The sequence below is a fragment of the Halomarina ordinaria genome, assembly GCF_030553305.1.
GTDB lineage: Archaea > Halobacteriota > Halobacteria > Halobacteriales > Haloarculaceae > Halomarina > Halomarina ordinaria.
This window is the reverse complement of record NZ_JARRAH010000001.1, coordinates 1,474,882-1,532,552: the sequence shown is the minus strand read 5'-3', so window position 1 is coordinate 1,532,552 and position 57,671 is coordinate 1,474,882. Positions and strand designations below refer to the sequence as shown.

Annotated in this window: 50 protein-coding genes (2 of these 50 only partly in view); 40 read left to right on the top strand and 10 right to left on the bottom strand. The window is 71.9% G+C overall.

Features of this window, described 5'->3' with window-relative positions; genetic code table 11:
- From P1Y20_RS08300 to P1Y20_RS08220, 17 genes are all read left to right on the top strand, one after another.
- A protein-coding gene (locus P1Y20_RS08300) for a DUF7310 family coiled-coil domain-containing protein (RefSeq protein WP_304448193.1) crosses the window boundary here: on the top strand, positions 1-299 show its 3' portion. 166 nt of this gene lie to the left of the window's left edge; the window shows 299 of its 465 coding nt (coding positions 167-465); its start codon lies off the left edge, out of view; its stop codon occupies positions 297-299.
- Positions 296-736, top strand: coding sequence for a DUF7311 family protein (locus P1Y20_RS08295; protein ID WP_304448192.1), 441 nt, complete (start codon positions 296-298; stop codon positions 734-736). The genes P1Y20_RS08300 and P1Y20_RS08295 overlap by 4 nt, the downstream gene beginning before the upstream one ends.
- Before the next feature lie 32 nt (positions 737-768).
- A complete protein-coding gene (locus P1Y20_RS08290; RefSeq protein WP_304448191.1) occupies positions 769-2,643 on the top strand; it encodes an ATPase, T2SS/T4P/T4SS family in 1,875 nt (624 codons plus the stop codon).
- Positions 2,640-4,382 (top strand): type II secretion system F family protein, encoded by a 1,743-nt coding sequence (locus P1Y20_RS08285; protein WP_304448190.1) that lies wholly within the window; start codon positions 2,640-2,642, stop codon positions 4,380-4,382. Before P1Y20_RS08290 ends, P1Y20_RS08285 begins: the two co-directional genes overlap by 4 nt.
- A 31-nt stretch (positions 4,383-4,413) precedes the next feature.
- Complete coding sequence (locus P1Y20_RS08280; RefSeq protein WP_304448189.1) at positions 4,414-4,884, top strand: DUF7283 family protein; 471 nt, start codon at positions 4,414-4,416, stop codon at positions 4,882-4,884.
- Positions 4,862-5,272 carry a DUF7285 family protein gene (locus P1Y20_RS08275; protein WP_304448188.1) on the top strand — a complete coding sequence of 137 codons (411 nt, stop codon included), beginning with the start codon at positions 4,862-4,864 and terminating at the stop codon, positions 5,270-5,272. Before P1Y20_RS08280 ends, P1Y20_RS08275 begins: the two co-directional genes overlap by 23 nt.
- The gene (locus P1Y20_RS08270) at positions 5,269-6,069 is read left to right on the top strand and encodes a DUF7284 family protein (protein ID WP_304448187.1); all 801 of its coding nucleotides are present in this window, start codon (positions 5,269-5,271) and stop codon (positions 6,067-6,069) included. The genes P1Y20_RS08275 and P1Y20_RS08270 overlap by 4 nt, the downstream gene beginning before the upstream one ends.
- Positions 6,066-9,032: a DUF7286 family protein gene (locus tag P1Y20_RS08265; protein WP_304448186.1), complete on the top strand. Its 2,967-nt coding sequence runs from the start codon at positions 6,066-6,068 to the stop codon at positions 9,030-9,032. The genes P1Y20_RS08270 and P1Y20_RS08265 overlap by 4 nt, the downstream gene beginning before the upstream one ends.
- A 35-nt stretch (positions 9,033-9,067) precedes the next feature.
- A complete protein-coding gene (locus P1Y20_RS08260) occupies positions 9,068-9,496 on the top strand; it encodes a DUF5791 family protein (protein ID WP_304448185.1) in 429 nt (142 codons plus the stop codon).
- A 10-nt stretch (positions 9,497-9,506) separates the two neighbouring features.
- Entirely contained in the window at positions 9,507-10,409 is a 903-nt protein-coding gene (locus P1Y20_RS08255) for an SDR family oxidoreductase (protein ID WP_304448184.1), read from the top strand.
- Between the two features lie 25 nt (positions 10,410-10,434).
- On the top strand, positions 10,435-11,526 hold the full coding sequence (locus P1Y20_RS08250) for an aldo/keto reductase (RefSeq protein ID WP_304448183.1): 1,092 nt from the start codon (positions 10,435-10,437) through the stop codon (positions 11,524-11,526).
- 104 nt (positions 11,527-11,630) lie between these two features.
- Entirely contained in the window at positions 11,631-12,815 is a 1,185-nt protein-coding gene (locus P1Y20_RS08245) for an MFS transporter (protein ID WP_368662143.1), read from the top strand.
- A 46-nt stretch (positions 12,816-12,861) separates the two neighbouring features.
- Positions 12,862-13,959 carry a glycosyltransferase family protein gene (locus tag P1Y20_RS08240; protein ID WP_304448182.1) on the top strand — a complete coding sequence of 366 codons (1,098 nt, stop codon included), beginning with the start codon at positions 12,862-12,864 and terminating at the stop codon, positions 13,957-13,959.
- On the top strand, positions 13,956-14,420 hold the full coding sequence (locus tag P1Y20_RS08235) for a DUF7109 family protein (RefSeq protein ID WP_304448181.1): 465 nt from the start codon (positions 13,956-13,958) through the stop codon (positions 14,418-14,420). Before P1Y20_RS08240 ends, P1Y20_RS08235 begins: the two co-directional genes overlap by 4 nt.
- Before the next feature lie 51 nt (positions 14,421-14,471).
- Positions 14,472-15,071, top strand: coding sequence for an NUDIX hydrolase (locus tag P1Y20_RS08230; protein ID WP_304448180.1), 600 nt, complete (start codon positions 14,472-14,474; stop codon positions 15,069-15,071).
- Between the two features lie 72 nt (positions 15,072-15,143).
- A complete protein-coding gene (locus P1Y20_RS08225; RefSeq protein ID WP_304448179.1) occupies positions 15,144-15,371 on the top strand; it encodes a hypothetical protein in 228 nt (75 codons plus the stop codon).
- 132 nt (positions 15,372-15,503) lie between these two features.
- Positions 15,504-16,292 carry a DUF7388 family protein gene (locus P1Y20_RS08220; RefSeq protein ID WP_304448178.1) on the top strand — a complete coding sequence of 263 codons (789 nt, stop codon included), beginning with the start codon at positions 15,504-15,506 and terminating at the stop codon, positions 16,290-16,292.
- 10 nt (positions 16,293-16,302) lie between these two features.
- Here P1Y20_RS08220 and P1Y20_RS08215 read toward each other — a convergent pair whose 3' ends face one another.
- A complete protein-coding gene (locus tag P1Y20_RS08215; RefSeq protein ID WP_304448177.1) occupies positions 16,303-16,830 on the bottom strand; it encodes an Hsp20/alpha crystallin family protein in 528 nt (175 codons plus the stop codon).
- Positions 16,831-16,874: 44 nt separating this feature from the next.
- A complete protein-coding gene (locus P1Y20_RS08210; protein ID WP_304448176.1) occupies positions 16,875-17,033 on the bottom strand; it encodes a DUF7559 family protein in 159 nt (52 codons plus the stop codon).
- A 51-nt stretch (positions 17,034-17,084) separates the two neighbouring features.
- On the opposite strand from P1Y20_RS08210, the gene P1Y20_RS08205 reads away from it, so the two are divergent.
- Both P1Y20_RS08205 and P1Y20_RS08200 read left to right on the top strand, forming a co-directional pair.
- Entirely contained in the window at positions 17,085-17,885 is an 801-nt protein-coding gene (locus P1Y20_RS08205; RefSeq protein WP_304448175.1) for a DUF429 domain-containing protein, read from the top strand.
- Positions 17,886-18,114: 229 nt separating this feature from the next.
- Positions 18,115-19,239, top strand: coding sequence for an NAD(P)/FAD-dependent oxidoreductase (locus P1Y20_RS08200; protein ID WP_304448174.1), 1,125 nt, complete (start codon positions 18,115-18,117; stop codon positions 19,237-19,239).
- 13 nt (positions 19,240-19,252) lie between these two features.
- Here P1Y20_RS08200 and P1Y20_RS08195 read toward each other — a convergent pair whose 3' ends face one another.
- A complete protein-coding gene (locus tag P1Y20_RS08195; protein ID WP_304448173.1) occupies positions 19,253-19,777 on the bottom strand; it encodes an ester cyclase in 525 nt (174 codons plus the stop codon).
- A gap of 170 nt (positions 19,778-19,947) precedes the next feature.
- On the opposite strand from P1Y20_RS08195, the gene P1Y20_RS08190 reads away from it, so the two are divergent.
- From P1Y20_RS08190 to P1Y20_RS08160, 7 genes are all read left to right on the top strand, one after another.
- Positions 19,948-20,901: a hypothetical protein gene (locus tag P1Y20_RS08190; protein WP_304448172.1), complete on the top strand. Its 954-nt coding sequence runs from the start codon at positions 19,948-19,950 to the stop codon at positions 20,899-20,901.
- A gap of 66 nt (positions 20,902-20,967) precedes the next feature.
- Positions 20,968-22,692, top strand: a complete 1,725-nt coding sequence (locus tag P1Y20_RS08185; RefSeq protein WP_304448171.1) for a radical SAM protein — start codon at positions 20,968-20,970, stop codon at positions 22,690-22,692.
- A 72-nt stretch (positions 22,693-22,764) separates the two neighbouring features.
- A complete protein-coding gene (locus P1Y20_RS08180) occupies positions 22,765-24,558 on the top strand; it encodes a flippase-like domain-containing protein (protein WP_304448170.1) in 1,794 nt (597 codons plus the stop codon).
- A 215-nt stretch (positions 24,559-24,773) separates the two neighbouring features.
- A complete protein-coding gene (locus P1Y20_RS08175) occupies positions 24,774-25,736 on the top strand; it encodes a transcription initiation factor IIB (RefSeq protein ID WP_304448169.1) in 963 nt (320 codons plus the stop codon).
- Between the two features lie 155 nt (positions 25,737-25,891).
- A complete protein-coding gene (locus tag P1Y20_RS08170) occupies positions 25,892-26,914 on the top strand; it encodes a DNA-methyltransferase (RefSeq protein ID WP_304448168.1) in 1,023 nt (340 codons plus the stop codon).
- Between the two features lie 23 nt (positions 26,915-26,937).
- The gene (locus tag P1Y20_RS08165; protein ID WP_304448167.1) at positions 26,938-27,609 is read left to right on the top strand and encodes a type I 3-dehydroquinate dehydratase; all 672 of its coding nucleotides are present in this window, start codon (positions 26,938-26,940) and stop codon (positions 27,607-27,609) included.
- Between the two features lie 61 nt (positions 27,610-27,670).
- Positions 27,671-28,174: a DUF7575 domain-containing protein gene (locus P1Y20_RS08160; RefSeq protein ID WP_304448166.1), complete on the top strand. Its 504-nt coding sequence runs from the start codon at positions 27,671-27,673 to the stop codon at positions 28,172-28,174.
- A gap of 10 nt (positions 28,175-28,184) precedes the next feature.
- Here the strand turns inward: P1Y20_RS08160 and P1Y20_RS08155 are convergent, their stop codons facing one another.
- Positions 28,185-28,925 (bottom strand): proteasome assembly chaperone family protein, encoded by a 741-nt coding sequence (locus P1Y20_RS08155; protein ID WP_304448165.1) that lies wholly within the window; start codon positions 28,923-28,925, stop codon positions 28,185-28,187.
- An 83-nt stretch (positions 28,926-29,008) separates the two neighbouring features.
- On the opposite strand from P1Y20_RS08155, the gene P1Y20_RS08150 reads away from it, so the two are divergent.
- On the top strand, positions 29,009-29,914 hold the full coding sequence (locus tag P1Y20_RS08150; RefSeq protein WP_304448164.1) for an RsmB/NOP family class I SAM-dependent RNA methyltransferase: 906 nt from the start codon (positions 29,009-29,011) through the stop codon (positions 29,912-29,914).
- A complete protein-coding gene (locus tag P1Y20_RS08145; RefSeq protein WP_304448163.1) occupies positions 29,911-30,426 on the top strand; it encodes a DUF7122 family protein in 516 nt (171 codons plus the stop codon). The genes P1Y20_RS08150 and P1Y20_RS08145 overlap by 4 nt, the downstream gene beginning before the upstream one ends.
- Before the next feature lie 171 nt (positions 30,427-30,597).
- On the opposite strand, the gene P1Y20_RS08140 is transcribed toward P1Y20_RS08145, so the two are convergent.
- Both P1Y20_RS08140 and P1Y20_RS08135 read right to left on the bottom strand, forming a co-directional pair.
- Positions 30,598-32,127 (bottom strand): DUF790 family protein, encoded by a 1,530-nt coding sequence (locus P1Y20_RS08140; protein ID WP_304448162.1) that lies wholly within the window; start codon positions 32,125-32,127, stop codon positions 30,598-30,600.
- Positions 32,127-33,608 carry a DEAD/DEAH box helicase family protein gene (locus P1Y20_RS08135; protein WP_379737213.1) on the bottom strand — a complete coding sequence of 494 codons (1,482 nt, stop codon included), beginning with the start codon at positions 33,606-33,608 and terminating at the stop codon, positions 32,127-32,129. The genes P1Y20_RS08140 and P1Y20_RS08135 overlap by 1 nt, the downstream gene beginning before the upstream one ends.
- Positions 33,609-33,992: 384 nt before the next feature.
- Between P1Y20_RS08135 and P1Y20_RS08130 the strand changes: the two genes are divergently transcribed.
- The 6 genes from P1Y20_RS08130 (at position 33,993) to dnaK (ending at position 45,735) form a co-directional block, all read left to right on the top strand.
- Positions 33,993-39,281, top strand: a complete 5,289-nt coding sequence (locus P1Y20_RS08130) for a malectin domain-containing carbohydrate-binding protein (RefSeq protein ID WP_304448160.1) — start codon at positions 33,993-33,995, stop codon at positions 39,279-39,281.
- Positions 39,271-39,420, top strand: a complete 150-nt coding sequence (locus P1Y20_RS08125; RefSeq protein WP_304448159.1) for a hypothetical protein — start codon at positions 39,271-39,273, stop codon at positions 39,418-39,420. Before P1Y20_RS08130 ends, P1Y20_RS08125 begins: the two co-directional genes overlap by 11 nt.
- Positions 39,417-41,483 (top strand): PKD domain-containing protein, encoded by a 2,067-nt coding sequence (locus tag P1Y20_RS08120; RefSeq protein ID WP_304448158.1) that lies wholly within the window; start codon positions 39,417-39,419, stop codon positions 41,481-41,483. The genes P1Y20_RS08125 and P1Y20_RS08120 overlap by 4 nt, the downstream gene beginning before the upstream one ends.
- A gap of 53 nt (positions 41,484-41,536) precedes the next feature.
- Positions 41,537-42,880, top strand: a complete 1,344-nt coding sequence (locus P1Y20_RS08115) for a hypothetical protein (RefSeq protein ID WP_304448157.1) — start codon at positions 41,537-41,539, stop codon at positions 42,878-42,880.
- A 101-nt stretch (positions 42,881-42,981) separates the two neighbouring features.
- Positions 42,982-43,680 (top strand): nucleotide exchange factor GrpE, encoded by a 699-nt coding sequence (locus tag P1Y20_RS08110; RefSeq protein WP_304448156.1) that lies wholly within the window; start codon positions 42,982-42,984, stop codon positions 43,678-43,680.
- 135 nt (positions 43,681-43,815) lie between these two features.
- Entirely contained in the window at positions 43,816-45,735 is a 1,920-nt protein-coding gene (dnaK, locus tag P1Y20_RS08105; protein ID WP_304448155.1) for a molecular chaperone DnaK, read from the top strand.
- Between the two features lie 101 nt (positions 45,736-45,836).
- Here the strand turns inward: dnaK and P1Y20_RS08100 are convergent, their stop codons facing one another.
- Entirely contained in the window at positions 45,837-46,631 is a 795-nt protein-coding gene (locus tag P1Y20_RS08100; protein WP_304448154.1) for an enoyl-CoA hydratase/isomerase family protein, read from the bottom strand.
- Between the two features lie 80 nt (positions 46,632-46,711).
- On the opposite strand from P1Y20_RS08100, the gene P1Y20_RS08095 reads away from it, so the two are divergent.
- Positions 46,712-47,299, top strand: a complete 588-nt coding sequence (locus P1Y20_RS08095) for a DUF3267 domain-containing protein (protein WP_304448153.1) — start codon at positions 46,712-46,714, stop codon at positions 47,297-47,299.
- 1 nt (position 47,300) lies between these two features.
- Here the strand turns inward: P1Y20_RS08095 and P1Y20_RS08090 are convergent, their stop codons facing one another.
- Positions 47,301-49,079, bottom strand: a complete 1,779-nt coding sequence (locus P1Y20_RS08090; protein ID WP_304448152.1) for a Rieske (2Fe-2S) protein — start codon at positions 49,077-49,079, stop codon at positions 47,301-47,303.
- Positions 49,080-49,195: 116 nt separating this feature from the next.
- Between P1Y20_RS08090 and dnaJ the strand changes: the two genes are divergently transcribed.
- On the top strand, positions 49,196-50,335 hold the full coding sequence (gene dnaJ, locus P1Y20_RS08085; RefSeq protein WP_304448151.1) for a molecular chaperone DnaJ: 1,140 nt from the start codon (positions 49,196-49,198) through the stop codon (positions 50,333-50,335).
- Between the two features lie 170 nt (positions 50,336-50,505).
- A complete protein-coding gene (locus tag P1Y20_RS08080) occupies positions 50,506-51,246 on the top strand; it encodes an AMP-binding protein (RefSeq protein WP_304448150.1) in 741 nt (246 codons plus the stop codon).
- Between the two features lie 39 nt (positions 51,247-51,285).
- Here the strand turns inward: P1Y20_RS08080 and P1Y20_RS08075 are convergent, their stop codons facing one another.
- A complete protein-coding gene (locus P1Y20_RS08075; RefSeq protein ID WP_304448149.1) occupies positions 51,286-52,719 on the bottom strand; it encodes a TIGR00366 family protein in 1,434 nt (477 codons plus the stop codon).
- 177 nt (positions 52,720-52,896) lie between these two features.
- Here P1Y20_RS08075 and P1Y20_RS08070 point away from each other — a divergent pair, with 177 nt between their 5' ends.
- The gene (locus P1Y20_RS08070; RefSeq protein WP_304448148.1) at positions 52,897-54,150 is read left to right on the top strand and encodes an MFS transporter; all 1,254 of its coding nucleotides are present in this window, start codon (positions 52,897-52,899) and stop codon (positions 54,148-54,150) included.
- Here the strand turns inward: P1Y20_RS08070 and P1Y20_RS08065 are convergent, their stop codons facing one another.
- Positions 54,151-56,118: an AMP-binding protein gene (locus P1Y20_RS08065; protein WP_304448147.1), complete on the bottom strand. Its 1,968-nt coding sequence runs from the start codon at positions 56,116-56,118 to the stop codon at positions 54,151-54,153.
- Between the two features lie 149 nt (positions 56,119-56,267).
- Between P1Y20_RS08065 and P1Y20_RS08060 the strand changes: the two genes are divergently transcribed.
- On the top strand, positions 56,268-56,885 hold the full coding sequence (locus P1Y20_RS08060; RefSeq protein WP_304448146.1) for a GNAT family N-acetyltransferase: 618 nt from the start codon (positions 56,268-56,270) through the stop codon (positions 56,883-56,885).
- 106 nt (positions 56,886-56,991) lie between these two features.
- Positions 56,992-57,671, top strand: the 5' portion of a protein-coding gene (locus P1Y20_RS08055) for an acyl-CoA mutase large subunit family protein (RefSeq protein WP_304448145.1). 997 nt of this gene lie beyond the right edge of the window; the window shows 680 of its 1,677 coding nt (coding positions 1-680); the start codon lies at positions 56,992-56,994; its stop codon lies beyond the right edge, outside the window.

Genomic DNA, 57,671 nt, shown 5'->3' with positions numbered 1-57,671 from the left:
ACGTGGAAGCCGCGACGCGGGCGGTCCGGGGGTACGTCGGGCAGGTTCGCCACGCCGACCGCGAGGTCGAGCGCCGCGCCGACGCGGCGCTGGCCGCCGTCGAGGAACTGGAGGCGACGCTCGACGGTGCCGGAACGGACGCCCCGCTCGCGTCGGCCGACGCGACGACACCGGCCGCCTCGTTGGCGACGCCGGTGACGGACGACGACCGCCCCGACCCCGCGGTGACCGACGGAGGGGGGGCTCGTGACGACGCCGACCGCGGGATAGTCGCTCGCCTCCGGGACGCCCTGTCGTGACGCTCCGGGTCGTCCTCGCGGTCCTGCTGACCGTCGCGCTCGTCGGCGTCTCGCTCCCCGCCATCGACCGCGCGGGGGTGGCCGCGAGCGATGCGGCCCTCGACCGCCGGGCCGACGGCCTCGCGACGGCCGCCGAGAACGTCTGCCTCGACAGCGCACCCGTCGCCCCCGGGACGCCCGGCGCGCGACGGTCCGTCCCGGTGACGCTTCCCGAGCGGTCGCTCGCGCGGGCGGGGGTCGAGCGGGTGCGAATCGACGCCGGGGGCGTCCACTGGCGGGTTCGGGGCGCACCCCCCGACGACCGTCGGTTCGACGTGCCGGTGGTCGTCGACGCGGACCCGCTCGTCCTGCGCGGGGCGGGCACGCACCGCCTCTCGCTGACCTGTGAGCGCCGACCCGACCACCCGGACGGGGTCGCCGTCCTCCGGCGGGCGTAGGTTTATGACGTGGAGGGCGACCAGCGCCGTCCATGTTCGGTATCGACCTCGACCGCTTCCGCGCCGACGGCGCGACCGACCGCGGCTGCGGCTGTCTCCCTCGCGTCGAGGGTGAGACGCTCCACGTCGACGCGACGGACTGCGACGCCGACGGCGTTCTCGAACGCTCGCCCGGCTGCCGCGCGGCCGTGGTCGACGCGCTGACCGACCGCGACGTCGAGCGGGTCACCGTCCGCGCGGCGGGCGTCGAGCGTGCCTACCGCGGCGCTGCGGCCGCGTTCCTCGTCGCCGCCGGGCGCTTCGTCGCCGCGGCCGCCCACTACGACGGACGCCTCGCCGACCGCGCCCGGCGCGACCCCCTGCTCGCCGCCGAACAGGCGGCCGGGCGTGCCGGCCCGCTCGCTCGCGTCGCCGCCGAGTGCGGTCTCGTCGAGGGGGCGGCCCGGGCCGACGGGTACGAAGACGCCCTCCGTCCCGCGGTGGGACCGACCGTCGCCCGCTCGCGGGTCGCCGTTCGACCGCCGTCAGACGCTCGGCTGGTCGACCGCCGGGAACTCGACTCCGGGGCGGTCGTCCGGCGCTACGAGCGCCCGGCGGACGAACTCCCGCTCTACCACCTCGTCCCGGTCGAACACACGTTCGACGCCGCGGCGCTCCGGACGCTCGACGCGGCGGCCGAGCGCCTCGCCCGCGGCGAGGTGGGTGGCGACCGCGCGGCCGGTCGAGCCGTCAGGGCCGTCGCGGACGGGGACGTCTCCGTCGAAGACCTCGTCGCCGTCCTCCGGAAACACACCGCCGGCGTGGGCGTGCTCGACGACTTCTTCGCCGACCCCGACTGCTCGGACGTGTTCGTGACCGCCCCGGCCGCCGCCGCCCCGCTCCGCGTCCGCGTGGCCGACGAGACCCTCCGGACGAACGTCCGACTGACCCGCCGGGGCGTCGAGACGCTCGCGTCGCGCTTCCGACGGACGAGCGGTCGGGCGTTCTCCCGAGCCGCCCCGACGCTCGACGCGGCGACGACCGCCGCCGGCCGTCGGGTCCGCGTCGCCGGCGTGACCGACCCCGTGAGCGACGGCGTCGGCTTCGCCTTCCGCGCCCACGAGCGCGAGGCGTGGACGCTCCCCGCGCTCGTCGCCAACGGGACGCTCCCGGCGGCCGCGGCGGCGCTCTGCTCGCTGGCGGTCGACCGCGACGCCGCCTGCCTCGTCGCCGGCGGGCGCGGCGCCGGCAAGACGACGCTGCTCTCGGCGCTCTGCTGGGAACTCCCCGCCGCGACACGGGTCGTCGCCATCGAGGACACCCCCGAGCTTCCGGTGAGCGCGCTCCGCGAGCAGGGCCGCGACGTCCAGCGACTCCGGACCGACGACGGCGGCCTCGCACCGGCCGACGCGGTCCGGACCGCGCTCCGACTGGGCGACGGCGCGCTCGTCGTCGGCGAGGTCCGAGGGACGGAGGCGCGCGCGCTCTTCGAGGCGATGCGCGTCGGCGCGAACGACGCGGCCGTCCTCGGGACGATCCACGGCGACGACGGCGCCTCCGTCCGGGAACGACTCGTCTCCGACCTCGACGTCCCCGAGGGTGCCGTCGGTACGACCGACCTGCTCGTCACCTGCGCGGCCACGCCCGACGGTCGCCGGGTGACTGGTATCGAGGAGGTCCGCGCGACCGCGGAGGGCGTCGGCTTCGTCCCTCTCTACGACCGGGGGACGGAGGGCCTCGTCCCGACCGGTCGCGTCGCCCGGGGCGAGAGCGACCTCCTTCCGGCGCTCGCGCGCCCCGACGAGCGCTACGCCGACCTCCTGGCGGCCCTCGACGCCCGGCACGAGTGGTTCGAGCGACTGGTCGGCGACGACCTGACCGACGCCGAGCGCGTCGTGACCGAACACGCCCGCCGCCGGGGTCGATGAGGACCGACACGTTCGGGTGGGTCACGAGCACGGACCGCCGCCGTCTCGCCCGGCGCCTCGTCCCCGCCGTCGCGGGACGCTCGCGCGAGCGCTACGAGGCCGTCCTCCGGGCGCTCCCGACGGACCGAACGCTTCGCGACGTGTTCGACCGGGCGCTCGCGCTCGGCGGGACGGGCGCGGCGCTCGTCCTCGTCGCCGGCGGCCTGCTCGTCCCTCGCTCGGCCGTGACCGTCGCGCTCGGTGCCGTCGCCGTCGGCACCCTCCTCGCCGTCGGCGTCTGTCACCTCCCGCCGTGGGTCGCGCGCGCCCGGCGGACGGCGGCGCTCGGTGCCGCCCCCGACCTCGTCAGCCGCGCCGTCCTCCGGATGCGCCTGACGCCCACGGCGGAGACGGCCGCCGCCTTCGCCGCGCGGACCGGTCGCGGTCCGCTCGCGGCGAGCCTCGCTCGGCACGTCGAGGCCGCCCGCGGAACCCCCGGGTCGGGCCTCGCCGCCTTCGGCGAGCGGTGGGGCGAGGCGTACCCGGCGCTCCGGCGCGCGACGCACCTCATCGAGGCGGCGAGCGCCGCCCCCGCCGGCGAGCGCGCCCGGGCGCTCGACCGCGCGACGCGCGCCGTCCTCGACGGGACGCGCGAGCGACTGGCCGACGCGACGGCGTCGCTCTCGGGGCCGCTGTCGGCGCTCTACGCCTTCGGCGTGTTCCTCCCACTCGCGCTCGTGGCCGTCCTCCCGGCCGGCCGCGCCGCGGGCGTCCGCCTCACGCTCCCCGTCGTGGTCGCCCTCTACGACGTCCTCCTCCCGGTGCTCACGGTCGCGGCCTGCGTCGCGCTCCTCGCGCGCCGTCCCGTGACGTTCCCCGCCCGCCCGGTGCCCCGGTCGCACCCCGACGTCCCCGGCGTCCGACGCCGGGCGGCGCTCGCCTTCGCCGCCGTCGTCGCTGGCGGCGGTTCGGCGACCGCGCTGGCGGCCGCCGTCCTCCCCGTCTGGACGCTCCCGCTGGCGGCCGTCGGCGTTGGGTCGGGCGCGGCGCTCCTCGTCTGGTTCCGGCCGGCCGTCGCCGTCCGTCGGCGCGTCCGCCGCGCCGAGGACGGCCTCTCCGACGCGCTCTACCTCGTCGGACGGCGCGTCGACGAGGGGCGGTCCGTCGAGCGCGCGGTCGAACTCGCCGCCGAGGAGGTCTCCGGGGAGACGGGCGACGTGCTCGCGCGGGCCGCCCGTCGTCAGCGACAGCTCAGGGTCGGCGTCCGCGAGGCGTTCCTGGGGGAGCACGGCGCGCTCGCGCGGACGCCGAGCACGCGCCTGCGGAGTACGGCGGACCTCCTCGCGGTCGCCGCGCGTGAGGGCCGACCCGCCGGCCGGGCGGTGGTCTCGATGGCCGACCACGTCGAGGAGCTCCGGACCGTCGAGCGCCGGTCCCGTCGGGAACTCTCGCGGCTGACCGCGACGCTCTCGAACACGGCGGCCGCGTTCGGCCCGCTCGTCGCGGGCGTGACCGTCGCGCTGGCGGCCGCGCTCGACGGTCGGTCGCTCTCGGCGGGGGCGTCGACCCTTCCGACGGACGGTCTCGGCCTCGCGGTCGGCGCGTACGTCCTCGTCCTCGCCTGCGTACTGACGGCGCTCGCGACCGGTCTCGACCGCGGATTCGACCGTGCGCTCGTCGGCTACCGGGTCGGCGGCGCCCTCTGCTCCGCGACGGTCGTCTATCTCGCCGGGTTCGCCGGCGCCCGCCTCCTCGCGTAGGTTCATATAGGGAGAGGCGGCCAGCGACCCCATGCTCGACGTCCCGCTCGACTCGACCGCCGCGTGGCTCGGCCTCGCGCTCGCGAGCGTCGCCCTCGTCGGCGTGGCGCTGTCGCTCCCGACGACCGCGCCGCCCGACGCCGAGGCCGCCGCGACGACCGTCGACGCCGTCGCCGCCAGCCAGCACGACGCCGTCGTCGAACACCCCCTCGACGGCGCCACCGTCCGTCTCGACCCCCGTCGAATCACGCTCGCGCGCGACGAGGCGACCGCACACGCGACGCTCTCGTACGGCCCGGTCACGCCCGTCACCGCCGACACCCGCCTCGAACTGGTGCTCGCGGGACGGCCGCCGGAGGCCGTCTTCGCCTCGCCGGTGGCGTTCGCTCGCGCGGTCGTGACCGCCCGCGAGCGCGCGCCGGCGGTCCACCGGGACGCCGACCGACTCGTCGCCAGACACGTCCGCTGGGGTGGTGTCGATGTCACGCTCGTCGGCGCGTGAGCACTCCGGCGGCGCGCGTCGCCGAGGGCAGGTCGAACCGCTCGCCGCTCTCGTCGCCCTCGTCGTCCTCTGTCTCGCGGTCGGCGTCTACGCCGGCGTGGTGTCCGACGTCCTCGCCGACGGGGAGCCGGGGCCGACGGTCGCCGCCGACCGTGCCGCCGCGCTCGTCGCCCCGACCGGCGTCGCCGCTCCCCCGGACCTCCCGCGCGCGCTGGACGCCGCGCCCGAGGGCGCCCGGTTGAACGCGACGCTCGTCGCGGGCGACCGTCGCTGGCGGGTCGGACCGCCCGCGCCGCCCGGCGAGCCGACCGCGTCACATCCAGTGAGCGTCCGCCTCGCGCCGGGGCGCGTCGTCCCGGGGACCCTCCGGGTGGTGGTCTGGTCGTGAGGGGTCAGAGCACCGTCGTCGACGGGACGCTCGCGCTCGTCGTCGTCTCGGCCACCGTCGGACTCCTCCTCACGGCCCCCGCCCCCGCCTCGACCGACAGTCGGGCGACCGAGACCGCGACCGCACTACAGACGGCCACGGTCACCGTCGAGGCCGACGGCCGGACGCATCACGGCACGCCGGCGGCGTTGCTCGCGCACGGCGCGGTCGCGCGCGTGACGCTCGCCGACGAGGCGCTCGCGGCGTCGTACCACCCCTCCCGTGACGCGCTGACCCGGGCGACCGACCGCGTCGCCCGCCACCGTGCGAGCGGCGTGCGCGTACGCGCGGTCTGGGAGCCGTACCCGGACGCCCCGCTCTCGGGACGGGTCGCGGTCGGGGAGCGGCCGCCGCCGTCGGGCAGCGTCGACGCCGCGGTGACGACGCTGCCGGCCCCGGACGTCGGCCGGATGCGACCACCGAACGCGACGTACGACGCGCTCGGCGCGACGGTCGCCCGGGCGACGGTGCGGTTCGTCGTCCCGCCCGCGCTCGTCGAGCGGGCCGCGTACGACGAGGGGGCGCGAACGGCTCTCGACACCCGCCTGGCGCGCGTCGAAGGCGCGCTCGCCGACTTCGAGACCGACGGCGAGGACGGCCGCGCCGCCCCACCCGACGTCGCGGTCGACCGCCTCGAATCGCGCCTCGGCGAGCGAGTCGCGGCCGACCTCCGCGAGCGGTACGACTCGCCGCGGGCGGCACGGGACGCCCTCTCCGTCCGGGACGTGACGCTCGTCGTGAGGACGTGGTCGCGATGAGACTGGCGGACGACCGCCGTGGGCGGGTGCCCTTCGCGCTCGTGGCCGTCCTCCTGCTCGTCGGGAGCGCGACGCTCGTCGCCACCGACCGCTCCGCTCCTGCCCGCGAACCGGCCGTCGACCGCGCCGTCGAGGCGACGGCGGCGGCCACCCGGCCGGCACTCGAAACCGCCGTCTCGGACGCGGCGCGCGCGGCGGCGGCCGACCCGGTCGTCGTCCCGGGCGACACGCCCTACGGTCGCGTCCTCGACCCCGACGAACCGTTCCGCGACGCGCTCCGGGCCCGCGTCTACCTCGCCGCCCGTGCCGACCTCGAGCGCCTCGACGAATCGCGCGGCGGCGTCCGGGCGCGCGCATCGCTCCCCCCGGTTCGCTCGCCCGCCGACCTCCGCGAGGCGATAGCCCGCGTCAGCGTCGAGCGCGCCGGTCCCAACGGGACGGCCCTCCGGGTTCGCATCGAGGGCGTTCGACTCCGGGCGGTGCGCGAGGGACGCACCGTCGCGGACCGTGAGGTCTCTCCGACCGTCACCGTCGCGTCGCCGGTCCTCGCGCTCCACGACCGGGCGACCGCCTACGAGCGGTCGCTGAACGCCGGGCCGCTGGCGGGCGACGGGCTCGGCCGGCGCCTCACCGTCGGCCTCCACGGCGTCGCGTGGGCGCGCGGCTACGCCCAGTACGGCGGCGCGCCGGTCGCGAACGTCGTCGCGAACCGCCACGTCGAGGTGACGACGAACGTCGCCGCCCTCGGTCTCCAGTGCGACGTGCTCGGCGCGACCACGCCGGGCGGGGAGCGGGCGGCCGCCTGGGCGAGCGCCCGGACCGCGACGACGGACCTGCTCGGCGCGGGCGGCCTCGACGGCCGCTGGAGCGAGCGCGTCCTCGATGCGGCCGAGCGGGAGGCACTCGACGGTCGGACGGTTGCGACCGCAGAGGGTGGGAACCGGGATTCGAACCGTGTCGTCGCGGCGAACCGCACCGCCGACCGGGCGCTCGTCTCGCTGCTCGACGACGATGGCGTCGCCCTCGCCGAAGCGGCGGCGCGGAACTACGCCGTCGACGCCCGCCCGTTCGTCGCGACGCGCTCGCGCGGGACCGAGCGGACCGGGCGGGAGCGCCCGCCGGGCGGGAACTGGACGCGCGTCGCCCGCGACACGACGACCGAACGCCGGGTCGTGCGCGCGCCGGTCGCCCCGGTCGCCGTCCCGGACGGCTGGCGGACGTTCGAGCGCCACGGGCGCGAGGTCGTCCGCGAGACCACCGTCACCACCCGATGGCGACGCGACGAGGAGACGACGACCACTCGCCGCGTCGAGACCCGTCGAACGGCGGTCTCGCTGGCACTCGCCGGTCGCCACGCGCCCGACTCGGACCTCCCGCGCCGGGGCGTCGACGGCGTGTACGACCGCGGTGGCGCGCTCGACGGCCCCAACCTCGCGGGCGTCCCGAAGACGGCCCACGAACGCCTCGTCACGGACCGCGGCGGCGTCGACGCGCTCGCCGAGCGAGCCGCCAGCGAGGGGGTCGAGACCGAACCCGTTCGCATCGCCGGTGAGCGTCCGGCGGCCCTGGACGGGTGGCTCCGCCGCGACCTCGCCGGGCTCCACGACCGGGTGCGCGAGGCGTCGGTCACGGTCCCCCGGACAGAGGTCGCGACCTACGAGGTCGACCCGGCCGCCCGACTGGCCGACCGACTCCGCGAGCGACGGGCCGACCTGGTCGACGCCCCCGACCGGTACGACGGCGTCGCCGACCGCACGCGCGTCGCCGTCCGCCGGGCGTACCTCGACCGCGTCGTCGCGCGACTCGACGCGCGGTCGAGCGAGCGCGAGCGCACCCGTGACGGTCTCGACGGGGCGCTCGACGACCGGGGCGTGGGGTCGCTCGACCGCCTCCACGACCTCCTCGCGCTCGGCGTCGACCGCTCCGCGGTCGGGGCGAGCGAGTCGCCGTCGACGGGTGGCGTCGGCGGTCCCCTCGCGCTCTCCGTCGAGACGGCTCCCACCTACCTGACCGTCGACGCGGTCGACCGGGAGCGACTGGCCGTCGCGGGCGACGGCGAGGTGACGCCCCTCGGCGCGCGCAACACCAACCTGTTCACCGTCCCGTACGGCGACGCCGCCGACACGGTCACGGACGGCCTGTTCGGGAGCGAGCGGGTCTCGCTGCGCACCGCGGCGGGGGCGATGCGCGCCGAGCGCCGTGCCACCGGTGGGACGGTCTCGCCCGCCCTCGACCGGGAGGTCCGCGCCGCGAACGCCCACGTCCGCGGGCGGCTGGTCGACGGCGTCGCCCGGACGGGCCTCGGTCGCTCGGGGACGCGTCCCGTGACCGTCGTCGACCGGGCGCTGGCCGCGTGGCGGACGCCCGACGCCCGGGCGCTCGCGCTGGCGAACGGCTCCGCGACGGACGCCGTCGTCTCGACGGCCGTCGCGGCCGGCCTCCCGCCGAGCGAACGGGCCGAGCTCCGGGCGCGACTGCGGGTCGCGACGGCCGACGCGCTCGCCGCCCCCGACGCCCGCCCCCCGGAGGCGGTCGTCGACGACTCGATGGCGACCGCCCGGCGCGTCGTCGAGGCCGGCGTCGAGGAGGCGGCCGAACGCGGCGCGGACCGCGCGACCGACCGTCTCAACGGGACCCTCGGGGCCGTCCCGGCCGGCCTGCCGGTCGCGCCGGTTCCGGGCTACTGGTACGCGACGCTCAACGTCTGGGACGTCGAGGTGCAGGGGACGTACGAGCGCGTCACGTTGCGCTCGCGTCGCGGGAGCGAGGCGACCGTCTATACGCGTGACGGCGGGAGCGTCGCGCTCGACGTCGATTCGGACGGTGCTCCGGAACGTCTCGGACGCGCCGCGCCCGTCGACTTCGAGACGCGGACGGCGGTCGTCGTGGTCGTCCCCGCCGGCCCGCGCGGTGTCGGCGACGTCGACGGGAACGCGGACGAGCGCTCGCCCGGCTACGACTGAACGCACTTAACCGGGGCGGGGTCGAAACGGGGTGTATGCTCCAGAACGTCGCTTCGGACCCCGGCGCGCTCGCGCCGGAGGAGTTGCGCGCGCAGTACGACGACCGCCTGCGCGAGACCGTCGAGACCGTCGGCGCGGCCACCGTCGCCGAGGAGGCGGGCGTGAGCCGCGAGAGCGTCGACGCCCTCGCCGCCGGCGAGTCGCCCGACCTCACGCTCGAGGAGGCGGCGGCCATCCTGGCGACCGAGGCGGAGACGCCCGACGCCGACGCCATCGAGATGGAGGTCCTCGACGAGTTGATGATGGGGATGTCCATCGCCGTCGTCGACGTCGAGTCGCTGGAGGCGGACCTCGACGGCGAGCTGGACGCCAAGGAGATACAACAGAAGATAGAGGGCCGCTTCCCCGTGTCGCTCTCCGAGCTGGCGGCTATCCAGCAGGCCATCGAGGCGCGAAAGCCGTGAGGTATCGCCGGTGAAGCTCGCCATCCTCGGCTGTGGTTACGTCGGCCTCGAACTCTGCCGGCAGCTCGCCGACCACGACGTGACCGGCGTCCGGCGCTCCGAGTCGGGCCTCGCCGACGTCGAGGCGACCGGCGCGCGGGCGGTCCGCGCGGACGTGACCGACCCCGAGTCGCTCGCCGCCGTCCCGGACGTCGACGTCGTCGTCTTCGCGGCGAGTTCCGGCGGTCGAGGGGCCGACGCCGCCCGCGCGGTGTTCGTCGACGGCCTCCGGACCGCAATCGACCACTTCGCCGCCCGCGAGGACCCGCCCGAGCGGCTGGTGTACACCTCCAGTACGGGCGTCTACGGCGACCACGGCGGCGACTGGGTCGACGAGGAGACCGACCTCGACCCGACGACCGAGAAGACCCGCGTGCTCGCCGAGGCGGAGCGCGTCGCGCGCGAGGAGGCCACCGAGCGAGGCATCGACGGGACCGTCGTCCGCTTCGCGGGGCTGTACGGTCCCGAGCGCTACCGGCTGGAGCGGTACGTCGAGGGACCGGTCACCGAGGGCTACCTGAACATGATACACCGCGAGGACGCGGCCGGCGTCCTCCGGTTCGTCGTCGAGGAGCGGCCGCCGGACGACCTCCTGCTGGCCGTCGACGACGAACCCGTCTCGAAGTGGGCGCTCGCCGACTGGCTGGCCGACGAGTGTGGCGTCGAGCGCCCCGAGAAACGGACGAAGGAGGAGCGCCTGGAGGCGGGCGACCTCTCGGAGGCGGCCCGTCGACGCGTCCTGACGAGCAAGCGCTGCTCGAACGCCCGGCTCCGGGAACGGGGCTACGCGTTCGCCTACCCGACCTACCGCGAGGGCTACCGCGCGGCGGTCGAGTCCTATCGGGAGACCGGCGACGCGGATACGGCAACGTAAGGTCCCCCGTCGGGAAGGGACGGACATGGTCACGAAGAACGCGACGTGGGCCTACCGGGACGCGTTCGACGGGTTCGCGCGCACCTACTTCCGGCGGTTCGGCGAAGGGGTGGTGTCGAGCGTCGGGCTCGGAACCTACCTCGGGGAGCCGACGGACGACGTCGACGACGCCTACCACGAGACCGTCGTGAAGGCGCTCGAGAACGGCATCAACGTCGTCGACACCGCGGTCAACTACCGCGCCCAGCGCTCCGAGCGCGTGGTGGGGCGTGCGCTCGCCGACGCCGACGTGGACCGGGAGGCGGTCCTCGTCGCCACCAAGGGTGGGTTCGTCCCCTTCGACGGTGAGCGCCCCGCCGACCCGGCGGCGTACGTCCGCGAGCAGTACCTCGACACCGGCGTCGTCGAGCGCGAGGACCTCGTGCGCGGTATCCACTGTATCGCGCCGGGGTTCGTCGACGACCAGCTCGACCGCTCGCTGTCGAACCTCGACGTCGACACCGTCGACCTCTACTACGTCCACAACCCGGAGACGCAGTTGGAGGAGCGCTCGCGCGAGGCGGTGTACGACCAGCTGGAGGAGACGTTCACCCTCCTCGAACGCCGGGCGGCCGCCGGCGACATCCGCCACTACGGCGTGGCGACGTGGCGGTGTTTCCGGGTACCGCCGGACCACGACGCCTACCTCTCGCTGCCGGCGGTGGTCGACCGCGCTCGCGCCGCCTCCGACGAGGCGGGGACGGCCTCGACGCACCTCCGGGCGATTCAGCTCCCGTTCAACGTCCACATGGCCGACGCGTTCACCGTCGAGGCCCACGAGTCGGTCGAGGGGCCACAGAGCGCCCTCCGGTTCGCCCACGACGCGGGGCTGGGCGTCTTCACCAGCGCCTCCCTCGGTCAGGGCGACCTCGCGCGGGCGGGGTCGATTCCGGACCCCGTCGCGGCGAAACTCGCGGGCGAGACGCCGGCCCAGCGCGCGCTCAACTTCGCGCGCAGCGCCCCCGGCGTCACCTCCTCGCTCGTCGGGACGAGCACGCCCGAGCACCTCGCGGAGAACCTCGCCGCCGGGACGTTCGAGCCGATGGGCGCCCGCGCGTTCGACGGGACGTTCGAGTAGTCGACCGCGAACGACTCGCGCGCCGCGTGATAGCGGTCACCGCGGATAGGGGGTGAGGCCACCGGTTTCGCAAGCTTTGAACGCGACGGGGCGAAGTCGTAGTCGTGTCTCGCCGTCAGCTGTTCGGCTCTCTCTGCGCGATGGTCTTCCTCGTGAACCTCGGTCGGGTCATCTACGCGCCGCTGCTCCCGCCCCTCCAGCAGGCCTTCGGGGTGACGGAGGCCACCCTCGGCCTCCTCACGGCGCTCGCCTGGTTCGGGAGCGCGAGCCCCCGGTTCCTCGCGGGCTACCTCCTCACCAGGACCTCGCGGATGGTCGTCATCCTCGGGGCGGGCGTCGTCCTGACGGGCGCGGCGCTGCTCGCGGCGGTGGCCCCCTCCGTCGAGGCGCTGCTGGTCGGCGCGTTCTGCATGGGGCTCGCGAGCGGCCCCTACTTCATCGCCGCCGCCCCGCTGGTGAGCGAACTGTTCCCGGGGAACGTCGGGCGTGCCCTCGGCCTCCACGGCGCGGCGAGCCAGTTCGCCGCCGTCGGGGCCGCGCCGCTGGTCGTCGCCGTCCTCGCGGTCGGGTCGTGGCGGGCGACGTTCCACGTCATCGCGGTGGCGACGGCGCTCGTCACCCTCGCGCTGTTCCTCGTCGGCCGGCGGACGCCCCTCCCGTCGGTGGGGCAGGCCGACCGCGACCTCCTCGGGGCGGCGCGCGCGCAGTGGCGCATCATCGTCTCGGGCATCGCGCTCGTCAGCCTCACCGGCTTCGTCTGGAACGGCGTGTTCAACTTCTACGTCCTCTACATGATACAGGCGAAGGGGTTCGCCGAACCGACGGCCAACACGATGCTCACGGTCCTGTTCGCCGCCGGTATCCCCGCGTTCGTCGTGGGCGGCGACCTCGCCGAGCGCCTCCCGACGGTGCCGTTCGTCATCTCCATCTCCGTCTCGTTCGCGCTCGGCCTGCTCGCGCTCACGTCGGTGTCGAACCTGCTGGCGGTCGTCGCCCTCACCGTCGTCGTCGGGTTCGTCATCCACTGCCTGTTCCCGGCGGTCGACACCTACATGCTCGCGACGGTGCCGGGCGAACACCGCGCCAGCACCTACGCCGTCTTCAGCGGGACGATGATGCTCCCGCAGGCCGGCGGTTCCGTCGCCTTCGGCGTCCTCCGGGACGCGGGGCTGTCGTGGGACGCCATCGCCAGCGGGGCGGCGCTCGGCCTCCTGCTCGTGATGGGGGCGCTGGTGGGTCTCTACGTCGACGGCCGCCTCCCGACGACGGGTGCGGCCGTCGAGCAGTAGCCGGAGAGAGCGGGACTTTTGCCTCGTCGGTCCTCACCTCCCGGCGATGGAATACGTACAGGAGCGGGTGACGACGCTCCACGACTTCACCGACCCCGTCCCCGAGGCGCCGGTGGACCGGGCGGCGGTCGTCGTCCCCATGACCGAGCGTGAACACGCCAGCCTGGCGGCCGACCGCGTGCTCACGACCCTCGAGACCCTCGCGCCCGGTCGGGTGGTCGTCGCGCTCCGGGCGGACGCGGGGCGGGTCGGCGCGGTCCACGAGTGGCTCTCGGGGTACGACCTCCCCTGCGAGGTGCTGTGGTGCGACGGCCCCGGCGTCACCGACCTGCTCGCGAGCGCCGGCCTCGACGGCCCGCGGGGGAAGGGCCGGGACGTCTGGCTGGCGCTGGGCGTCGCCGCCGCCCGCGAGTCGTTCGTCGTCGTCCACGACGCCGACGCGAAACGCTACTCCGAGCGGCACGTCCGGCGACTGCTCTTCCCGCTCGCCCACGGCCACGAGTTCTCGAAGGGCTACTACGCCCGCGTCGAGGACGACCGGCTCTACGGGCGGCTCTTTCGCCTGTTCTACGCCCCCCTGCTCCGGGCGCTCGCCGCCCGCCACGACGACCCCGTCGTCGACTACCTCGACGCCTTCCGGTACGCCCTCTCGGGGGAGTTCGCCGCGAGCGCCGACCTCGCCCGGCGCCTGTGGCTCCCGCGCGGGTGGGGCCTCGAGGTCGGGACGCTCGGCGGCGCCTATCGCGAGGCGGGGTTCGCCCGCACCGCCCAGGTCGACCTCGGCGTCCACGAGCACGACCACCGCGCCGTCGCGGGGCCGAGCGGCCTCGGCGACATGAGCGAGCAGGTCGGCGCCGCGCTGTTCGAGGCGCTCGCGGACGCCGGCGTCCACCCCGACTTCGACGCGCTCCGGGCGGCCTACCGCGAGGCGGCCGACGGCCTCGTCGACCAGTACGCGACCGACGCGGCGTTCAACGGACTGGTCTACGACCCGCGTGAGGAGCGCGAGCAGGTGGCCGCCTACGCCGACGCCGTCCGTCCGCCGAGCGAGGACCGTCGCCTCCCGCCGTGGGAGGAGGCGCCGCTCGACCCCGCGGCGGTGCGCGAGGTCACTCGAACGGACCTCGCGGAGGCGGGCGGATGAGCGCGGACCTCGCCCTCGACGGCGACGACCTCGCGGGGGTCGTCGACCTCTTCGGCGCGCTCACCCGCGAGGAACTCGACCGGGCGCTCGCCGAACTCGCGTTCAAGCACGACGCCGACGCGCCCGACGACGAGGTCGTCGAGACGGCCCTGGAGCGGTACGAACTCGTCGACCACGACGGCCTGCTGGTGGTCGGTCCGGCGGCGTTCCCGACGCTCCCCGAGGGGGCGGCCGACCTCCCGCACATCCTCGACGTCCCCCCGCGCACGCCGGACACGGAGGCGGTGGCGCGGACGGCCGAGGAGCGCTTTCGGGCCGAGGCCGCGCGGGCGCTCGCGGCCGACCCGAGCGGAGAGGAACTCGCCCGCCTCGTCGACGCGAGCTACGACATCGAGGCGTGGGGACCGGTCGACCTGGGCGAGGTGCGCCGTCGCCTCGACGCCGCGCGCGACGAGCAGTGACATCACACCGCGTGGCGCAGGACGTAAGCCACCTGCGTCCGAGGGGGTGATATGGACCTGTCGCGGGTGGCCGCACACCGGCCGGTCGAGGTGACCGACGAGGAGCGAGAGGCGGCGGTGCTGGTGCCGCTGGTCGCCCGCGACGACGGCCCCGCGATACTGTTCACGAAGCGCGCCGACCACCTCGGGGAACACCCCGGCCAGATGAGCTTCCCCGGCGGGGGGCGCGAACCGACCGACGAGGACCTGCTGGCGACGGCGCTGCGGGAGGCCAACGAGGAGATCGGTCTCGACCCGGAGACCGTCGAGGTGGTCGGCCGCCTCGACGACATCCGGACCGTGACCAGCTATTCGGTCCGCCCGTTCGTCGCCTGGGTCCCCGACACGACCTACGTCCCCGACGAACGGGAGGTCGCCGAAATCGCCGTCCTCCCGGTCGCGGACCTCACCGACCGCTCGAACTACGAGTCAGAGCGCCGCGAGCACCCCCACTACGGGGAGGTCCGACTGCACTTCTTCCACGTCGACGGCTTCACCGTCTGGGGGGCGACGGGCAACATGCTCGTCCAGTTCCTCGAACTCGCCACCGACTGGCGGATGCCCGAGGAGGTCGACCGGGTGGTGGACCCGGACGCCGACCTCCCCTCGTGAACGACCGACAGATAGTAACGGACGGGACATAGTTATCGAAACTGACTTATCTGCTTGCGGATAGTATCGTGTATGGCACTCGGCACACGACCCGTCGACACGGCGTGGCTAGCGCGGGAGGCGGTCCGCATCGCGGCGATACTGCTCGCGGCCTTCTTCCTCGCGTCCGTCCTCGCGTGGCTCCTCGGCGCGCCGGACGTCGGCGCGTTCGACGCCCTCGCCGACGTCCTCGTCCCTACGGTTCGCTACACCGGCATCGTCACGGCCGTCCTCTACGCCCTCGACCGGTCGCGTCGCTGAGCGAGGCGGGTCACACTCGCCCCGAGCGACACGCTTATGCGCCGAACTGCCCTCGTTCGGGCAATGGTCGTACACGCGGCTGATCGAGTTCCGCACCGGCCCTAGCTACCTCTCCATGACACAGGTGACACCATGTTGACAGAGCGGACGCTCTCGACGACGGGAATCGACGCCATCGCGCTCAAGCCGACGGAGTGCGACGTGCGCGCGGCGCTCGACCTCGGCGTCGAGACGGTCGCCATCGACTACGAGGGTCGCGAGCACCTCCCCGACGCGGCGACGCTCCGTGCGCTCGCCGACAACCTGACGGTCTACCTCACCACGCCCGTCCGGGCCGACGGGTTCGACGCCCTCGGCGACGGGTCGCTCGTCGAACGGGTGCCGCCCGACGTCGGGCGCGTCCTCGTCGCCGGGAACGCGGCGTACCTCACCGAGGCCGAACGCGCCCGCGCCGTCGCCCCGCGCCTCCGGGCCGCGCTGGCCGACTATCACGAGGACGCGCCGGCACCGTGGGTCGGCACCGAGGGCATCGAACGCCTCGCGCTGGCGGCCGGCGGCGTCCAGTACGACCTGCTCGGCCGGGCGACGGAGCGCGAGCTCCGGGCGCTCAGGGCCGTCGGCTTCGACGGCGAGGTGGCCGTCTACGCGCCGACGGTGCTCACGGCCGACGAGGACGCCATCCTCGACGCCCTGGGCGGGTACGTCTCGCGTCGGCGGGCGGTGCGCCGGGCGCTCCCCGACGGGGCGGCGACCGACCGCACCGCGACGGGTCGCGCTCGCGAGGTGTTGCTCGCGGCGGCCGACGACTTCGCGCTCGTCGGGACGGCCGAGTCGGTCCGCGAGCAGGTCGACGCGCTCCACGAGGCGGGCGCGACGACGGTCGTCGGCTACCCCGCCCGCGGGCCGGCGGCGTTCCGGTGAGAACGGGAACTCAGGCGGTGTCCGCCGAGTCGTCGGCGTCGACGCGCTCCGCGTCGTCGACACTGTCGGTGTCGGTGTGGGAGTCGCCGACGTCTCGGTCTCGCGGCTCGTCCTCATCCGCGTCCGCGTCGTCCTCCGTCGTCACGTCGACGGGGACGTCGCGTTCGTCCTCGGTCTTCGGGATGCGGACGCGGAGCGTGCCGTTGCTCGTGAGCGTCGCCTCGGCCGTCCGGGGGTCGACGGTCGCTCCCTCGGGGAGGGTGACGGCGCCGTCGAGCGCGAGGCCGCGGCCGGGGATGCGCATCTCGTAGTCCTCGTAGTAGTCACGGAAGCGGTCGATGCGGACACGGACGGTGTTCTCGTCGAAGCGGACGTCGATGTCGTCGCCGGTGGCGCCGGGGGCGTCGAAGACGACGAGGTAGGCGTCGTCGCTCTCCAGCAGGTCGGCCGGCAGGGGCGTCCGTTCCTGGACGCGACTGAACGCTCGGCCGACGTTGTCGAGGACGACGCGTTCGACGCGCTCGCTGAGGTCTTTCATGGTATCCATGAGTTCGTGTGGGGCAGGTTTATCGGTTCCTCTGTTCAGAGCGCTATCTCTTCGAGACCGTCGGTCGACCCGCAGTAGGGACAGGAGAAGTCGGCGACCGTGGTCTCCTCGGGCATGTCGTAGGTGTAGTGCAACTCGAACATGTCCAACTCGCACTCCGACTCCGTACACTTGACCTCCAGCGTCTTCGGCATACCCGGGATTGGAGCGGGCCGCTAATCAATTCCACGGGCCGGAGGGGAGGTATGGACGTCATCGGGGTCGACTTCAGCGGCGCGCGCGACGCCGGCGCGAAGACGTGGGTCGCGGCAGCGACGTGGTGCGACGGTACCCTCCGCGTGACCGACTGTCGCTCGCTGGCCGCGCGCGCCGGGACGGCCGACCGCGCACCCGCGCTCTCGCACCTGTGCGACCTGCTCGCCGCCCACGACGGTCCGGCAGGCCTCGACTTCTCCTTCGGCCTCCCGCGCGCCGTCCTCGACCCCGCCGCGACGTGGCCCGACGGCCTCGCCATCGTCGCCGCCCACGAGGGACCGGACGCCCTCCGGGCGACCTGCACCGAGCGGGCGCACGCGCACGCCGACGGCGACCGGACGTTCCTGAAACGCGCCACCGACGAGCGTACCGGCGCCAGTTCGCCCTACCACTGGCTCGTCGCCCACCAGACGTTCTACGGGGTGCGCGACGTCCTCGCGCCGCTCGTCGACCGGGGTGCCTCGGCTCCACCCATGCGCCGCGGCGACCCGCCGTGGCTCTGCGAGATATACCCCGCGGCGACGCTGCGCTCGTGCTCGCTCCCGGACCGGCGCTACAAGGACGACGCCAGACACGATGGCGCGCGCGGGCGCCGAGCGCGCATCGTCGACGGTCTGGCCGCGCGGACGCCGCTGGAAGTCGACGCCGACACGCGCGAGACGCTCGTCGCCGACGAGGGGGGCGACGCCCTCGACAGCGTCGTCGCGGCGCTGGCCGCCTGGCGCGCGTGGCGCGCCGACTTCGCCCCGGTGGAGCCCTGGACTCCGGTCGAGGGCCACATCTACGTCTGAGACGGGCGAGGAGTTACGTCGGACGCACGTCCTCTCTCGGCTATGTCTCGTTCCGACGCACCGCACTCGTCGTCCATGACCCCTTGCAGGAGGTCGTCGGTGAGAACCGCCGTCCACACCGGTTCCGCTGTTTCGGCGCGCCGAGTCGCGCCGGAGGGCCACCGGTGAGAACTGCCGTCCGCACCGGCTCCGACGTGCCGCGGACACGAGCGTCCGCAGGAGGCCACCGGTGAGAACCGCCGTCCTCGGCGCGGGCGCCGTCGGCGTCACCGCGGCCGCAGACCTCGCGGCGCGCGGGGCGAGCGTGGTCGTCTACGAGCGCGGTGCGGTCGCCGCCGGGAGCAGCGGCCGCGCCTCGGGGCTCTGCTACGACGCCTACGCCGACCGGATCGACGCCGCGGTCGGCGCCCGGGCGCTCGAACGCTTCCGGGAACGCTCCGACACCAGCGGGTTCGCGTTCACCGACTGCCCCTACGTCTGGCTGGCGCGAGGGGGCGACGACCGCCGGGCCGACGCCATCCGCGAGGGAGTAGACCGGATGCGCGAGCACGGCCGAGAGGTGTCGCTGCTCGATTCGGGGGCGCTCGCGGCCCGCTTTCCGCTCCTCGAGACGGACGACGTGGCGGTGGCGGCCGTCGCCGAGAACGCGGGCTACGTCGACCCGGCCGCCTACACCGAGGCGACGGCCGACCGGGCACGGGAGGCGGGTGCGGAGATTCGGACGCACACGCCCGCGTCGCTCCGCCTCGACGGGTCACCGGTCGTCTCGACGGGTCACGGTGAGGAGTCGTTCGACGCCGTCCTCGTCGCGACGGGGGCGCACACGGGGAACGTACTGGCGGACGCCGGCGTTCCCGTCCCCCTCAAACCGTACCGGGTACAGGCGCTGGTCACCCGCGCGACCCCTCTCCGGGACGACCTCCCGATGCTCTTCGACGCCTCGGGCGGGTACTACCTCCGGCCGTACGGGCGCGGCCTGCTGGTCGGCGACGGCACCGAACCCGTCGAGCGCGACCCGGACGACTGGGACCGCGCGGCCGACGACTGGTTCGTCGCCGACTGCGCCGACTACCTCGCGACGGGCGTCGGGCGCACGTTCGGTGTCGACCGCGCGTGGGCCGGCCTCTGCACCGCGACGCCCGACGGCGACCCGCTGCTCGGCGAGTGCGCGCCCGGCGTCTACGTCGCCGCCGGGTGGCAGGGCCACGGCTTCATGCGCGCGCCGGCGCTCGGGGAGGTCGCCGCGGAGCAGGTGCTCGGGGGCGACGGCATCGACCACTTCTCGCCGGCGCGCTTCGACGGCGACGAGGACTTCGACATCGTGGAGGGGATGGACGTGGCGCGGGACGAGTAATCCGTGAAAACGCTCAGCGGGCGCGGCGTTTGCGCGCCCGTTCGGTCACGTTCCGCCGCGCCATGCTGAGGCCCGTCCCGAGCAGGTTCGTCAGCCCGAACGCCTCGGGGATGACGCCCACGTCCTGGAAGAGGCCGAGCGCGTCCCACGACGCCCACGACTCGACCACGCGGCCCTCCTCGAAGCGGTTGACGAAGACGCCGGTCGCCTCGCCGTACTCGCCGGTCGGCGGGATTCCCATGAACTCGCCCTGGTGGGTTCCCCCGCTGGTGTAGCCGACGGCGACCATGTCCCCCTCCGCGAGCACGAACTCGACGTCCATGTGGAAGTCGGGGAACCCCCGGTGGACCGCGGTGACGAACTCGCGAAGCCCGTCGCGGTCGACCGGACCGTCCTCGCCGACCGCGAACCAGTGGCCCGCGTACCCCTCGTCTATCTTCTGCTCGATGAGTTCGTAGTGACGCCCGTTCCAGACCTCCTCGACGAACCCCATCGCGGCACCCTTCATCTCCTCCGTCTCGTGTACTTCGTTCGCCATGTCGACCACTCGGCCCGGGGAGGTAGGCGCCGCGAGAACGTAACGGTTCCTCACGTCCGTGCGCCAAGACCATCGGAAACTCCCGGATGGCGCGGCGACGAACCGGTAACCGGTCACTATCTGTCCGAATGCGAGAAATACTTATCAGACTGCCACTACTCGGCTCGACCATGCCCACTCGCCGCCGTCACTTCCTGGTCGCCGCCGGAGCGCTGTTCGTCGCCGGCTGTTCCGACGCCGACCCGAACGCCGCCAACGGCACGCCGAACGAGTCGAACGAGTCGGACGGGAACGACACGTCCGACGCCGACGCGAACGACACCGCGCCCGACTGCTCCGGTAATCGCGTCCGCGTCGCGGCGACGGCCGGCGCGCCAGCCGCCGAGGACGTCCTCTCGGACCTCGGCGTGGTCGACGCCGTGGCCATCGAACGGGCGGCCGAGGAGGGGCCCCAGGAGGTCCGTACCACCCGGGTCCCCTCGCTCGGCGGCGGCGACTTCGTCGCGGTCGGCGGGTCGTACTACGCCGTCGAGCGCACCCGCATCGGGACGGAGGAGACGCCCGTCATCCCGCTCGACGTCTCGTGGTCCGAGGGCCAGCAGGCGCCCGCCGACGCCCGGATGGAGCCGTTCGAGGCGCTCTCGGAGGCCGACCAGGACGTCCTCCTGCGCATCGTCTACGGGTCGGACGGCGAGGGCGAACACCCCCAGGGGTCGCTGAACGTCCAGGACTACCCCGCGTCCTACCCCGACGGCGACGAGGGGTCGGCGTTCACCGGGGAGGTGTGGGTCCGGTGGGACGGGCGCACCTACCGGGTCAACGGCGGCGAACCGACGACCCAGCAACAGCGCGTCTACCGCTTCGAGGCCGAGGAGGTAGGGACCGACGAGGCCGACCTCCAGGAGGCGGTCGCCGGCGCGTACCGTCTCGACCTCGACGGCCTCCCCGAGGAAGAGCGCGCCGTCGTCAAGGAGGCCGTCTCGGGGTCGTACGCGGGCTGTGCGGACGGCGCGTTCGCCCTGCGCGACCGACTCGCCGAGGTGGAGGCGCTCCCCGCCGGCGGGTGGTACGTCCGGTTCGACGGCGAGGACTACGTCCTCTCGGTCACCGCGTCCGAGGCGTGACGGGACCCGTCTGACGCGCCGCCCCGGGTAGTCACCGTTTTACGCGCTCGTCCGCTCACTCGGGGTATGACCGACCCGGCGACGCTCGACGTGACGCTCGTGGACGGCTACGTCGACGAGCCGGCGCACTTCGGCGTTCCGCCCTACGTCTCGACGTACCCGCGCTACACGGCGGGCGCGCTCGTCGACGCCGGCGTCCCCGAGGGACGAATCACCTACCACACCATCGACGCGCTGCGCGAGGAGCCCTCGCGCTGGCGCGACGTCGAGGAGGCCGACCTCATGATATACATCGGCGGGATGACCGTCCCCGGCAAGTACGTCGGGGGGACGCCCGCCGAACCCGACGAGGTGCGCCGCATGGCGTGGACCGCCGACGGGACGACGCTGATGGGCGGCCCCGTCCGCTTCGGCGTGGGCGACCAGAACGAGGGGGGCAGCGACATGGAGCGAAAGGACCTCGACTACGACTTCGTCGCGAAGGGCGACGTCGAGGCCGCCGCCTACGACCTCGTCGCCAGCGGGTTGGAGGGGTTCAACAACCGGATGCGCGACGTCGAGGAGGTGACGCGCTGGGCGCGAACGGGGGCGTTCGTCGTCGAGCACCACCCCAACCACCCCGACTACCTCATCGCCGAACTCGAGACGGGGCGGGGCTGTCCCTACCGCTGTTCGTTCTGCACGGAACCGCTCTACGGGAACGCCACCTTCCGCCCGCCCGAGACGGTCGTCTCGGAGGTGGAGGCGCTCTACGAGCGCGGCGTGCGACACTTCCGACTGGGCCGGCAGGCCGACATCCTCGCCTACGGCGGGGACGGCGAGAAGCCCAATCCCGACGCGCTCCGGGCGCTCTACGGCGGTATCCGCGAGGTCGCGCCGGAACTGGGGACGCTCCACCTCGACAACATGAACCCCATCACCGTGGTGAAGTGGCCCGACCTCGCGCGCGAGGGCATCGAGGTCATCGCCGCGCACAACACGCCCGGGGACACCGCCGCCTTCGGACTGGAGAGCGCGGACCCCGTCGTCCAGGAGGAGAACAACCTGAACGTGAGCGCCGAGGAGTGCTTCGAGGCGGTCCGGGTCGTCAACGAGGCGGCCGGGTGGCGCCCCGGCGAGGACCCCGCCGCGGCGCCCACCCACGGCGAGGAGACCAAGCGCCTCCCGAAGCTCCTGCCCGGCATCAACCTCCTCCACGGGCTGAAGGGTGAGCGCCGCGAGACCTACGAGCTGAACAAGGCGTTCCTCCACCGCGTCTACGACGAGGGGCTGATGCTTCGGCGGGTGAACATCCGGCAGGTGATGGCCTTCGCCGGCACCGAGATGTCGGAGACGGGGTCGCAGATAGCGACGGACCACAAGAAGCTGTTCAAGCGCTACAAGCGGGAGGTGCGCGAGGAGATAGACAACCCGATGCTCCAGCGCGTCGCGCCCGCGGGGACGCGCCTGCACGACGTCCACCTGGAGTACCACCAGGACGGCAAGACCTTCGGCCGGCAACTCGGGACCTACCCTCTGCTGGTCGGGATTCCGGGCGAGCGCGAACTGGGCCGGACCGTCGACGTGGCGGTGACCGACCACGGCTACCGCTCGGTGACGGGCGTCCCCTACCCGCTCGACGTGAACGCGGCGTCGATGGACGAACTGACGGCCATTCCGGGCATGGGGCGCCAGCGCGCGGGCAACCTCGTCGTCGACCGGCCGTTCGACTCCGTGGCCGACGCCGCCGCGCGCGCGGAGGTGGACCTCGACGACTTCCTCACGGTCCGGACGCCCGAAGGTGCCGACTGACGCCGGCCCGCCAACGGACGGGGACCGACCGCAGTGGCAAGGCACTTGTCGCTCCGTGCCAACCGCCGAGCAATGACGGAGGTGAGCGTCGTCCTGCCCGCCTACAACGAGGCGGCGACCATCGAACGGACCGTCGAGCGGACGCTCGACGCCCTCGCCTCCTTCCTCCCCGAGGGGAGCTTCGAGGTGCTCGTCGCCGAGGACGGCTGCGCCGACCGCACGCCCGAGGTCGCCGCCCGCATCGCCGGGCGCGACCGCCGCGTGCGCCACGTCCACGCCGACGAACGGCTGGGGCGAGGGGGTGCGCTCGTCCGGGCGTTCCGTCTCGCGGCGGGCGAGACGCTCGTCTACTTCGACACCGACCTCGCCACCGACATCGACCACCTGGAGGAGCTGGTCGAGAGCGTCCGCTCCGAGGGGTACGACGTCGCGACGGGGTCGCGCCTCGGAGCGGACCGGGAACCGACCCGTCCGTCCCAGCGGTCGCCCCCCAGCCGGGGGTTCAACGCCGCCGTCCGCTTCCTGCTCGGGTCGTCGCTGCGCGACCACCAGTGCGGGTTCAAGGCGTTCGACCGCGAGGCGCTGTTCTCGCTCCTCGACGACGTCCGCGACGAACACTGGTTCTGGGACACGGAGGTGCTCGTGCGCGCCCAGCGCCGGGGGTATCGAGTGAAGGAGCTCCCCGTCCGCTGGCGCTCACCGGAGGAGACGAAGGTCCACTTCGTGCGCGACGTCCTCGGGATGGGGACGCAGGTGACGCGCTGCTGGTGGGAGTTCACCGTCGCCCCGCGGCTCACCCCCCGCGTCACGCTGGCCGGCGGCGTCCTGCTGGTCGCGCTCGCCGCGCTCCTGATGACCGTGTACATCGACGTCGGCGCCGTCCTCGCGGAGATGCGCGCGGCCGACCCCCTGCTGGTCGCGCTCGGGACGGCGCTCTACGCGCTCTCGTGGCCGCTTCGGGGCGGACGCTACCGCGACATCCTCTCGGAACTCGGCTACGACGCGTCGCTCGGGTTCCTGACCGGCGCGGTGTTCCTCAGCCAGACGGGCAACCTCGTCTTCCCCGCGCGGGCGGGCGACGCCATCCGCGCCTACGTCGTGAAGGCCCGCCGAGGGGTCCCCTACCCCTCGGGGTTCGCCTCGCTGGCGGTCGAGCGCGTCTTCGACCTCCTGACCATCACGACGCTCGCGGGAACGGTCCTGCTCGGCCTGTCGCTCGCCGGGGCGGCTGACCCCTCGGGGCTCGACGGCGTGCCTCCCGCCTACCGCCGGAGCGGGGAGGCGGCCCTGACGGTGGCGGCCGCGGTGGGCGTCGCCGCCCTCCTCGCCGTCTGGGCCATCGTCCTCGGTGCGCGCCGCGACGACTCGTTCGTCCGCCGGGCGTTCGCCCGCGTCAGCACCGACTCCTACGCCGCCGCCGCCGCGGGCGTCGTCGAGTCGTTCGTCGCGGACGTCCAGCGCGTCGCCCACGACCGCCGGGCGTTCGCACGCATCGGGGCGTCGAGTCTCGCCATCTGGACGCTCGACGTCGTCACCGCGCTGTTCGTCTTCGCCGCCTTCGACGTGGCGCTCTCCCCCACGCTGTTCGTCGCCGTCGGCTTCTTCGCCGTGAGCGTCGGCAACCTCGCGAAGGTGCTCCCGCTCTCGCCCGGCGGCGTCGGCCTCTACGAGGGGGCGTTCACCCTCCTCGTCGTCGCGCTCACGCCGGTCGGGTTCGCCACCGCCCTCGGCGCGGCCATCGTCGACCACGCCGTCAAGAACGCCGTCACCGTCGCCGGCGGCGTCGTCTCGACGTTCGCCCTCAACGTCTCGCTGACGACGGCCGTCGACGAGACCCGCGAGGTCGAGACCGCCGAGATGGACTGAGGGACGGTGGGGGACCGCCGTACGTCCCGTGTGAGCGCCCGTCACTCGACCGGGGAAACCGCCGGACTACGCGGCGATTCGTCTCGTGGACGAAGTGAACGAACCGTACACTCGGTATCGGAAAGGTTAAGAAGCTTTCGGACGAAGCTATTGTACCAGACACCTGTCCGGGATTTTCGGGGTTTCTCCTGCCCGGATAGTGGACGCCCTCACAAATGAGTGACTCGAACACCCGAACGCGGGAGCGAACGAACGAATCGGAACAGTCCGACGAACGAGAGGGGCTCGACTGCCCCGAGTGCGGCGGCACCCTGATCAGCGACACCGAACACGGCGAGACCGTGTGTTCGGACTGCGGGCTGGTCGTCGAGGAGGACAGCATCGACCGCGGCCCGGAGTGGCGCGCGTTCGACTCCAGGGAGAAGGACCAGAAGTCGCGCGTCGGCGCCCCCACCACGAACATGATGCACGACAAGGGGCTGTCGACGAACATCGACTGGCGGGACAAGGACGCCTACGGCAACTCGCTCGGGTCGCGCCAGCGCCAGAAGATGCAGCGCCTCCGGAAGTGGAACGAGCGCTTCCGCACGCGCGACTCCAAGGAGCGCAACCTCAAGCAGGCGCTCGGCGAAATCGACCGCATGGCCAGCGCCCTCGGTCTCCCCGAGAACGTCCGCGAGATGGCCTCCGTGATATACCGCCGTGCGCTGGACGAGAACCTGCTGCCCGGACGCTCCATCGAAGGCGTCGCCACCAGCGCCGTCTACGCCGCCGCCCGGCAGGCCGGCGTCCCCCGCAGCCTCGACGAAATCGCGGACGTCTCGCGCGTCGAGAAGAGCGAGATCGCCCGCACCTACCGGTACGTCGTGCGGGAACTCGGCCTCGAGGTGAAGCCGGCGGACCCCGAGAGCTACGTCCCGCGCTTCGCTAGCGCCCTCGAACTGAGCGACGAGGCGGAGAACCGCGCTCGAAAGCTGCTCCGTAACGCCAAGGAGCAGGGCGTCCACTCCGGGAAGTCCCCCGTGGGGCTGGCCGCCGCCGCCGTCTACGCCGCCGCCCTCCTCACCAACGAGAAGACGACGCAGGCCGCGGTGAGCGAGGTGGCCGACATCTCCGAGGTGACCATCCGCAACCGCTACCACGAACTGCTCGAAGCCGAACAGGACATCCCGCTGTAGTCGATAGCCGTCCCCTCGTCTCTCACCCCTCCGAGCGTCGCGTCGAGCGGGTCGTCTGCCGTCGTCCGTCCCCCGCCTCTCCGTTCTCGACCGTCGGCCGCTCCGCCGTCCGCGCGACCACAAGACACTAGACCTCCCCGGCGCACGAACCGTGCATGCAGACCGAGCACGCGGTCCACGTCGGCGACGCCCGCGAGTCGGCGCTCCCCGACGGCTCGGTCGACCTCGTGGTCACCTCCCCGCCCTACCCGATGATAGAGATGTGGGACGACCTGTTCGCGTCGCTCGACCCCGCGGTGGGGGAGGCGCTGGACGCTGACGACGGCGACCGGGCGTTCGACCTGATGCACGACGTCCTCGACGGCGTCTGGGCGGAGGTAGCGCGGGTGCTCGCGCCGGGCGGCATCGCCTGCGTCAACGTCGGCGACGCCACCCGGACCGTCGAGGAGTTCTCGCTCTACCCGAACCACGTCGAAATCGTCCGCCGCATGCGCGAGCACGGCCTCGCGCAGTTGCCGGGCGTGCTCTGGCGCAAGCCGGTCAACCGCGCGACGAAGTTCATGGGGTCGGGGATGCTCCCCCCGAACGCCTACCCGACGCTCGAACACGAACACGTCCTCGTCTTCCGGAAGGGCGGGCCGCGCCGCCTCGACCCCGGGGCCGACGAGCGCTACGAGGCGGCGTACTTCTGGGAGGAGCGCAACGAGTGGTTCTCCGACCTCTGGACGTTCAACGGCGCCGCGCAGGACCTCGCGCCCGACGACGACCGCCGCGAGCGCTCGGGGGCCTACCCGCTCGCGCTCCCGCTCCGCCTCGTCCGGATGTTCTCGACGCGCGGCGACGTCGTCCTCGACCCGTTCTGGGGGACGGGGACGACGACGCTCGCGGCCATGCTCGCGGCACGCGACTCCGTCGGCTACGAACTCGACGCCTCGTTCGTCGGGGCGTTCGAGGCGCGCCTCGCCGACCTCCCCGAGACCTCTCGCGAGCGCGCCCGCGCCCGACTGGAGCGCCACCGCGCGTTCGCGGCGGGCCGCGACGACCTCGACTACGAGGCCGAACACTACGACTTCCCGGTGATGACGCGCCAGGAGCGCCGCGTGCGGCTGTACGACGTCGAGTCGGTCGAGCGGACCGACGACGGGTTCCGGTGCCGGCACGCCCCGGTCGAGTTTTGACCCCCGCGGCGGATGGGTGGGGTATGGACTTCGACTCGTTCGTCCTCGCGGCGAGTATCGCGGACCTCGCGGCCGAAGCCGACGCCCGCGAGCACGCCGACGCCGTCGAGTTCCGCATGGACCTCGCGGCCGACCCGCTCGCGGCGCTCGACGACTACGACGGCGACCTGCCGGTGCTCGCGACCAACCGCGTCGAGTGGGAGGGCGGCGAGGCCGCGGACGACGAGGCGCGTGTCGAGGCGCTCTGTGACGCCGCGGCCCACCCGGCCGTGGCGGCGGTCGACGTCGAACTCGCCGCCATCGCGGCGGGCGACGGTCGCGCGGCCGTCGAGGCCGCTCGTGAGGAGGACGCGACGGCCGTCGTCTCGGTCCACGACTTCGAGGAGACGCCGCCCCGTGCGGAACTCGCCCGCCTGCTGGAGCAGGCCCGGGAGTTCGGCGACGTGGGGAAGCTGGCGGTGACCGCCCGGTCGCGCGGCGACGTGTTGCGCCTGCTCGCGCTCACCCACGCCCAGACGGAGGCGGGTCACGCCGTCGCGACGATGGCGATGGGCGAGGCGGGACGACACTCGCGGGCGGTCGCCCCGGTCTACGGGTCGCGTATCGGCTACGCGCCGGTCGACCCCGCCGACGCCACCGCACCGGGGCAGTACGACCTCCGGACGCTCCGGCGCCTCGTCTCCGACCTCGGCTGACGCCGTTTCGGGACCCGTCCCTGTCACAACGCTCATGTGTCTCGCCCGTAGAGTGGCGACTGTGAGCAAGCGTCGTCCGTGGCTCGCGGTCGCGCTGGCCTTCGTCTACCCGGGGCTGGGGCACGTCTACCTCCGGGAGTGGCTCCGGGCGCTCCTCTGGTTCCTCCTCACCGTCGCCACGGCGCTCGTCGTCGTCCCGCCGGACCTCGTCGGCAGCCGCGGTGGGTTCGACGCCATCCTCCGGGCACAGCAGGACCTCCCGCTGACCGCGGCGCTCGCCATCGTCTCCGTGACGGCGTTCAGCATGCTCGACGCCTACTGGCTGGCCGCCCGGAACGGCGAGGCGAGCGGTTCCGGTGCCGGGGCGGGGACCGGTGGCCGGGTCACGTACGACTCCGCCGACGCTGCGACGGATCGCGCGGGAGCAGGCGCGTCGGCGAGCGGCGCGTCGACGAGTCGCGACCGGGACGAGCGCGGGTCGCGCTGTCCGAACTGCCGGCGGGAGGTCGACGCGGAGTACGATTTCTGTCCCTGGTGTGCGACCGAGTTCGACGTCGAGTCGTAGTCGCCGGTCGCTACTGGAACATCCGGAGCGGCTGGGCCTGCGTGCTCTCGCCCTCCTCGGCCTGCTGCATCCGCTGGGCGAGGCGCTCGCGCGCCTCGCGGATGTCCTCGGCCTGGTCGACCAGTTCCTCGGTGTTCACCTCGACGTCGACCAGCGGTTTGACCCCGTTCTCGAGAATGGCGCGGGCCGCCTCGGGGTCGGGGAACTGTGCGTCGGCCTCGACGATGAGGCCGACGCCGGTGAGTTCGTGTCGCCCCGCCTCGTACAGGAGCGCACCCGTCGGCCCGCTGACGAGGCCGCTCTCGACCGGCGGGACGATACCCGCCTCGTCGAGCAGCGCGTCCCCGTCGCCCGTCGCGATGCCGTAGACCGCCGGCACGTCGTCGTCCTTCTCCGTCGGGAGGCCGCTGAGGAACAGCGGCGTGACGTCGTTGTCGGTCAGCCAGCCCGTGATGCAACTGGCGAAGTCCGTGGCGTTCTGCGGGGAGACGGGGACGTCGCTCTGGAGGACCAGCAGGTCCCGTTCCTCGTCGGCGTAGAGCCTGACGGGGGGTTTCAGTTCCGAGGAGTCGCCGTGGTACACCGCGACGCGCGGCAGGCCGTCGCAGTGGACCGCCCCGTAGTAGGTCATGTCGAGCGTCTCGACGAGGTGGTCGGCCGCTATCTTCCCGACGAGGCCGACGCCGGGGAGCCCCTCGACGAGGGTGGGGTTCGACAGCGAGATGTCCGGTTCGACGGCAATATGTGCCATAGTCGACCCACGGTCGGATTCGGGTTAACGCTATTCCCACCCGGGATGGAAACGCACAAACGCGGCCGCGGCGATTCCCGACCATGGTTCTGGAGCGTTACGAACCGCTCGTCGACGACTACGAGGCCTTCCGGGCGGCCTGCGAGCGGCCGCTCCCGTCGGTGGTTCGGGTCAACACCATCAAGACCACCGTCTCCCGCGCGACCGACGCCCTCGCCGAGGGGGGCTACGAGTTCGAGCGAGCCGACTGGCTGCCCGAACTCCTCCGCCTCGACTCGCGCCGTCCCGGCACGTCGTGGCCGTATTTCCACGGCTGGCTCTACGGGCAGGAGGAGGTGAGCGCCCTCCCGGCGGTGGTCTGTGACCCCCACCCCGGCGAGCGGGTGTTCGACCCTTGCGCCGCCCCGGGGAGCAAGACGACGCAGCTCGCGGCGCGGATGGACGACACCGGGACGCTCGTCGCCAACGACAGCAACCTCGGGCGACTCTCCGCGCTCCGCTCGAACGCCGAGCGCTGCGGCGTCACCAATCTCGTCGTCACGCACGGCGACGCGCGGAACTTCTCGCTGAAACCTTTCGACGGCGAGCCGTTCGACCGCGCGCTCGTGGACGTCCCCTGTTCCTGTGAGGGGACCATCCGGAAGAACCCCGACGCCTTCGACGACTGGAACCTCGGACACGTCCGGTCGGTGTCGGGTATCCAGCGCGCCATCCTCCGGCGCGCGGTTCAGGTCACCCGCGAGGGCGGCACCGTCGTCTACTCGACGTGCACGTTCGCTCCCGAGGAGAACGAGGCAGTCCTCGACGCCGTCCTGGGCGAGGAGGACTGCCGCCTCGTCCCGTTCGAGGTGGACCTGGAGACGCGTCCCGGCGTCACCGAGTGGGACGGCGAGCGCTTCGACGGGTCGGTCCGCCACGCGAAACGGGTGTACCCGCACCTGAACGACACGGGTGGCTTCTTCTGTGCGAAACTGGAGGTGGGCGCGTGAGCGACCACCGCGAGAACGTCAGCCACCGGTTCGACCGCGTCCCCGAGACGGCCGCCGACCGGGAGGTCGAGGGCCGTCCCTCACGGGCCGCCGTCCTCGACTTCTGGGAGGAACGTTTCGGCGTCCCGAGGGACGTCTTCGAGGGGTACTCGTTCTGGGAGAAAGGGTCGGGGAAGCTCTGGGCGTTCGCGGGCGACGTGTCCGCGCCGACCGAGGTCGAGGCGCTGGGGATGACGTTCCTGCGCGTCAGACAGGAACACTGGAAGCCGACGACCGACGCCGCCCAGCGTTTCGGGCCGCACGCGACGAAGAACGTCGTCCACCTGGAAGAGGACCTCGCCCGGCGGTTCGTCGCCGGCGAGACCGTCGACCCCGAGTGGGACGGCGACTGGGGTTACCTCGTCGTCACTCACGACCTGGCTGGCAACCCGGCGCCGCTCGGCGTCGGCCTCTACCTCTACGACGAACTCCGGTCGCAGATACCCAAGGGAAGACGCCGCGCCATCGACTGAGCCGAGGGTTCAAGTGGGAGGGAGCGGCCAGCGACCCCATGCCGTAGCGAATCGCGGCGCGGGGGTCCGCGTGTGTGCGACACTCCCCTGCGCCGAGCGCGCGTGTCGCCTGTTCGCCACTAGTGGACTACCTGAACAGCGACGCCACTCCGCTCGACGCTCGCCGGCCGCTCACTCCTCCTTCGGCCGGACCGTTCCCCCCGAGAGGCCAGTCCACTCGACGCGGTAGCCGAGCGCCGACAGCGCCGCGCTCGCGTCGTCGATGCCGACCTCGTCGAGGACGGTTTCGGCCGCCGAGAGCGACTGCCCCGCCTCGATGCGTTCGCCGAGGTCGTCGAGGACGGCCGGGCGGACGAGCGTCCGCCCGACGCGCTCGTGTTCGGGGAAGGCCTTCGCCTCGACAGTGGCCTCGCTGACGCCGTAGTCGGCGGCGAGGCGTGCGAGCGTCGTCACGTCGGCCTCGGGGACGAGGTCGTCGGGGAGGTCGTCGGCCGCGGCAGCCACGAGGTCGTCCTCGTAGCGCCGCAGCGCGTCCCGGACGTCCTTCACCCGGACCGTTCCCGTGTAGGTGACGACCCGGTGGTCGAGCGCCGCGAGTTCCTCGCCGACGCCGAGCGACTCGTCGACCGCGACGAGCAGTTCGACGTCCTCGAGCGTCGAGAGCCGCGAGAGCTTCTTCTCGACGTACTCCGGCGTCCAGAAGCCCATTATCTCGAAGAAGACCCGGAAGTCCCCGTGCGCCCAGTCGAACGCGAAGTCGGGGATGACGACGTGTGCCCCCGACTCGAGGGGTTCGGGTTCGCGCACGAGGTCCCAGTCGAGGTCGAGCGCGCGAAAGCGCGCGGCGAAGTCGGCCTCGACGCCGCTGTCGAAGGCGGGTTCCGCGAGCGGTTCGACGTTCGGGACCGTCACGTCCGAGCCGTCGAGTTCGAGCAGGCGGTCGGTGCCGCGGTCGTCGATGGTCGCCTCGAGGTGCCAGTCGGGCGCCGCCGCGACCGTCCGCAGGAGGCGCGCGAAGCGCGTCCCGTAGCGGCGCGACCGCCGGAAGAGCGCGTCGGGACCGGTGACGATTACCTCGCGGACCGGCGGACCGTCGCCCCCACTGTCCTCGGACGTCTTCCGAATCTCGTAGAGAAGTCGCAGGCGCTTGACCGCCGAGACGAGGCGCTTCGGGTCGGCGCTCCGTATCCTGACCTCGGTCGCGTCGAACAGCGCCGTCTGCGCGAGCGAGAGGTCGTACTGTTCCCGGAGGTCGGCCGGCGACCAGCGCGGGTCGAACGCGACGAGGACCTCCCGCGAGTCGAGGTCGGCGTAGAGCGACGTGTCGATGTCGTCGACGGTGACGCCGAAGCGGTCGGCGACCCGTTCGAGGACCGCCGCCCGCTCGTCCGCCGTGACGACGCCCTCCCGCTCTGCGGCACGGAACACGGCGTCGCGGACGCGCTCGGGGTCGGCCGCCGCGCGTACCTCGAACGTCGCCTCCCGTTCTAAGAGCTTCGCGAACCCGCGGACGAGCTTGAACGACTCGACGTCGCCTTCGAGGTCCGTGAGCGCTTCCGCCAGCGTCGCGCGCGGTTCGCCGACGTGGCCCTGGTAGACGCCGAGGACGCGCGCGGCGAGTTCCTCGTCCGCCTCGGTCGTGAACTGCGGACGATAGGTCCCGCCGCGCCGGGAGACGCGCAGGAGGTCCTTCGTCAGCATCAGCGACGCCTCCGAGCGACGTTCTCCTCCGCGGTCTCGCGGGTGACGACCTCGTACAGGAGCGCCCGTCCCGCGCGCGAGCGCGCCGTCTCGTCGGCGTCGTCCCCCGAGGTGCCGTCGCTGGTCCCGCCAGCGTCGCCCTTCGGTCGGAGGACACGCCCGAGTCGCTGGGTGAACTCGCGTTCGCTCCCGCTGCCCGAGAGGACGACGGCGACGTTCGCGTCGGGGACGTCGACGCCCTCGTCGAGGACGTTCGCCGTGACGACCCGGCTGTAAGTCCCGTCCCGGAACCGTCGGAGGGTGGTCCGGCGCTCGTTCGCCCCCGTCTGGTGGGTGATGGCGGGGACGAGGAAGCGCTCGGAGAGGCGGTAGACGAGGTCCGTCGCGGCGGTGAAGACGATGATTCGGTCCTCGCGGTGGCGGTCGAGGAGGTCCGCGAGCAGGTCGACCTTGGCGTCGGCGTGCATCGCCACGTCGCGCGCGCGCTGTTTCGCCAGTAGTGCCTCTCTCGCGCGCGGGTCGGTGCCCGAGCGCATCACGAGCTTCTGGTAGTCGCTCCCCGAGCGCATGTCGAGGTTCGAGCGCGCGAGGTAGTCGACGAACGTCCCCTGGGCGGCCTCGTACCGTTCGCGTTCCTCGGGCGTGAGGTCGACGTGGAGGCGCTTGATGTCGTAGGCGGCGAGGTGTTCGCCCGCGAGGTCGTCGGCGTCGAGTCGGTAGACGCACGGTCCGACGAGGTCCGTCACCACCTCGTGGGCGCCGTCGGGGCGCTCGAAGGTGGCGGTGAGGCCGAGGCGCGCCGGGGCCGCGAGCAGGCGCGCGATGTCGCGGTAGCCCTCCCCGCCGAGGTGGTGGACCTCGTCGAAGACGACGAAGCCGAAGCGGTCGCCCACCTCGTCGGCGCGGAGGTACGCCGAGTCGTACGTCGAGACGGTCAGCGCCTCGACGCGCTGTTCGCCGCCGCCCATCTGGCCGACGGGGCAGTCGAACTCGGCTTCGAGGTCGCGTCGCCACTGTTCGAGCAGGTCGACCGTCGGGACGACGACGAGCGTCGGCACTTCGAGCGCCGCCATCGCCACGACCGCGATGACCGTCTTGCCGCTCCCCGTCGGGAGTTCGAGGACGCCGCGCTTGCGGTTGTCCCGCCACGCGTCGAGCGCCTCGCGCTGGTACTCGCGGAGTTCGTAACTCGTCTCGAGTGGGGGGAGTTCGGGTGCCGCCTCGAGGACGCGGTCCTCGTGGGGAGCGCCGCGGGCCTCCAGGGCCGCCGTGAGCGCGGCGTACCGGTGGGCGGGCGCGCGCCGGGTCCGCGTCCGGGGGTCGGCCTCGACGCCCGGGAGCGGGTCGTCCGCCCCCTCGACGCGAACCGTCCCGTCCTCGAACGAGAGGGTGACCGGTTCCACGCCCCTGCTCACGCCGCCCCGACTGGTATATTCACCTATTCCTCGCCCGCGCCTCGTTAACGCCCGCTGATAGTTCATCTCGACCACCCCCTCTCCCGCCGCTCTCCCACGGAGTAGTAACAACCGGTTGATGTATTTTCGTCCATCCGGTATCCACATTCCGAATATGACCTTCCATTCACGTCATATATTGACGGCCTCCCAGTCGTGCGGTTTCCGGTATTCTCTGTTGTATATAGTTGTGATTATGAACGTCAGAACGGCGGTAAACGATGTAAACCGAACCCATCTAGCTTCCGTGATATTTTTCTCTCCGAGAGAGACAGGATTCCGTTAGCTCGCCTTCCGGTGTATCATTCGTTCCAAACGATGTATTGAGTGTGATTTTCGGGACGGTAACAATATCCACGGTAGGGAAAGCCGCCCACACTCATGCTGAGGAAACGGCTGTTGAGACGACGGATGACGGCGGTTGCGCTCGTCGCGCTCCTCCTGTTGTCCAGTGTATCGATGTCCGGCGTCGTCACGAACGCGGCGGCCGCGCCGGGCGACGTCCTCTACCGGGTGAACGCCGGTGGTGAGACGGTCGACGCGGCCGACGGCGGCCCGGACTGGGTCGCCTCGGACCAGTCGTCGGCCGTGATTTCGGACGCCGACGAGTTCGGTAACTACGACGGGACGGTCGACCTCGACGGGTCGGTCCCGTCGGGGACGCCGACGGAACTCTTCGGAACCGAACTGTACGGCGACATGCAGTGGTCGTTCTCCGACGGCGTCCAGAGCGGCGAGACCTACGAGGTGCGCCTCTACTTCGCCGAAATCTTCCACGGCGTCCAGAACGGCAACGGCGAGGGCGCCCGCGAGTTCGACGTCGCTATCGAGGGCGAGACCGTCCTCGACGACTACGACATCGTCGCGGACGTCGGCCCGGAGACCGGCGTCATGAAGTCCTTCGAGGTCACGCCGACCGACGGCACCATCGACGTCGACTTCACCACCGTGACGGACAACGCGAAGGTCTCGGCGGTCGAGATCGTCGAGTCGGCGCCCGAGCCGAACGTCCTCGGCGCACCCGGTAGCGTCGACTTCGACGAGGTCGTGACCGGCCAGAGCGCGACCGAGTCGGTCACGCTCTCGAACGAGGGCGACGCCGGCGACCCCGACATCACCGTCTCCGACGTGAGTCTCTCGGGTGCTGACGCCGACGACTTCTCCGCGAGCCTCGCCGGCGACGGCACGCTCGCGCCGGGCGAGTCCGCCACCGTCCAGGTGACGTTCTCCCCCTCGGACGCCCAGGCCAAGGCGGCGAGCCTCGACGTGACCCACTCCGGGTCGAACTCGCCGCTGTCGGTGTCGCTCTCGGGTGAGGGCGTCAGCGACGTGCCGGTCGGCTTCGGCGCGAGCGGTCTCGACGGCGTCTCGCTGTCGAACCCCACGTCGCTGCAGTTCGGCCCCGACGACCGCCTCTACGTCGCCCAGCAGGGCGGCGTCATCGAGGCCTACGAGGTCGAACGCGGCGGCTCGAACGACTACGAGGTGGTCGACAGCGAGACCATCGACCTCGTCAACGACATCCAGAACCACAACGACGACGGCTCGACCGACGGCGTCCCGGACAACCGACAGGTGACGGGCATCGTCGTCGCCGGCACCGCCGACAACCCGGTGCTGTACGTCTCCTCGAGCGACTCCCGCATCGCGGTGAGCAACGACAGCCCGCCCGAGGACAGCCTCGACACCAACTCCGGGACGGTCTCGAAGCTGACCTGGACCGGCTCCGAGTGGGAGCACGTCGTCCTCGTGCGCGGCCTGCCGCGCTCGGAGGAGAACCACTCCCCGAACGGGATGCAGTACGACGAGGCGACCGACACGCTCTACCTCGCGGTCGGCGGCCACACCAACCAGGGCGCTCCCTCGGACAAGTTCTCCTACCTGCCCGAGTACGCGCTCTCGGCGGCCATCGTCTCCATCGACCTCGCGGACGTCGAGTCGAGGGAGACGCAGACCGACGCGACCGTCCCCTACAAGTACGACCTGCCGACGCTGCAGGGCGGGGACGACCCGTTCGGCGGCCTCGACGGGCAGAACATGGCGACGCTCGTCGAGGACGGCCCCGTACAGGTCTACTCGCCGGGCTACCGCAACGCCTACGACATCGTGCTGACCGAGGACGGCCAGCTCTACACGGTCGACAACGGCGCCAACGGCGGCTGGGGGAACGTCCCCGTCGGCGACGGCACCGCGATGTGCACGAACGAACCGAACGGCCCGGGGAGCGGGTCGCCCGACAACCTCCACCTCGTCACGGAGGACTACTACGCCGGGCACCCGAACCCGACGCGCGGCAACCCCGACGGCGCGAACGTCTACGACCAGAACGGCGACCTGGTGGTCGAGTTCACCGAGGACGACACGCCCGTCCCGTTCGACATGGCGGACCCGCGCGAGTGCGAGTACATCGCCCCGGCGGACGACGACTCCGTGCTCGCGACGTTCGGCTCGTCGACCAACGGGCTGACCGAGTACACCGCCTCGAACTTCGGCGGTGCCATGCAGGGCGACCTGCTGACCGCCAGCTTCGACGGCAGCGTCTACCGCGTCCAGCTCTCGGCCGACGGGAGCGAGGCGACGGAGACCACCCAGCTGTTCTCGAACTTCGGGAGCACGCCGCTGGACGTCACCGCACAGGGCGACGACGACCCCTTCGCGGGCTCCGTCTGGGCGGTCACCTACGGTAGCAACGACGTGACCGTCTTCGAGCCGAACGACTACGACGCCGACGGCGGTGACGGCGGCGACACGCCCGCCTGCACCGGCGCGGACGACGCCTCGCTCGACGAGGACTCCGACGGCTACGACAACGCCGACGAACTCGACGCCGGGACCGACCCGTGTTCGAGCGCGGACAAGCCCGCCGACTACGACGGCGACTTCGTCTCGAACGTCAACGACGACGACGACGACAACGACGGCCTGCTCGACACGGACGACCCGTTCGCGGTCGACCCCGACAACGGCCTGTCGACGACGCTCCCCGTCTCCTACGACTTCGAGCGCGGCTCCCAGCCCGACAGCCTCGAGGGCATCGGGTTCACCGGGCTGATGAGCAACGGCGAGGACTACCAGGACCTCTACGAGCCCGGTAACGTCGTCTTCGGCGGGGCCAACCCCGTGTTGACCGTCGAGGAGGTCCAGGACGGCGACGCGGTCAATCAGAATAACGACCAGCAACACGCGTTCCAGTTCGGCGTGGACGCCCCCGACGACTCGTTCGTCGTCGAGTCCACCGTCTCCGGCCTCCCCGAGGAGCCGGAGGACTACCAGTCGGCCGGCATCTACCTCGGAACCGGCGACCAGGACAACTACGTGAAACTCGTCACCAGCGCCAACGGCGGCGCCGGCGGCGTCCAGTTCGCGAAGGAGGTCGACGGGAACTTCGAGAACGTCGTACAGCCGGACGTCCCCGCGGTGACGAGCACCGAGACGGACCTCTCGCTGACGGTCCACCCCGAGAACGAGACGGTGGTGGCCCACTACGCGACGGACGGGGGCGAGCAGGTGCTCGTCGGGTCGACGACCATCCCCGCCGAGTGGCTGGACAACCAGGTCGACGGCCAGGACGTCGGCCTCGCGGTCGGCGTCATCTCGACGTCGTACCAGGCGAGCCCGTTCGCGGCGACGTGGGAGGGCATCGACGTGAGGGCCCTCTCGACCGGCGACAACGCGGCGCCGACGGCCGACGCCGGCGCCGACCAGACCGTCGAGGAGGGCGAGACGGTCGAACTCGACGGCTCGGCGTCGAGCGACCCCGACGGCGACCAGCTCGGCTACTCGTGGACGCAGCTGTCCGGCCCCGACGCCGGACTGAGCGTCTTCGACGCGCCGAACCCCACGTTCACCGCCCCCGAGGTCGACGGCGACGCGGACCTCGTCTTCGAACTCGAGGTCTCCGACGGCGTCGAGACGGCCACCGACACGGTGACCGTCACCGTCGAGGACACCGACGCCCAGAGCGAGGGCGACGTCGTCTTCGCGGTCAACGCCGGCGGTGACGAGTACACCGCCGCCGACGGCACCGTCTACGAGGCGGACACCGAGTTCTCCGGCGGCCAGACGTACAGCCTCACGACCGGCGAGGACATCGCCGGCACGGACGACGACACGCTCTACGAGACCGAGCGCTACGGCGACTTCTCGTACGACGTCCCGCTCCCCGACGGCGAGTACGAGGTGACGCTCCAGTTCGCGGAGATCTACCAGGGCGTCTCCCCGAACGACGACCCCGACGACGACGGCGCCGGCGACGGCAACGTCGGTGACCGCGTCTTCGACGTCGCCGTGGAGGGCGAGACCGTCCTCGACGACTACGACATCTTCGCCGAGGTCGGCTCGCTGACGGCCGTCGAGGAGACGGTCACGGCGGAGGTCACCGACGGCGAACTGAACGTCGACTTCACCACCGTCGAGGACAACGCGAAGGTGAGCGCCATCCGGGTCGAGTCGGTCGGCCCGGCCGAGGACCCCGACTCCGTCACGGAGGCGACCGTGACGGTCAACGGCGGGAGCGGGAACCTCGACGCGAGCACCTACAGCGGCGGGTCGTTCGTCGTCGAGAACACCGGCACCGAGAACATCGAGACGCTGACGCTCGACCTCGGCACGACGGCCCTCCCGGACGTCGTGTTCGACCCCGTCGGCACCGCCGGCGACGAGACCGGCAAGTGCTTCGTCGCCGACAGCGGCGCGAGCGCGGTCGGGCTCCTCACCGACGGCAGCGGGAGCGGCGACGCCTCCTGCCTCGACCCGTTCTCGAACCCGCACGACGGCGACCCCGACGACGGGTACGAGACGCTGACGGTCGAGTTCGACGACTTCGAACCGGGCGAGACGTTCGCCTTCTCGTCGGACCTCGACCCGACCAGCATCAAGGGCGCCCAGGGCACCCAGAACAGCCTCGCCGGTCCCATCGGCGGCAACGACGTCGTCGGCGCGACCGTGACCGTCGAGTCGGCCTCGGGCACCTCGACGGGCGAACTGTACAGCGACGGGAGCGCGGGCGGTTCCGAGGTGACGACCGCCTCGGCCCCCGCGGCGGCACCGACGCTCGGCGTCGACGGCGTCGCGCTCGGCGCCACGGACTTCCCGGCGCACGCGAGCGGCGCGGCCACCGTCGCCGAGGCGACCCAGACCGTGACGGTCTCGGACGTCGCCCCCGGCGCGACGGTGTCCCTGCTGCACACGGAGGGCGAACTCAACGTCGAGGGCGTCCCCGACGGCGGCTACGACCTCGACGCGTACGAGGCGAACCGACTGCTCGCGCTGGAGACGGCCACCGCCACGGCCGACGAGAACGGCGAGGCCACCTTCGAGGTGACGCTCACCGATTCGAGCGAGGCCGGCGGTCTGAACTACTTCGTCGCCACGACGGTCGACGACGCGGGCGAGACGGGCCTCGTCTCGCAGTCGGTGGTCCTCGACCTCGACCCCGACGGCGCGAGCGACGGCCCCGCCCCCATCGGCGACTTCGAGAACCCGCCGGGGGACCTCGACGGTGACGGCCTCTACGAGGACGTCAACGGCAACGGGGAGTTCACCATCGTCGACGTGCAGGCGCTGTTCGCCAACTTCGACGACGACGCCGTGCAGGACGACCCCGACGCCTTCGACTTCAGCGGGAACGGCGGCGTCTCCATCGTCGACGTGCAGGCGCTGTTCGCCGAGTTCCAGGACGGAGGAGCCGATGGTAGCTGATCACTGCCGCTCCCGGCCCCCATCCGCGACGCGCGCGACTGCCACTCCGGAGGGCGCGTCGTCGCACCCGGTCGTCCGCGACGACGACCGCGACCGCGACTACGACCACGACTACGACAACGAGACTCAGACACGATGACAGCAGACAGGAAGCGAATCGGAGTACGGACGCTCGCGGCCGCCGCGCTCGCGGTGACGCTCGTCCTCTCGGCGGGGGCGACGTCGGTCGCGCTCGCCGCGGGGGCCACCGAGGTGACCATCGCGCCGGCCGACCAGACCGTCGGCGTCGGCGACTCGACGACGTTCGACGTCGTCGTCGACACCACCAGCGGGGGTGTCGGCGCCGCTAGCGGGACGGTCGCGCTGACCGACCCGTCGGTCGCGGAGATAACGGCTATCGACCTCGCCGGCGACCCGGCGTTCCCCGAGTCCTCGATAGCCGACGACGGCTCGTCGGCCTCGTTCCTGTTCGCCTCCGGGGGGAACACCCTGGCCGACGACCCCGCGGGCGTGACCGTCGCGACGGTCACGGTCGCCGGGACGGCGGCCGGCGAGACGGACCTCACGCTCGGCGAGGCGCCGTTCGAACTCGGCGACGCCGACGGGAGCGACTACACCGTGACGGGCACGACCGACGCGACGCTGACCGTCACGCCCCAGAACCAGCCCCCGGTCGCGGACGCCGGGGCCGACCAGACCGTCGAAGAGGGTGAGACGGTCGAACTCGACGGCTCGGCGTCGAGCGACCCCGACGGCGACGCGCTGACCTACGCGTGGGCGCAGGTCGGCGACGGCCCGGACGTCTCGCTCGACGACGCGAGCGCCGCCCAGCCGACGTTCACCGCCCCGGAGGTGGAGAGCGCGACGACGCTCGACTTCGAGGTGACCGTCGACGACGGCGCGGCGAGCGACACGGACACCGTGAGCGTGACGGTCGAACCGCTCTCGCCGGCGACGTTCGCGGTCTCGAACCTCGACGCGCCCGCGAGCGCGGAGCAGGGCGAGAGCATCACCGTCTCGGCCGACGTCACCAACGACGGCGAGCAGGCCGGGACGAAGACCGTCGAGTTCCAGCTCGACGGCACGAGCGTCGCGAGCCAGCAGGTGACGCTCGCGCCCGGCGAGACGGAGACCGTCTCCTTCGACGTGACCGTCCCCGCCGACCTCGCGCCCGGCACCTACACGCACGGCGTGTTCACCGCCGACGACGGCGCGACGGCGCAACTCGACGTCGAGGCGGCACCGGACGCCCCCGACCTGACCTCGGCGGTGAGCCTCTCGCCGGCCGAACAGACCGTGGGCGTCGGCGGGTCGGTCACCTACGACGTGGTCGTCGAGAACGCCGACGGCGGCGTCGGCGCGGTCGACCTCGTCGTCTCGGTCGACGATGCGAGCGTGGCGACCATCGACGCCATCGAACCGGCGGTGTCGACCGTCGACGACGAGGCCACGGTCGCCGAGGACGGTTCCTCGGCGTCCCTCTCGGCGTTCGGGATGGACACCGCCGACGAGGGCGCGGTGACCGTCGCGACGGTCACCGTCGACGCGGCGGCCGTCGACACGACACAGCTCTCGCTCGACGTGACCGCGCTCGGGACGGAAGACGGCGAGGACGTGACCGTCACCGACACCGCCGGCGCGACGCTCGTCGTCGAACCGGCGAGCTTCCTCGTCTCGGACCTCGACGCACCCGCGGACGTCGTCCGCGGTGAGACCGTCTCGGTGAGCGCGAGCGTCACCAACGACGGGTCCATCGAGACGTCGAAGACCGTCGAGTTCCGCTTCGACCTGAACGGCGACGGGACGCTCGCGGCGAACGAGGCCGTGGCGTCGAAGACGGTCACCCTCGCGCCGGGCGAGACGGAGACCGTCCCGTTCGTCGCCACCGTCCCCGCGGACCTCGCGCTCGGCACGTACGCCCACGGGGTGTTCACGGTCGACGACGACGCGACGGGCGAGATAGCGGTCACCCTGCCGGTGCTCGACGAGAGCTACGCGGGACCGCCGGGGGACCTCGACGGTGACGGCCTCTACGAGGACGTCAACGGCAACGGGGAGTTCAACCTGGTCGACGTGCAGGCGGCGTTCGCCAACCGCGACGACCCGACGCTGACCGAGAACGACGCGCTGTTCGACTTCACCGGCAACGGCGTGTTCGACCTCGTCGACATCCAGCGGCTCTTCGCCGAGGTCAACGAGTAGCACCGTTTTCGAACGCCAGTGACCGACCACGACTCCAGCGACACACGAAACAGATGAAACAGACACTCACGACCCGACTCACGGCGAAACGGGCGGCCGCGCTCGCCGCGGCCCTGCTCGTCCTCGTCGGTGGTATCGTCCCCGCCGTCACCGCAGCGAGCGCGACGGCGGTGAGCCTCACCCCCAGCGACCAGTCGACGCCAGTCGACGACACCGTCACCTACGACGTGGTCGTCGAGAACGCCGACGGCGGCGTCGGTGCCTACGACCTCGTCGTCTCGGTCGACCCGAGCGTCGCGACCGTCACCGAGGTCGGGTTCGGCGGCGACCCGTTCCTGACCGAGACCGACCTCGCGGAGGACGGGTCGTCGGTCCGGTTCTACGCCATCGGGGCGACGACGGCCGACGGGACCGTCACCGTCGGGAGCGTCACGGTCCAGGGTGCCGCCGCCGGCGACACCGACGTCGACCTCGACGTGGTCGCGCTCGGGACCGAGGACGGTGTCGACTACGACGTGTCGAGCACGAGCGGCGCGACGCTGACCGTCACCGACGACGCCGACGACGGCGACGACTCGGACGACGGTGACAGCGACGACGGCGACGCGGACGACGGGTCCGACGACTCCGACGACAGCGATGACGGTGACTCCGACGACAGCGATGACTCCGACGACAGCGATGACTCCGACGATTCCGACGACAGTGACGACGGAGATGCCGGTGACGATGCGGACGACTCGGACGACACCGACGACTCGGACGACTCGGACGACTCGGACGACACCGACGACTCGGACGACTCGGACGACTCGGACGACACCGACGACTCGGACGACTCGGACGACGACTCCAGTGTGGGTGACGGCGACGACTCGGACACAGACGACGGTGACGCCGACGACGATGGGTCCGATGACGCTGACGGCGATGCCGACGACGGGTCGGAGGACTCCGACGACGCCACCGACGGCGACGACGCGGACGCGCCCGCCGAGACGGCCTACTACCAGGTGGACTTCGTCGCCGGCGACCCCCTCGACCAGCTCGACGCGAGCGAGGGACAGCTCTACAGCGACCAGTCCCGTCTCGTCCACTTCCTCCACGGGAGTTCCGACGACGCGGTGACGCGACAGGGCGCCCCCTCGACGCTCGATTCGGCCTACGCCGCCTGCCTCTCGGACGTGTCCATGCAGGTCGAGGACGGACAGGCGACGGTGACGTTCACCGTGGCCGACGGCTGCGAGGAGGCGATGTCGCTCGTCAGCTACGAGAAGCCCGGTCCCGGCTGGGACCGCGCGAGCGCGAGTCAGCAGGAACTGACCGACGCCTCGACCGAGACGGTCGGCGCCGGCACCCACACGCTGACGGTCGACCTCCCGGGAAGCGACTACTGACCGACTGACGGGCCGCTCGGCCCGCAGTCCGCGGCTCTTCTTCGGTGCGACGCGACGCGATTTCGGTGGGTTTACTCGGCCGCCGCCCGACGATTCGAGCAATGAGTGACGACGACGATTTCACGAACTCGGAGCGAGCGCCGACGGGTGACCCCGAGGATGCGGCCGCCGAGGCGTCGAACGGGTCGGCGGCCGCGGCCCCCACCGACGCGGCCGAGTCGGGTGTCGCCGAGTCGGACTCCGGCGCCGGCGCCGACGCCGACGAGGACCTCGTCTCCCGCGTCGAGGAGGCGGACCCGGAGACGTTGGCCACCGAGATAGCCGCCCTGCGCTCGCGTGCCGCCGACGCCGAGGCGGCGGCCGCCGAGGCGGAGGAGCGCGTCGAGGAACTGGAGGAGCGACTGAAGCGCAAGCAGGCGGAGTTCCAGAACTACAAGAAGCGCCAGGAGCGCCGCCGCGAGCAGGAGCGACGGCGCGCGACCGAGGACCTCGTCGTACGCCTCGTCGACGTCCGGGACAACCTCCGGCGCGGTCTCGAACAGGACGGCGACATCCGCGAGGGCGTCGAGTCCACGCTGCGCCTGTTCGACGACGTCCTCGAGGCGGAGAACGTGACCGAGATAGCGCCGGAAGCGGGCGAGGCGGTCGACCCCCAGCGCCACGAGGTGCTGATGCGCGTCGAGAGCGACCACCCCGAGGGGACCGTCGAGGACCTCTACCAGCCGGGCTACGAGATGGCCGAGAAGGTCATCAAGCCCGCGCAGGTGACGGTGAGCGAGGGGACCGACGGGTCGGACTAGCACTTCTGTTTATATCTCGCGGTTGCCCCCGCCGTCGATTCGGCAAAACCGCACGACTGCGGCCCGACGCCCCGCGGCCGTCCCGGACGAGATTCAGCAAGGTTTAACGGTCAGACGCCAGTAGGTGGAAGCAACATGGCGAGTAACAAGATTCTCGGTATCGACCTCGGTACCACCAACAGCGCGTTCGCGGTGATGGAGGGCGGCGACCCCGAGATCATCGTCAACGGCGAGGGTGACCGGACCACGCCTTCGGTCGTCGCGTTCACCGACGACGAACGACTCGTCGGTCGCCCCGCGAAGAACCAGGCCATCCAGAACCCCGAGCGCACCATCTCCTCTATCAAGCGCCACATGGGCGAGGAGGGCTACTCCGTCGAGGTCGACGGCGAGGAGTACACGCCCGAGCAGATCTCGGCGATGATCCTCCAGAAGATCAAGCGCGACGCCGAGGAGTACCTCGGCGACGAGGTCGAGAAGGCCGTCATCACGGTCCCGGCGTACTTCAACGACAAGCAGCGCCAGGCGACGAAGGACGCCGGCGAGATCGCCGGCTTCGAGGTCGAACGCATCGTCAACGAGCCGACGGCCGCCTCGATGGCCTACGGCCTCGACGACGACGCCGACAAGACGGTCCTCGTCTACGACCTCGGTGGGGGGACCTTCGACGTCTCCCTGCTCGACCTCGGCGGGGGCGTCTACGAGGTCGTCGCCACCAACGGGGACAACAGCCTCGGGGGCGACGACTGGGACCAGGCCGTCATCGACTGGCTGGCCGACGAGTTCGAGGCCGAACACGGCGTCGACCTCCGCCAGGACCGCCAGGCCCTCCAGCGCCTGAAGGACGCCGCCGAGGAGGCCAAGATAGAGCTCTCCAGCCGCAAGGAGACGAGCATCAACCTCCCGTTCATCGCGGCGGGCGACGCCGGGCCGCTCAACCTGGAGACGAAGCTCTCCCGTGCGAAGTTCGAGTCGCTCACCCGCGACCTGGTCGAGCGGACGGTCGACCCCACGGAACAGGCGCTCGCCGACGCCGGCTACTCCCAGGACGACATCGACGACGTCATCCTCGTCGGCGGGTCGACCCGGATGCCGATGGTCCAGGAGAAAGTCGAGGAGCTGACCGGCCAGGAGCCGAAGAAGAACGTCAATCCCGACGAGGTCGTCGCGCTCGGCGCGGCCATCCAGGGCGGCGTCCTCGGCGGCGAGGTGGACGACATCGTCCTGCTCGACGTGACCCCCCTCTCGCTCGGTATCGAGGTGAAGGGCGGGCTGTTCGAGCGCCTCATCGAGAAGAACACGACCATCCCGACCGAGGAGTCGAAGGTGTTCACCACTGCGGCGGACAACCAGACGAACGTGCAGGTGCGCGTCTTCCAGGGCGAGCGCGAGATGGCGAACCAGAACGAGCTGCTGGGCGAGTTCCAGCTCGCCGGCATCCCGCCCGCGCCCGCCGGCACGCCCCAGATCGAGGTGACGTTCAACATCGACGAGAACGGCATCGTCAACGTCGAGGCCGAGGACAAGGGGTCGGGCAACGCCGAGTCCATCACCATCGAGGGCGGCGCGGGCCTCTCCGACGAGGAGATCGACCGGATGCAGCAGGAGGCCGAGGAGCACGCCGAGGAGGACAAGGAACGCCGCGAGCGTATCGAGGCGCGCAACGACGCCGAGGGGTCGGTCCAGCGCGCGCGCACCCTCCTCGAGGAGAACGAGGAGAACGTCTCCGACGACCTCCAGGCCGACATCGAGGCCGCCATCGAGGACGTCGAGGCGACCCTGGAGGACGAGGACGCGAGCACCGAGGAGCTCCGCGAGAGCACCGAGGCGCTCTCGAAGGAACTCCAGGAGATCGGCAAGCAGATGTACCAGCAACAGCAGGCCGCACAGGGCGCCGCGGGCGGTACAGGCGGCGCGGGTGGCGCCGGTCCCGGCGCGGCGGGTGCCGGTCCGGGCGGTGCGGGCGCCGGTCCCGGCGCGAGCCAGGAGTCGGAGTACGTCGACGCCGACTTCGAGGACGTCGCGGACGACGACGAGGACGAAGAGTCCTCCTGAGCCACCCAGAACTCGGAGCGTTCCGGTGACGTCGCGGACGACGACGAGGAACGGTGCGGGCGAACGCGGTCGACGCGACCGCCCTCACCCTCGTTCGGTTCTCACTGCCCGACGAACTCGGGGTCGCCCTTCTCGAAGAACGCGTCGTGTCCGCGCTCGTAGTCCTCGGTGTGGGTGGCGCGTGCGATGGCGTCGGTCTCGGCGGCCATCTGGCCCGCCAGCCCGCGGTCGAAGCTCTCGGTGAGCAGGCGCTTGGTCGCGCCGAAGGCGGCGGTGGGACCGCTCGCGAGGCGCTCGGCGTAGTCGGTGACACGCGCGTCGAACTCGGCGGCGGGGACGCTCTCGGTGACCAGTCCCAGGCCGACGGCGTAGTCGGGGTCGATGGGTTCGTCGAGGAGCGCTATCTCCTTCGCCCGGCGCAGGCCGACGAGGCGCGGCAGCCAGAAGGTCGACCCGCCGTCGCCGGTCAACCCGATGCGGCCGTAGGCGTACTCCAGGCGCGCCTCGTCGCTCATCACGACCACGTCGCCCGCGAGCGCCATGCTGAACCCCGCGCCGGCGGCGACCCCGTTGATACCGACGACGAGCGGCGTCTCCGCCTGGTGGAGCTGGAGGATGGCGTCGTGGAGCGACGAGGCGAGACGGCGGAGTTCGGGCGCGTCGCGCTCGTCGCCCGCGAGACCGGCGAGGTCGGCACCGGCGCAGAAGACGCCGTCGGTCCCCGTGAGGACGAGACAGCGTATCGATTCGTCCTCGCTCAGTTCCGTGACGGCGTGGACCAGTTCCTCGCCCATCGTCGGGTTGAGCGAGTTGAAGTCGCTCGTGCTCGCGAGTTCGATTCGCCCGAGGGGTGCGTCTCGCTCGACGCGCAGGTTCTCGTAGTCGGTCGTGGCCATGCCCGTCGTACAACCACGGCTGGAATAAAACAACTGGAATAGACCCGAAACCCTATCGCGTCCGACGGGGTTCGGGGGGTATGGTCCCCCGGACGGAGTCCGTTCCCCCCTCCGCCCCTCGTCTCGACGGCTACCGCGACCCGACGGCGTTCACCTACCCCCGACTCCGCCTGCAGGCCGCCGGTCTGGTCGCGACGCTCCTCGCGGCCGTCGCCGGGATGGCGCTCACGGCGATTCCGCGCGGCGGGAGCGTCTCGGTGAGCGTCGGACCGACCGCGTTCGTCGGTCTCGGCCTCGCCCTCGTCGCCACGGTCCTCGCCCACGAAGGCGTCCACGCCGCCGTCGCCCGCCTCCGAGGGTACCGCATCACCGCGGGCCTCGACCTGCGTCTCCCCGGCGCGTACGTCGCCGCCCTGGAGCAGGCGATACCGCGGCGCGACCAGGTGCTCGTCGCCCTCGCGCCGCTCGTCGTCCTGACGACACTCCTGGCCCCGCTCCTCCTGTTCGCGGAGGGGTGGCTGCTGGGCGCCGCGCTCGTCGGGTTCGTGATGAACACCGCCGGCGCCGTCGGCGACGTCTACGTCGCGTGGCGCGCGCTTCGCCTCCCGCCGGGGACCGTCTTCTACGACGTGAGCGTCGACGAGATGTACGTCTACGAACCCCGCTGACTCACTCCGCCTCGTGGAGGCGCTCGCCGCGGTGCAGGCGCGTCGCGATGGAGAACGTCTGTTCGGCCTCCCGGCGGGTAGGGAAGTGGGCGGCCATGTAGCGCGCCGGGGCCATCAGCGCGGCGCGCTTCGCCTCCGCCTCCCCGACGGTCTCGAACCGGCGGAAGCCGGCCTCGACGTTCTGGAGGGTGTGGAAACCGGCGTCCTCGCGGAGGAGGCCGCGTCCGAGCGTCCGCTTCAGGTCGTCGGGGTCGCCGCCGGCGTCGAAGTGCTCGCTCACGAGCGCCGCCGCGCGGTTCACCTGCCCCTGCTCGTCGAAGCATTCGAGCAACTCCTCGCGGATGGCGGCGGGGTCGCGGTCGGACTCCCCGGGCGAGGGGAGCGGCGCGCTCGGCATGTTGAGGAAGCGGTCGAGGTAGACGCTCATCGCGGCGTCGAGACAGCCGCGGTAGAGTTCCGTCGCGTCGGTCCGTCGGGTGGCGCGGTGGACGGCGTTCGCGTAGGTGAACGTGTGGTGGACCGTGTTCCAGTCGCTGAACTCGTTGTTCGTCGCGAAGCGGGCGACCCGCCAGGTGGCCGCGCGGGCGACGGCGTCCGCCAGTTGCGTCGTCGTCGCGCCGTCGGCGATGGCGTCGGTCAGCGCGTCGACGATTCCCTCGGGGTCGTCCGCGAGGAGCGCGTCGACGAACCCCTCGGGGCGCGCCCACGTCTTCCCGTCGCCCGCCCGAACGAGGTCGTCCAGTCGCTCGTTCGCGTCGGCACAGAGCGCCGCGATGTCGACGGGCTGGCGCCACGAGGAGAGTTCCTCGGAGCGGGTCGCGTCGGTCAACTGCCGGACGGTCGAGGCGAGGACGGCGTCGGCGTGTCCCTCCCCAGCACCGTCGTCCGTCGCCCCGCCCCAGCCGATGTGGTCGAGCGTCTCGAACGCCTTGTTGACGAAGTCGAGCGAGTGGCCGGCGTTCAGGTAGCGGTGGTCGGTGGCGGCGGTGAACACGATGTCCGCCACCGCCTCCTCGGGGAGGTTCGCGAGCGCGGTCAGCAGGACGCGCTCGGCGCCGTCGGCGTCGCGCACCTCGACGCAGTCGCGGAACCACCGCTTCAGTCGGGCCTTCGAGACGTCCCGGTTGTCGAAGGCGTACTGCTGGAAGCGCGGGGGTTCGCCGGCGCTCTCTCCCGCCACCTCACGTACCCCGAGGAACATCGCGCGGCGCTTGTCGCGCCCGCCGACGTCGGCGTGGAGGTTCGCCATACATCCCAGGGTGGTCAGCCCCCGCCCCCACCCCATCGCGCGGTAGCGCGTCCCGAAGGTGACCGCCGTCTCGATGGGCGTGTGGAAGCCCTCGCCCTCCTCGTCCAGTCCCACTACCGCCTTCGCCATCACGAGGCGGAGGTTCTCGTTGAGGCCGTCGGCCAGTCGGTTGCGCCAGTGGACGGCCGGCGGCACGTCCGGGTCGGGACTCGGGTCGACGTACACGTTCCCATCTCGGACCTCGACGGGGAACGTCCGGAGGTCGTCGGCCCAGATGTCGAAGGTGTCGCCCTCCTCCAGTTCGAAGCGCGCGTGGTGCCAGTGGCAGGTGAGGATGCCGTCCTCGACGGTGCCGCGCGTGAGCGGGAAGCCCATGTGCGGACAGCGGTTGTCGACGGCGTACACCTCGCCGTCGTGGTCGAAGAGGGCGATGGCCTGGCCGTCCTCGCTGACGACGGTCGGGCCGTCCGCGAGCGACGCCCGGTCGGCGACCTCGACGAACGTCGCGTCGGTCGTGGAGTCAGTTGCCATACCCCACGTCGACCGGCACGGACCAAAACGGTTCCCTGAACGGCGTTTTTGTAAGGAGAGTGATAGCAGCCGGAGCGGGCTTTTGAAGTGTCACAACGGTGTACGACCGACAACGAATGAGCGAGGACTTCTACGAGGTGCTCGGCGTCTCGCGCGACGCCGACGAGGACGAGATACGGTCCGCCTTCCGGAAACAGGCCGCGGAGTACCACCCCGACGTGAGCGACGACCCCGACGCCGAGGAGAAGTTCAAGCGCGCGAAGAAGGCGAAGGAGGTGCTCATGGACGAGGAGAAGCGCGCGGCCTACGACCGGATGGGCCACGACCGCTTCGAACAGGCCGAGAAACGCGGGGGCTTCGACGCCGGCGCCGGGGGCGACCCCTTCGGCGGCATGGGCGGCGGCGCGGGCGGCAGTCCCTTCGACGACATCTTCGAGCAGTTCTTCGGCGGCGGTGGCGGCGGCCGGAGCGGTCCCCGACAGGGCCGCGACCTCCGGACGGGCCTCACCGTCGACCTCCGGGACGCCTACGAGGGACTCTCGACGCAGATGACCGTCACCCGGCCCGAGCGCTGTCCGGACTGCGACGGACGTGGGCATCCCCCCGAGGCCGACGCCCAGACCTGTCCCGCGTGTAACGGACAGGGCCAGCAGACGCGCGTCCAGCAGACGCCGTTCGGCCGCGTCCAGCAGTCACAGACGTGTCAACAGTGCGCCGGCGACGGGACGCTCTACTCGGAGACCTGCACCACCTGCGCCGGCGACGGGCAGGTGCTCGAGGACGCGACGCTCACCGTCGACGTCCCCGCCGGCATCCGCGACGGCCAGACCCTCCGGATGAGCGGCGAGGGCGCGCCCGGCGAGGGGGGCGGCCCGAAGGGCGACCTGCTCGTCGAGATAACCGTCGAACCCCACCCCGACTTCGAACGCGACGGCGACGACCTGCTCCATCGCCTCCCGCTGTCGTTCCCGCAGGCCGTCTTCGGCGACGAAGTCGACGTCGAGACGCTCGGCGGCACGGTGTCGATGGACGTCCCCTCGGGGACCCAGAGCGGCGAGACCTTCCGCCTGCAGGGGAAGGGGATGCCGCGCCTCCAGCGCCGGGGCCACGGCGACCTCTTCGTGCAGGTCCAGGTCGTCACGCCCGACCAACTCAACGAGGCACAGCGCGAGGCGCTCGCCGCCTTCGCCGAGGCCGGCGGCGAGGAGGTGGACGTGAAGGAAGGGTTCTTCGAGAAACTGAAGAACTCCTTCTGAGGGCCGCTCCCCGGTCACACCCAACAGCAGTCGCCGAGCGTGTGCCGACGGGGCGTAACGGTCGCACTCGACAGCGACCGGCGACGCGCTCCCGTTCGACCGGGGCACCACACCATCGCGTCCCGGGTGTTCATCGACCCGGTTTTGTCCGCCCGACGCGAACGACGGGCATGGACGACCAGGCACCGCGGGTGCTCGGTGACCTGCTCGCGCGCGAGCGCCGGAGCGACGCGCCCGCGCTGCTCGCCCCCGCGCTCGACCGGGCGTACGACTACCACCGCCTGCTGACGAACGCCTGGAAGACGGGCAACTTCCTGCGCCACCTCGGCGTCCGCGAGGGAACCGTGGTCGCCGTCGTGGCCGACCCCGTTCCGGAGGCGGTCCTCTCGGTCCACGGCGCGGCACTGCTGGGCGCGACCGTCCGCGTTCTCCCGCCCGGGGAACGAGCGCCGGAGGCCCGCGCGCTCGTCGCGCCCGCCGACCGACTGGCGGCGTCCGACCCCGACGCGGCGACGCAGTGCGTCGTCTACGGCGCCCCCCCGGACGACCCGAGCGTCTCGTACTTCGAGCGCGACGTCTGGAGCGAGAACCCGACGGAACCGCCGGACGTGGTCGCTCCCGAAACTCCCCTTCTGACCGACGGGGACGAGGAGTACACCCATCGACAGGTCCTCGCGGCCGCCCGGTCGGTCGTCGAGGAGTGGTCGCTGGACGCTACGAGCCGCGTCGCCGTCCGCGCGTCGCTCTCCGACCCGGGGACGGTCGTCGTCGGGCTCGTCGCGCCGCTCCTCGCCGGCGCGGCGACGCTCTTCCCCGACGACGAGGCGCGGGGGACGCTCGCCGTGGCGACGGACGACGCGCCGGAGGCGATGTGCTGCTCGCCGGAGGACGTCCTCGACGGGTCGGCGTGAGCGGAGAGCGAGGCACGAGAAGGCGGGGCGCGACCGACCTCAGGCGTACGGGAGCCCGAGGAAGACGGTCAGCGTGACGGCCATGATGACGAAGCCAACGAGCATCGCCACCGTCGAGTAGCCGATGATGTCGCGGGCGCGGAGGTCGGCGAGCGCGAGCAGCGGCAGTGCCCAGAACGGCTGTACCATGTTCGTCAACTGGTCGCCCATCATCTCGAGGATGACCGCCGTCGACAGCGGCATACCGAGCTGTTGGGTGGTCTCGAGGAGGATGGGTCCCTGCGCGGCCCACTGCCCGCCGCCCGAGGGGACGAAGATGTTGACGAGGCCGGTGCTGATGAGGCCGAGGACGGGCCACGTCAGCGGCGTCGAGATGCTGGCGAAGAAGTTCGCGATGGCGAGTCCCAGCGCCGTCCCGGTGACGATTCCGGAGATGCCGGCGTAGAACGGGAACTGGAAGATGATGCCGGAGACGTTCTTCACGGAGTCCTCCATCTGCTCGACGACGCCCATCGGCGTCTTCCAGAGGACGATGGCGCTGAACAGGAAGAAGGCGTTGATGCTGTTGAGCGAGAGGCCGGCGAGGCCCTCCCCGCTGAGGAACCACGAGTTGATGAAGTAGTACGCGGGGAAGACGGCGATGAGCACCGTCAGCAGCACGGAGGTGTTCAGGCGGTCGGCGGGCGTCAGGCGCTCGGTGACCGACGGTTCGACGGGGTCGCCGACGGCCGTCTCGCCGCCGTCCGGCGCGACGCCCGAGGAGGGTGCCATCTCCTCCATCACGGAGTCGGGCAGGCCGCGAATCGTGTCGCCGTCGCGCGGGTGGAGCGCGGCCATCACCAGCGGGACGAATATCAGGAGCAGCGCAACCGTCGAGAGGTTCGCCATGCTCCCGATGGTCTCCGTGACGGGGATGCCCTCGGGCGTGTACTGGAGGAACGCCTCGTCGTCCTCGGTCAGCGAGGCCATGAACAGCCCCGAGGAACTCGTGATGCCGGAGTGCCATATCATCAGCCCCGTGTAGCCCGCGGCGGCCACCAGCGGGTAGTGGAGGTCCAACCCGTTCTTCTGGCCCTGGTAGGTCACCTGCCGGGCCATCACCGCGCCGACGATGAGCCCCAGCCCCCACGAGATGAGCGCCGCCGCCATCGCCGTGAAGGAGGTGAACGCGACGGCCGTCTTCCGAGAGGTGGGCAGGCCGGCGATGCGTTCGAGCAGTCGGGTGACCGCCGGCGACTTCGCGATGGCGTCGCCGGTCATCAGGATGACGGCGAACTGCGCCATGAACGTCAGGAACGTCCAGACGCCGCCGTACCAGGCGTCGAAGACACCCCCTACGGCGCCCAGCGCCGTCTCCGACTCCTGCATCTGGAACGGCAGCGCCCCGAGGAACGCGAGGACGGTGAGGACGATGACGAACACGTACGGGTCCGGCATGTACTTCATCGACCAGTCAGCGAACTTCTCCCCCATCCGCCGTATCGGGCTCGTAATTGCCATGGTTAATCGTACCCTGGGCCACGAGTCTTGCTACCACGTAAAAGAACTTCCGACACGACGTAGGGTGTTGGCCGCCTCCGTCGGGCGATTCGAGGCAGCGCGTGTCGGTGGCCCAAACCTTTTCGTGCTCCCCCCGCGCTGGTGTACGGCGTGCGTTCCCGTCTCGCGAAGCGCGTCTACTACGGGTGGGTCGTCGCGGCGTGCTGCTTCGTCTCCTCGGGCATCATGTTCGGGATGACCTACTCCTTCAGCGTGTTCTTCGACGCCCTGCTCGGCGCGTTCGACGCCTCGCCGGCGCGCATCTCGCTCGTCTTCGGCGTCCAGACGTTCGCCATCTACGCCGGCGCCGCCCTCCTCGGCGGGGCGCTCGACCGCTTCGGCCCCCGCCGAATCCTCCTGCTCGGCACCCTCCTGCTCGGCGGCGGCCTCTACGGCACCGGGCTGAGTGCCTCGTACCCGGTGCTCGTGGCGACCTACGGCCTCGTCACCGGCGTCGGGATGGGCTGTCTCTACCTCGTCGCCTACGCCGTCGTCCCCCACTGGTTCCGCCGACGCCGGGGGACGGCGACCGGGTTCGCGAGCGCCGGCCTCGGCGTCGGGATGCTGCTCATCGCGCCCGGCTCCGCCGAACTCATCGCCCGCTACGGCTGGCGCGGGGCGTTCCGGACGCTCGCGGTCGTGCTCACCGCGCTCCTCCTCCTCGCGGTCCTGTTCCTCGCCGACTCGCCGGGGTCGGTCGGCGCCGACCGGAGCCACGAGTTCCCCGGGGAGTCGGCGTCGGCGGAGCGCGCAGGCCGCCCCGCCCTCGACGGCGGCGTGGAACCCATCGGGGGCGTCCGCGAGACGGTCCGGTCGCTCCCGTTCGCGCTGGTCGTCCTCGGCTGGACGCTCATCTACGCGCCGCTGTTCGTCCTCGTCAATCACGCCGTCCCCTTCGCCGGCGACCTCGGCGCGCGGTGGGCGGGGGTCCTCGCGCTCAGCGTCATCGGCTTCACCACGAGCGCCGCCCGCCTCGGCATCGGCTTCGGCGCCGACCGGGTCGGCCGCGTCCGGGTGTTCGTCGTGTCGTCGTCGCTGATGGGCGTCTCGTTGCTCGCGCTCCCGTTCGCGGGCGGCCCGGTCGGACTCCTCGCCGTCGCCACCTGCTTCGGCATCGGTTACGGGGGTAACGGCGCGCTGCTCTCGCCGCTCGTGGCCGACCTCTTCGGCGCCGAGCAACTCGGCGCGCTCTACGGCATCGTCTCGCTCGCCTTCGGGGTCGCCGGGCTGTTCGCCTCGCCGCTCGCCAGCGTCGGCTACGAGACGTTCGGGAGCTACCTCCCCGTCTTCCTCGTCGTCGGCGCCGTCGGCCTGGCCGGTGCGGCCTGTATCGAGGGGGCCGGTCGGCTCCGGGGCGTCCTCTGACTAGCGGGCGTCCTCGACTTCCTCCAGGGCCTCGGGGTTCTCGATGCTGCTCATGTCCCCGAGGTCCTCGCCGGTGTAGGTCGCCTGGATGGCCCGCCTGATTATCTTCCCCGACTGGGTCTTGGGGAACTCGTCGACGAACAGCACCTCGCGCGGGCGGAACGGCTTGCCCAGTTCCTCGCCCACCTGCGCGCGCAGGGCGTCGCGGAGGTCGGCGGTCTCCTCGACCCCCTCCTCCAGGATGACGTAGGCGACGACGGCGGTGCCGGTGGTGTCGTCGGGCGCGCCGATGGCGGCCGCCTGGTTGACGCTCGGGTGGTCGATGAGCGCCCCCTCGACCTCGGCGGGGCCGACCTTCCGGCCGGCGACGTTGAGCGCGTCGTCCGCGCGGCCGTGGAGGAACCAGAACCCGTCCTCGTCCTGCTGGGCCCAGTCGCCGTGGTCCCACATCGGCGGGTCCTCGAACGTCGACCAGTAGGTGTCCAGGTAGCGCTCGTCGCCCGACCACAGTGACTTGGTCATGCTCGGACAGGAGTCGCGCGCGACGAGGAAGCCCCGCTCGTGGTCGTCGGCGACCGACTCGCCGGCCGCGTTCACGATGTCGACGTCCATGCCGAGGCCGGGCTTGCCGAGCGTACAGGGCTTCAGGGGCATCCCCGGCAGGGGCATGAGGAAGCAGCCGCATATCTCGGTCCCGCCGGAGATGTTGATGATGGGAATCTCCCCGTTCCCGACGTGCTCGTAGAACCACAGCCACGACTCGGGGTCCCACGGTTCGCCCGTGCTCCCGAGCAGGCGGAGCGAGGAGAGGTCGTACCCCTCGACCCACTCGTCGCCGTGCTTCCGCAGCGCGCGGATGGCGGTCGGCGAGATGCCGAACTGGGTGAGCCTGTGTCGGTCGATCATCTCCCAGAACCGGTCCGGCCGTGGGTGGTCGGGCGCGCCCTCGTACATGAACACCGTCCCCCCGAAGGTGTGGTTCCCGATGAGCGTCCACGGGCCCATCATCCAGCCGATGTCGCTCACCCAGAAGAAGCGGTCGCCCGGCTTCCGGTCGAAGCCGAAGTGGACCTCCTTGGCCGTCTGGAGGAGGACCCCCGCGTGGGTGTGGACGATGCCCTTCGGTTTGCCGGTCGTCCCCGAGGAGTAGAGCAGCAATGACTCGTCGCTCGCGTCGAGTTCGACGGTGTCGAAGGCGTCGTCCCGCGTCTCGATTACCTCGTCCCAGCGTTCGTCGCGCCCGTCGTCCCACGGGACGTCCGCGCCGAGGCGGTCGTAGACGACGGTGTGCTCGACGAAGCCGGCCTCCGCGATGGCCTCGTCGGCGGTACCCTTCAGCAGCACCTCCTTGCCCCGGCGGAGGAAGCCGTCGCCGGTGAACAGCACCGAGCACTCCGAGTCGGCGATGCGCGTCGCGGTGGCGTCGACGCCGAACCCCGAGAAGATGGGGACGGCGACCGCACCTACCTTGAAACAGCCGTAGAGGATGCTCACCACCTCGGGGACCATCGGCATGTAGAGGCCCACCGTGTCGCCCTTCTCGACGCCGCGCTCGACGAGGTAGTTCGCCACCTGGTTCGACCGACGAGCGAGTTCGTGGTAGGTCACCTCGCGCACCTCGCCGCCCTCGCCCTCCCAGATGGTGGCGACCGTGTTTCGCGTCGCGCTGTCGACGGCGGCGTGGCGGTCGACGGTGTTGTGCGCGGCGTTCAGTCGCCCGCCGACGTACCACTCCGTGAACTGCGGCCCCTCGCTGTCGTCGCGCACGGCGTCGTACGCCTCGTACCAGTCGATACCGAGGTAGTCGGGCAGGACGTCCCAGAACCACTCGACGTCGCGACACCGCTCGACGAGGTCGTCGTGGGTGTCGATGTCGAACTCGCGCATGAACGCGGCGACGTTCGTCGATTCGACCGTCTCCGCCGACGGTTCGTAGACCACCTCGTCGAGGTCGGGCAGGCCGCTCATGGGCGTGTGTGTTACCGCCGGGGGCAAGTAGGTTACTGCGGGCCGGGCGCTCTCGTTCGCGCCGGTCGGCGCGTCGGCCGCGGGCGGCCGATGGTTCGCGCACCCCGCTTCGGTAAACCCTTTTGCCGCCGGGCGAGCAACGAGTACGCATGTACGTCCGGGACGCCAAAAACCGAGAGGAGGTCTGGCTGCTGGACCACATCGAAGCGATGGACCTCGACGACCGGGCGTTTCGCTCGCGCGACTACGTCATCGCCATCGACGAGGAGTCGAACGCACGCGCGGGGTTCGGCCGCATCCGGATACACAACGAGGACGGCGACGCCCCCCGGAGCGCCAGCGGCCGTCGGTCGGCGGCGGGCGACTACTGCGAGGTGACGAGCATCGGGGTCCTCGACGGCTGGCGCGGGCAGGGCGTCGCCGCCCACGTCGTCGAGCGCCTCGTCTCGACGGCCGCCGACCGCGACTTCGAGTCGGTGTACGTCCTCACGGACCAGCCGAACTACTTCACGCAGTTCGGCTTCCGCGCCGTCGAGGCCGACACCCTCCCGGACTCGCTGCGGGAACGCCACGCGGAGAAGCGCGACGCGCGCGAGGACCCGGTCGTCGCGCTCCACCTCGACGTCGACCGCTTCCGGATGCCCGAGCGCCTGCGCGAGCGGTTCAAGACGGCGGCCGAGCGGGGCGAGACGACCCCCGAGGAGGACGCCGAGGACTTCGGCATCGACCCCGAGTCGGCCACCTACAAGTACGACACCGGCCGCTGAGCGCGGGCCGGGGTGGGCGCGAGCCGGCGGCGTCCCGGACGCGACGCGGGTGTGACGCGCTGGCGTCCCGCTAAGTATTAAGCCCGCACGTCGCCACGGTCGAGGCATGTTCGACGAGGACGACCTCCGGCGGATACGCGAGCGCCGGGAGGAGTGGGAGGCGGAGACGCGTGCACCCACCGTAGAGCGCTTCGGGGAGCGAAAGGAGGAGTTCACCACCGACACGGAGGGGACCACCGTCGAGCCCCTCTACACGCCCGACGACGTGGCCGAGCAGGACTACGAGTCCGACCTCGGCTTCCCCGGCGAGGAGCCGTTCACCCGGGGGGTCTACCCGACGATGTACCGCGGTCGGCTGTGGACGATGCGCCAGTACGCCGGCTTCGGCACGTCCGAGGAGACCAACGAGCGCTTCCACTACCTGCTCGACCAGGGCCAGACCGGCCTCTCGATGGCGTTCGACCTGCCGACGCAGATGGGCTACGACTCCGACGACGGCATGGCCGCCGGCGAGGTGGGGAAGTCGGGCGTCGCCATCGACTCGCTGTACGACATGGAGACGGTCTTCGACGGCATCCCGCTCGACGAGGTCTCGACGAGCATGACCATCAACGCGCCCGCGTCGGTCCTGCTGGCGATGTACATCGCCGTCGGCGACCGCCAGGGCGTCGACCGCGAGGAGTTGCGGGGGACCATCCAGAACGACGTACTCAAGGAGTACATCGCGCGCAACACCTACATCTTCCCGCCGGAGCCGTCGATGCGTATCATCACCGACATCTTCGA

Coding starts and splice junctions, on each gene's coding strand:
- P1Y20_RS08265 (WP_304448186.1), top strand. CDS start 6,066: ATGAGACTGGCGGACGACCGCCGTGGGCGGGTGCCCTTCGCGCTCGTG.
- P1Y20_RS08250 (WP_304448183.1), top strand. CDS start 10,435: ATGGTCACGAAGAACGCGACGTGGGCCTACCGGGACGCGTTCGACGGG.
- P1Y20_RS08220 (WP_304448178.1), top strand. CDS start 15,504: ATGTTGACAGAGCGGACGCTCTCGACGACGGGAATCGACGCCATCGCG.
- P1Y20_RS08225 (WP_304448179.1), top strand. CDS start 15,144: ATGGCACTCGGCACACGACCCGTCGACACGGCGTGGCTAGCGCGGGAG.
- P1Y20_RS08100 (WP_304448154.1), bottom strand. CDS start 46,631: ATGGCCACGACCGACTACGAGAACCTGCGCGTCGAGCGAGACGCACCC.
- dnaK (WP_304448155.1), top strand. CDS start 43,816: ATGGCGAGTAACAAGATTCTCGGTATCGACCTCGGTACCACCAACAGC.
- P1Y20_RS08195 (WP_304448173.1), bottom strand. CDS start 19,777: ATGGCGAACGAAGTACACGAGACGGAGGAGATGAAGGGTGCCGCGATG.
- P1Y20_RS08215 (WP_304448177.1), bottom strand. CDS start 16,830: ATGAAAGACCTCAGCGAGCGCGTCGAACGCGTCGTCCTCGACAACGTC.
- P1Y20_RS08180 (WP_304448170.1), top strand. CDS start 22,765: ATGACGGAGGTGAGCGTCGTCCTGCCCGCCTACAACGAGGCGGCGACC.
- P1Y20_RS08065 (WP_304448147.1), bottom strand. CDS start 56,118: ATGAGCGGCCTGCCCGACCTCGACGAGGTGGTCTACGAACCGTCGGCG.
- P1Y20_RS08205 (WP_304448175.1), top strand. CDS start 17,085: ATGGACGTCATCGGGGTCGACTTCAGCGGCGCGCGCGACGCCGGCGCG.
- P1Y20_RS08175 (WP_304448169.1), top strand. CDS start 24,774: ATGAGTGACTCGAACACCCGAACGCGGGAGCGAACGAACGAATCGGAA.
- P1Y20_RS08235 (WP_304448181.1), top strand. CDS start 13,956: ATGAGCGCGGACCTCGCCCTCGACGGCGACGACCTCGCGGGGGTCGTC.
- P1Y20_RS08130 (WP_304448160.1), top strand. CDS start 33,993: ATGACGGCGGTTGCGCTCGTCGCGCTCCTCCTGTTGTCCAGTGTATCG.
- P1Y20_RS08110 (WP_304448156.1), top strand. CDS start 42,982: ATGAGTGACGACGACGATTTCACGAACTCGGAGCGAGCGCCGACGGGT.
- P1Y20_RS08170 (WP_304448168.1), top strand. CDS start 25,892: ATGCAGACCGAGCACGCGGTCCACGTCGGCGACGCCCGCGAGTCGGCG.
- P1Y20_RS08240 (WP_304448182.1), top strand. CDS start 12,862: ATGGAATACGTACAGGAGCGGGTGACGACGCTCCACGACTTCACCGAC.
- dnaJ (WP_304448151.1), top strand. CDS start 49,196: ATGAGCGAGGACTTCTACGAGGTGCTCGGCGTCTCGCGCGACGCCGAC.
- P1Y20_RS08115 (WP_304448157.1), top strand. CDS start 41,537: ATGAAACAGACACTCACGACCCGACTCACGGCGAAACGGGCGGCCGCG.
- P1Y20_RS08060 (WP_304448146.1), top strand. CDS start 56,268: ATGTACGTCCGGGACGCCAAAAACCGAGAGGAGGTCTGGCTGCTGGAC.
- P1Y20_RS08275 (WP_304448188.1), top strand. CDS start 4,862: ATGTCACGCTCGTCGGCGCGTGAGCACTCCGGCGGCGCGCGTCGCCGA.
- P1Y20_RS08095 (WP_304448153.1), top strand. CDS start 46,712: ATGGTCCCCCGGACGGAGTCCGTTCCCCCCTCCGCCCCTCGTCTCGAC.
- P1Y20_RS08140 (WP_304448162.1), bottom strand. CDS start 32,127: ATGCTGACGAAGGACCTCCTGCGCGTCTCCCGGCGCGGCGGGACCTAT.
- P1Y20_RS08155 (WP_304448165.1), bottom strand. CDS start 28,925: ATGGCACATATTGCCGTCGAACCGGACATCTCGCTGTCGAACCCCACC.
- P1Y20_RS08120 (WP_304448158.1), top strand. CDS start 39,417: ATGACAGCAGACAGGAAGCGAATCGGAGTACGGACGCTCGCGGCCGCC.
- P1Y20_RS08135 (WP_379737213.1), bottom strand. CDS start 33,608: ATGAACTATCAGCGGGCGTTAACGAGGCGCGGGCGAGGAATAGGTGAA.
- P1Y20_RS08125 (WP_304448159.1), top strand. CDS start 39,271: ATGGTAGCTGATCACTGCCGCTCCCGGCCCCCATCCGCGACGCGCGCG.
- P1Y20_RS08285 (WP_304448190.1), top strand. CDS start 2,640: ATGAGGACCGACACGTTCGGGTGGGTCACGAGCACGGACCGCCGCCGT.
- P1Y20_RS08080 (WP_304448150.1), top strand. CDS start 50,506: ATGGACGACCAGGCACCGCGGGTGCTCGGTGACCTGCTCGCGCGCGAG.
- P1Y20_RS08075 (WP_304448149.1), bottom strand. CDS start 52,719: ATGGGGGAGAAGTTCGCTGACTGGTCGATGAAGTACATGCCGGACCCG.
- P1Y20_RS08190 (WP_304448172.1), top strand. CDS start 19,948: ATGCCCACTCGCCGCCGTCACTTCCTGGTCGCCGCCGGAGCGCTGTTC.
- P1Y20_RS08260 (WP_304448185.1), top strand. CDS start 9,068: ATGCTCCAGAACGTCGCTTCGGACCCCGGCGCGCTCGCGCCGGAGGAG.
- P1Y20_RS08150 (WP_304448164.1), top strand. CDS start 29,009: ATGGTTCTGGAGCGTTACGAACCGCTCGTCGACGACTACGAGGCCTTC.
- P1Y20_RS08090 (WP_304448152.1), bottom strand. CDS start 49,079: ATGGCAACTGACTCCACGACCGACGCGACGTTCGTCGAGGTCGCCGAC.
- P1Y20_RS08165 (WP_304448167.1), top strand. CDS start 26,938: ATGGACTTCGACTCGTTCGTCCTCGCGGCGAGTATCGCGGACCTCGCG.
- P1Y20_RS08280 (WP_304448189.1), top strand. CDS start 4,414: ATGCTCGACGTCCCGCTCGACTCGACCGCCGCGTGGCTCGGCCTCGCG.
- P1Y20_RS08210 (WP_304448176.1), bottom strand. CDS start 17,033: ATGCCGAAGACGCTGGAGGTCAAGTGTACGGAGTCGGAGTGCGAGTTG.
- P1Y20_RS08185 (WP_304448171.1), top strand. CDS start 20,968: ATGACCGACCCGGCGACGCTCGACGTGACGCTCGTGGACGGCTACGTC.
- P1Y20_RS08290 (WP_304448191.1), top strand. CDS start 769: ATGTTCGGTATCGACCTCGACCGCTTCCGCGCCGACGGCGCGACCGAC.
- P1Y20_RS08230 (WP_304448180.1), top strand. CDS start 14,472: ATGGACCTGTCGCGGGTGGCCGCACACCGGCCGGTCGAGGTGACCGAC.